We start from the raw sequence: 57,178 nt of genomic DNA, 5'->3' as shown, positions 1-57,178 counted from the left end.
GATGGGGTATTACGCTTGGAAAGGAGATTACGATCAATTAAGTTGAACAGTTTAAAGTTGAAATGTTGAAGAGTTGAAGCAGTTAGGCAAAACCGCGTAAAGTGCAGGGTTCTTTTCAACTCTTCAACCCTAAACGCTTCAACTTTTCAACCCTCCCGCCATTTCCCAACCCACAATGGCGCTTTTTCGGGTTTCGCCCCAATGATAACCGCCCAATTTTCCGGTTGACTGGATAACCCGATGACAAGGAATGAGAAATGCAACGGGGTTGCTTCCAATCGCGGTACCTACTGCGCGCTGTGCTTTGGGTTGTCCAATGCTGCTGGCGATGTGGCTGTAAGTGCTTACCGCACCAGCAGGAATGCGTAGCAGGGCTTCCCAAACTTTCAATTGAAAATTGGTGCCCTGAGCCAATACAGTTAGCCGCTGAAGTTGATTTCCTTGATGCGAAAAAAGCTGTTGGACAACAGGTTTGATCAGGTGCGTGAATCAGCTCAGCGAAATTCCATTTTTTGGAAAAAGCTTCGAATTCCAGGCGCTGCAGTTCTTCATCTACAAAACTGAGCCCACAAATACCTCGATCGCTCAGGGCAATGAAACAAAGTCCAAAGGGCGTATTGTGGTAGCCGTATTTGAGCTGCAAGCCTCGCCCAGCCTCCCGAAATGTTCCTGGCGTAACACCTTCGATATTGACAAACAGGTCGTAAACCCGCGATTGGGCAGACAAACCTGCTTCATCCGCCGCAGTCTGCAAATTGGGAACTTCACAAATTCGTTCCCGCAGGTAATCCAGGGTCAAAAACTGCATGAATTTTTTAGGGCTTACGCCTGCCCAATCGGTGAACAAACGCTGGAAATGCTCTGGCGAAAGGTGAACTTGCTGCGCTACTTCCGCCAAATCGGGTTGTTGCCGGAAATTGGCGCCGATGTATTCGATGGCCTCGGCCACCCGTTCGTAATTGATGTGCTGTTGGTTCATGCTCTTTTTTTATGCAAAAATCGGGAGGGATGGGTGATAGGGCAACCTGATTCTTGTGGAATTAGAGTTCCACTACCATCTGAATGTTGCTCCGCTCATAGGGTGAAGGATAGCCCTCGATTTGTTCAAAACCCAACTTGCGGTACAGGTTGATGGCAGGCGTCAAGATGGTATTGCTTTCCAAAAACACTTTTTTCGCGCCCAGCGCGTGTGCTTTTCCCAAAATTTCCTTTCCCAATAAGTAGCCGATGCTCTTGCCTTGTGCTTTGGGAGATACGGCCATTTTTCCCAATTGGTAATCAAAATCAGGAAGATGCGATTTGAGCAGGGCACATACGCCAACCGGCTCGTCCTGGTACAAGGCCACGATGATGCAGCCTCCTTCGTCCAGGATGTGTCCTTCAGGATCATCCAGTGCCAGATAATCGGACTCTTCCATCTTGAAGTATTTGGAAATCCATTCCACGTTTAGATCTCTAAAGCACTGCTGGTATTGGGGTTCGTAATCGACGATTTGAATTTGATTTTCTGCTTGAATTTCACTTTGCGCCTCTTCGCTTTGCATGGGCATGAATTTGGTTTGCGAACAAAAATAGTTTTCTTTTTAATGTTTTGGGGTTTACCCACCAAAAAATCGATTCCAGTCATCTACCAAAGCACAACCATTTATCAACAAGTTTGCCATGAAGAGAATCATCTATGGCCTCAGTAGCATTGTGCTAATGCTGCTTTTGGCCACGTCTTGCCAATCGATATTCGACGATGAAACGAGCATAACGCCTCAGGAAATAGAGGAAATAGAAGAAGTTGACCACTCTGCTTTCATTTGTTTCTTCCATCCTGAATCAATGCCTTCCTTTCCCGGAGGTCACATTGAAATGCTTCGCTTCATTGCTGGAAATTTTGAATGGCCTCAATCCCTTCAAAACGATTGTGTAGAAGGAACCATGGTCGTGCAATTTACCGTTGAGCTGGATGGCAGCCTTTCAGACCTAAAAATCGTGAAAAGTATTCATCACGGCTTAGATCCAGTTTGTCTAGATATTGTGAAAAAAATGCCAAAGTGGATTCCTGGCAGTTTAAGAGATGTACCCACCAGAACACAAATGAATTTGCCCATCAGAATCCACCTAGAGTAATTGGAGTATCACAAACCCACCAAGATCTCCACCAATTCCTGGGGCTTGCTGAAAAATGGCGAATGGCTGGTTTCCATTTGGTACACTTTCTCACAAGGCAATTCTGTGTACATTTTTTGCTGAATAAAAGGAGTAACTGCTTTATCCAGGGTGCATTCGATGTAAACCCGTGGAACGGAGCCAAAATTTTCATCACTCAATTGCAGCGGGGTTGTACCCGTTTCGATGGGTTCTGCGCTCAGCAATACATTGGCCAATTGCACAATGTTTTCATCACAATCGGCGTACAAGCCTTCCCGGTAAATGGCAGGATCAAGGGTTGTAGCATTCACATCAGCATGAACCTGTACGTATGGTTTCAAAACACCTGCGGTATCTTGCATGGAGTATTCCCGCTGGGTTTTGCCATTGGGAATGAGGTAAGCAGCCAGATATACCAGCTTTTCAATTTTCTGAGGGCGGTATTCTGCGACCTGAGAAATGACAATGCCATTTTTGCTATGCCCAACTAGAATTACCTTTCCTTCCTGTGCATCTACGACCTTGCAAACCGCGTCTACACTGGTTTGGAGTCTCACTTCCTGGATGGGCGTTTTGTCTCTGCCCATACCTGGCAAATCAATGGCGATGGCCCGGTGTCCCAATTGTTCCAAAATAGGCACAACGCGGTGCCAGTTCCAGGAGCCGTGCCAGGACCCGTGGATGAAAATAAACGTTTTCATAGAAGTAGAATTAAATGTGAATTTGTACCACAAAGGTCATGGAAAGGACTTCCTTGAGCAACCCGAATCTTGTGGTTTATTGGGAATTCATCCACCTGAGGTAGTCTGTTAATTTTCCGCCTTCTAAACAAAGTCAGGGTAATTTTTCATAAAAACACCAACAAAGTCAAGGTATCAAGTCTGACGACCAGCTTTATTTGATGGTCATCTGAAAAGTTTTTTCAAAAAAATAGTCTAGGAATTTTTTCGTACGAAATATTTCCTAGATATTGCAGCATGGAAAAAAATCACCCTCAAGATAACAAACGGGCCGAACCGACCAAATCCGAACTGGAGATTCTCCAGGTGCTTTGGCAAGTGGGCCCATCTACTGTGCGCACCGTCAATGAAAAGCTCAATGAACAGCGGGAGGTCAACTACTCCTCTACCTTGAAGTTGATGCAAATCATGCTCGACAAGGGATTGCTGCACCGCGATGCCAACGACCGCAGTCATGTATACCGCCCGGCAGATCACCCCGAAAAAGTACAATCCCAGGTTGTGCGAGGTCTGCGCGACCTTGCCTTTGGAGGCTCTACCTCCAGTCTGGTTTTACGTGCTTTGGGCTCAGGCTCTGCGACACCTGAAGAATTGGAAGAAATCAAACGACTGATCGAAGAAATGCAGAAAAAACCGTAGAGACGCGCTATACACTTACGCGATGCATCGCATCTCTACCGGCACAAATCTCCAAATTTTATCCTATGCTGGCCTTTTCCCTTTTTAATCGCCAACTCGAGTACGCCTTGGGTTGGATGGTGTTACATTCCCTTTGGCAAGGGATGGCAATTGCCTTGTTGACGGGTGTGTTGCTGATCGCCTTGCGCCACCGCAGTGCTCAATTGCGCTACATCGTGGCCAATTTTGGACTGTTTGCGGTGATGATCACAGCAGGTTTTACTTTTTATCGATACTATGTCACTGCGCCAATTGAGGATCGGTTGGCATTGCAAATTGAAAACTTGGTTGCTCCTCAGCTCAATACCGCTTTGCTGGATAAATTGGTACAGCTTGAAACAGTCCAGCCCCAACTGTCTGAAGATGAATTATCAGCCCTGGAAGACCTGGCACTCGTTGTACCAGAATCTGATTTGGTAGCGCTTGATCACGGTTTGAACTGGCCCGACGTCCAGGGCTATTTTGATCAGCACCTGCCATTGATCGTTGGTTTTTGGCTCCTAGGTGTAGCTATTTTCCTATTGCGCTTGCTCAGCAGCGTCAGTTATGTGTACTACCTCAAAGGGCGCATGAATTTTCCAGCCGACGAATACTGGCTGGATTTATTAGATGATTTGACCATCAAAACTGGACTCGATAAAGCCATAACCTTGGTGGAATCGGCGCTAGTGCGCACGCCACAAGTGGTGGGCTACCTCAAGCCCATGATTCTGTTTCCGCTAGGGATGATCAACCGCTTGCCTGCGGCAGAAGTAGAGGCGATTTTGGCGCATGAGCTGGCACATATTCTTCGCCACGATCATTTGCTCAATGTATTACAGGGCTTTGTCGAAACCCTGTTTTACTACCACCCTGGCGTGTGGTGGATCTCGGCACAAGTGCGCACCGAACGGGAAAGTGCGGCTGACGAATTGGCCATACAGCTCACCGGAGATTCCCTGACTTATGCAAAAGCTCTGGTCACGGTACAAGAGATGGGATTTATGCCCATGTCTCCTGCCCTGGCTTTTGCCGGCCAACAAAAAAGTCAATTTATGCTGCGCTTGCAGCGCATTTTACACATTAAATCACCAACGACAAACACAATGGAAAAAATGCTCACCGTAGTCCTGGTAGCGGGTACACTTAGTGGCCTGGCCTGGATCAAAAATTTTGCAAACAATACGTACCATCAGGTAGAAACCGAACTGGTGGAATCAAAACCGATGGAAACCGAACTGGTGGAAACCACGGAAGCCCGTTTATCGCCAAAAAGTATTGAAAAGCAGGAAAGCAGCCATTTTGATATTGACAGCGATGCGCCGATGAGTACCAGCGGATTTTGGAATGCTGAAATCAAAGGCGAAAGGGTTTACCTCAATCTGCAATCCAAAACGGAGCATTCCAACTGGAATACTTCCCGGTATTTTGACAAAAAAGAATTCTCTAGTTTGCCAACCACTGAATCGACTTTCAATTTGAAGCGCGACGCTGGTACGCTGAATTTCAAAGGGAAATTTGATGGAAACGAGGGCTATGGCAAGTTTGATTTTGTGCAAAATGCCGAATTCAAGAAATACCTCGATCAACAAAGTATTACGGGAGTTGACGAGGAGGAAATGTTGCACCTGTTTATGGCGGATGTCAACAAAGATTACATTGCCTACCTCCAACAGCATGGCTACAAAACCCTCACTGGCAACAATCTGGTAGAAATGGGCATTCATGGTCTTGACAAAGAAACCTTGCAAGGTTACTTTGCTGCCTTCCAAAAGGGCGGCTACGGACAAGTGCCCATTCGCAAATTGATTGAATTGAAAATCCACGGCGCAGGGCCGTCTTTCATGCAATCCTTGACCAGTCTGGGTTACGAAAAAGTATCCCTGGAAGATGTGCTAACCGCAAAAATCCACGGCGTTTCTGCCGATTATGTGCGCGGTTTGCAAAGTGCAGGTTACCCGAATCTACCTTTAGACCAAGTAGTAAATTTTAAGATTCATGGGGTGAGTGCTGATTATGCCCGGCGGATGAATCAAGCCAATGGCGGTAAAAATCTTTCTGCTGATGAATTGGTGAATTCTAAAATCCATGGACTTGATCCGGAGCGGATCAACAAAATCAGAAGCACAGCTGGTAGTCAAATGAGCATGGACGACATGCGCAGTTACAGCATCCACGGCATAGACGATGTTTACATTCAGTCCCTCAAAGATGCAGGTTTTGCCAGTCTGAAACCGCAAGAAATCATTCAGGCGCGCATCCACGGGCTGGACGGTGTGTACATGAAGTCGCTCAAAGAGGCAGGTCTTAGCAACTTATCTTTGGATCAAGCCATTCAGGCGCGCATCCATGGCCTGAACGGTGGGTACATGAAATCGCTGAAAGAGGCAGGTTTCAGTAGCTTGTCTTTGGATCAAGCCATTCAGGCGCGAATTCATGGATTGGAAGCGGCTCAAATAAAAGCCTACCATAATTTGGGTTTCAAAACCATTGACCTTGATGAGGCAGTTTCACTGAAGATTCACGGCGTAAGTCCGGAATACATTCAGCGCATGCGCGAAAAGGGCTTCAAAGATCTGAATCTGGACGATTACGTGAAAATGAAAATCCACGGCATTGCCGATGGAAGAAACGAGAAATAGTTGAAAAGTTGAAGAGGGCACTATGCTAAGTTCAGCACAGTGCCCTCTTCAACTTTTCAACTATTAACTTTTCAACTCCTAATTGGGATTTACCAGGTTGTCGATGAACAAGTCCTTCACGATGCCGCGCAAAGACCAGCCTTCTACGCTGATTGGTGAGTTGACCAACACCACCAATTCCATTCCGTTGGGCATGAAGTAGATCACGCTCTGCTCCGTTCTGCCACCGCTGGTCCAGCGGCCATTCTTGTTGTAAATGTTACCGGCAGGGGTTGGGATCGCTTGATCGATACCCAGGTTTCCATCCAATACTTGTTGAGCACGACCTGCAGGAATAATGGTATTTCTGCGTCGAACGTGATCCATCACTTTCAGCAAGTCATCTACAGAAAGCCTCCAGGCAGCACCTCCGGCCATACTTGCCAAGTCGCCAGAATCCCATCCCGCTTGATTCAGGTTCGGAAATTTGTACGCTAGGGCATTTTTGAAAGCAGGCAGCGCTTCAAAGCTGGCATTGGCCACACCGGCAGGGTTGAAGATATTGGTTTGGCAGTACTGCTTGTAAGCATTGATGCCTACGATGTCCCAAACTTGATCGGTTATGGGGCCAACGTTGAAGTTTTGGGGGATGTTGCCGTTGATAACGGCCAATAACAGGCGACAAAGACCAAAGTTCAGGTTTTCGTAAGCATAGCTGCCGTTGGTAAGTGCACCAATGGCCACCACCTGCTTCATAAAGGTGTAGTTGGAGCTAGAAGTACCCGTTTTGAAGCCAGAAGTATGCGTAAGCAATTGACGGAAGCTAACCTGATCAACTTTGGGGCCTTTAGCCCAGTGTGCTGGCAGGTAGTTGATGATTTTGGCATCCAGCGAGATGCCTTTAGAATCCAGCAATTTGACCATCGCTACTGCAGTGATGAATTTGCTTACACTGGCTACATGCATGCGGGTATCGAGTTTCCAGCCCTGGCCGCCATCGGTAGGGGTTTTCGAAAAGTTCCAGATCAAGGTGTACAATGGAGCACCATTTTGACGCAATTGCATGGCGTATCCAGTCACCTGGTCTTTAATTTTTGCATGAAATTCTTGTCCAAAAGCATTGACATTCAGTTTTGGTAATGCATTGAACTTGATTTGGGGACGGAAAATAAAAGGCATGGAGCGCTCTTGTTCGTTTCCATCAGAAAGGCTGCCGCGTAGCTGAACGGGGTCGATCACGTGCGCATTTACTTGTTGAGTAGTTAAGCCTCCTGGCAAATTTTGAGCTTGCGCCTGGAAGGCACTCAGCAGAATAACAACTGACAAAAAGAATTTTCCGGTTTGAAAAAAAGTGGACTGTTTCATGGTGCAAATAGAATTCAGGTGTGTTGAATAAATTTTGATTACACCTGAATGTGTGTGATGTTTTCCAAAACGTTCCAGGTTTGTGGAAAAAACTTACAATTGGGTATATCGGTGGCTTTTACAATTGTATCATTTAGCCGAAATATTGGGTTAATATGTGGTAGTACAATTTTAATAAGCCCTCTTATACTGAAAGGGGATTGGGAGCTCTACACCCAACTCTTTGGCAGCAAGTGTAGCAAAATAAGGATTACGCAAATATTCCCTTGCAATCACGATCAAGTCTGCCTGCTTATTGGCAATTGCTGAAAATAAATTCACCTTTTCCATGTCATTGTTTTTGGGTTTGATTCCATTTAATAAAACCCCTTGTATTCGTAATAAGGAATATGCAGTTGCCAATAACTATAGCGTAGCTATGCAGTAAAGCAATACCTAGTGCTATCCAGGCTATATTGGCAATCATAAATGATACAAACCCCCATTTTACTTTATTCCCCAACAACAACATAGCAATTACACTCATTATCATTGCCAGCCAGTCGAGGCCGTAGTACTTGAATAGTTCTGTCATTTTTGAAAGTATTATTAAGTGCTTAATGATTTTAGTATTTCTTCTCGCTCTGCCCTTTATATGGTATGGTTTTTTGTTAGTAATTAAGATTTTAGAAGGAAGGGAGTTCATCTGCTCCCTTACCTATGGTCAAAGTCTAAGCAATTTCGTCTGCTAATGGAAAATCAATTTCAAAACCAGTAAGGTTGTGGATGTAGTTGCTGATGATTTTATCGCCAATAATAATTACGGCATCAATCAAATTGGCTTCAGTGTACCCGGCTGCAAAAAATGCTTCTTTTGCATCAATGCTTGCATGACCCCTGGTTTCAGTAACTGACGCTGTAAATTTTGCCAATGCGTCTAATTTGCTGTCGAATGATGCTGAGCCCTGGCGAAGCTCAATTATTTGTTCGTCTGTGAAACCATTCATTTTACCCAATACAGTGTGGGCACTCTGGCAATAGCGGCAGCCATTGATTTGACTGACTACCAGGTTAATTACTTCTCTTTCTTTTGCTTTTAAACTGCTCTTGCGGTTTTGCAGGGCAAGGTAGTCGCCCAATGCTGTTTCGCTTTTGGCGAAATAGGCATACAGGTTTGGAACAAAACCTAGACCTTTTTTGAGGTTATCAAAAATGCCTTGATTGGTTTCGCTTACTTCTGCTCTGATTGGAACTGTAAAAGTTCTGTTTGACGTTGTGGTCATTTTGCTTTGTATTTTTTGTTGTTCAGCGTGTCGTTATTGACAATACAAAGATGGCCTCAACAGGAGGCCTTTTACAACCAACTAGATTAGGAAATATGGAGAAACTACATGAAGAAGTAAAGTGAAACTAGATTAACTTTTTTTGGAAACCCTTATGTTTCGGAGCTTTGAGAGGTATTGGGTGGTCATGCCCAGGAAGGAAGCAATGACATATTGAGGAAAACGATTGGCGATTTGTGGGTAATTGTCTTCAAATTCATGAAAGCGTTCTTCGGCAGTTTTGGTAAGATTGCTGATGATTCTTCTCTGCATACCGGCAAATGAACGCTCTGCGGTAATTCTGAAAAATGTTTCATACTTATGATTCATGCTTTTGAGCTTTTGCTCACTGGCAAAATCAAGTTGCAATATCACGCTGTCTTCCAAAGCCATCACGAACATTGTAGCAGGTTGCTGAAAAATGTAACTGTTGTAATCAGAAATCCACCAGTCTTCGATGGCCAGTTGAATAATATGTTCCTGCCCCGCATCTGCCACTACATAACCCATAAAAGCACCTTGCAATACATAGTTGCGGTGTTTGGCTACAAAATCCGGCTGAATAATGAACTGGCGTTTTTTTACTTTGGTGAGTTTAAAACAGGAAATAAACTCCTGTGCCTCTTCTTCTGAAAGGGAGACTTTTTTTTGTATGTGGTCAATCAGGTTTTTATGTGCTGTCATGTTTCAAATTACAATATCTTGAACTTGGCTTTTACAATTTCAGGGGTACTTTCTTCCCCGTTTTGACAGCCAAAAAGATCGCATCAATAATCTTTAGGTCTTTTAATCCTTCTTCCCCATCAACGGGTACGATGGGGGTGTTGCCTTCCAAAATGATGCCCGCCATTTCATCCATTTGCACGGTCTGGTGCGTAACATGCGGATGGTTCAATTCGCCTTTGTTGGTGCGCCCTTTGATGGGGCCATAGCCAGTGGAGGGCAACAACTCTGCAAAGCCTTTTTCGGCATTCAAGAAAAAGCGGTCAAGGTTGTTCATCGTGTAGGTTGACAAGCAGGAAGCCACTGCCCCTCCGGGGAAACCCAACTGAAACTGGATGGTTTCGTCAATGCCTTCTTTAAATTTTTCGGGGTTGGTCTTGATTTCCTGTGCAGTCACCCAGATTGGCTCCTCTCCTACCATATACCGAGCACCATTGATGGCATAAATGCCGATGTCCATCATTGCACCGCCGCCTGACAGTTTTTTGTTTAGCCGCCATTGGGAGGGATTTCCGATGGTAAAGCCGCATAGGCCCTGGAAAAATAAAACTTTACCCAGCTCCCCTTCCTTTCTCATTCTGATGATTTCCAGGGTCTTGGGTTCAAAATGCATCCGGTAGCCGACCAGCAGTTTTACATTGCTTTTTTTGCAGGCATCGATCATGGCCTGTCCGTCTTTGGCATTGATCGACATGGGTTTTTCGCAGATCACATGCTTGCCCGCATTGGCCACCCGGATTACCTGCTCTTTGTGCAGGGCATTGGGAGTGATGATGTACACCGCATCAATGTCGGGGTTGTTCTTGATCGCATCGAAAGTTTCGTAGTTGTAGCAATTTTTTTCCGGGATATTGTATTTACTCTGCCATTCTTTAAGTTTAGACGGGGTACCGCTGATAGCCGCCACTAATTTGGCTTTTTTGCAGGATTGCATGGCCTCGGCAACCCGGTTTCCATAACTGCCCAGTCCCATAATGGCTACCCGCAAAACGGGGCCTTCATAAGGTTGGCTATAGGTTTCAGGGTTACCTGCCAAAACATAGTCTGGCAATTGAAGGGCAATGGCGGTTGCCGTAATTTTCTGTAAAAATTTGCGACGTGAGTTCATAATAAGAGTTGTGTTTAATCCGCTTATGGATAAAATTAGGTCAAAAAATCGAAAAGTTCGCGCTCAAATTCAAATGTACCATACTGGGCAATGTTTAAACCCTAAGCGAGCCACGGAATCCCCTGCCGGCATAGTAAGATTCTGCGCCATTGTGGTACACAAAAACAGTGTCATAGCGGCGATCACAAAAGAGGGCGCCGCCGAGTTTTCTGATCTCAGCAGGGGTTTTTACCCAGCTTGAGGTTTTTAAATCGAACTTTATCAATTGTTGTAGTGCCCTATATTTTTCTTCCGTAAAAAGTTCAATACCCATGGCAGCAGCCATATTCATAGCGCTGTTGGCTGGTTTGTTTTCTTTCCTTGACTCCAGTGCTGTATGGTCAAAACAAAGACTTCTGCGGCCAACAGGACTTTCCGCCGAACAATCGCAAAAAATGTATTCGTCCGTATTTGGATCAAGGTCAATTACGTCTGGTTCACCGCCGGTTCTTTCCATTTCATGGAGCGACCACAGTTTTTCGGCATTTGCTTCCAGCCTGGCTTGGACTTTGGCCCATTCAAGGCCTTCATGGCGACTTTTGTTTTTCTCAAACCGGGCTTTTAAGGTGCTGAGTAGTTCTTCCTGTTGTTCTGAGGACAACTCCTTTTGATTTTCCATTGCCATCCTAGTTGATTTTGATTTGCATAAAATTCTTTATTTCTGTGGCCAAACGTTATCGTCAGAATTGGCATCCGGGAAACGGCCATGAGGATCAAACGTGATTTTTTTGATCTTGCGTTTTCCAAAATTCATTTCGGCATCAAAAGTGCGTTTGCCGTCAAACCAAACGGATACGGGCCAGGTAACTTCGGCAGTAGTTGCATCAATCATTTTGGCGTTGGGCAATGTTTTGATGACCGGGCCTGCTGCTTCAAACTCCACCTTCAACACCACCGGCGACGGCATCTGCCCTGCTTGCTGAATCGTTACGGTTGTTTTGCCACTTGTGGTTTTTACGTCCTGGATCGATCCATCAACAGACTCCGTGGTCCACAACCAGTAGTACCAGAACCATTCCAGATCCTGTCCCAGTTCATTGTTCATAAAGAAAATATAATCCCAAGGTGAAGGGTGCTTGTAAGCCCAGGCTGCGGTATATTTTTTCATGGCATTGATAACAGCCTGATCGCCTACAATGCCGCCCAGCATGGAGAGCATCAAGGGCGCTTTTTGGTAGGTTTGAAACCTATAGCCACTGCCCGCATCATTGGCACTCCACATCATCGGGGCTTCGTTTTCGTCGCCACTCATCCAGCCATAGTATTGGCCCAAGCCATCCAGATTGTACGGCTTGCCCCCAGAATCTGCATCCGAGAGAATATTCATATACTGATTGAACCCTTCATCCATCCAGCCGTACCGCGTTTCATTGGTGCCCAGCATCATCGGCCACCACTGGTGGGCAGTTTCATGGTCAGCAGCATCCTGGTTCGAGTTAATGACCATGGGGTATTCCATGCCCTCGCTTGGCCCATCCTGCAAGGTCAATTGAGGGAATGGATAAGGCGCCCAAAGTGCCGAATAAAACTCGAGTGCATGACGGGAAATCTTACCAGCATGTTCAAATAATTCGGCCCTTTCGGGCAGGTAAACCATGTGAATCGGGACGGCGCCTTTGCCGGGAATGGTTGCGCGGGTGGCTTTCCAGACGAAGTTTTCGGCGCTTGCCCAGACAAAATCATTTACCCTGTCGGCAACAAAATGCCAAGTGAGTTTGTCGCCTGGCGCAGTGGATTTTCCTGGGCCTTTTTCAGTCGCCCCCACAATGGTTACCTCATCATCGGAGTTGAGTACCGTGGAGAGTCGCTGTCTTGCTGTTTCCGTCAACACCTCGTTGGGGTTTTGCAGCAAGCCTGTACCACTGACAATCCAGCCGCCTGGTACGGTGATGCGCACGTCAAATTTGCCGAAGTTGTTGTAGAACTCTGAAGGTCCCAGATAAGGGCTGGTCTCCCAGCCGAGCAGGTCATCGTATTTGGCCAGGCGAGGGTACCATTGGGTGGGTTGAAACAATTTATTGTCAAATCGTTGGGTCATGCGGTGGCCTAGCCCATTGGGGCCACCGGGCAGTTTGGTGTGCCATTCTATTTCCAGTTCAACCGTTGTTCCAGCTTTAACCGGTTCGGCAAGATTGATGAATGCTACCGTCTGGGTAAGTCCGGAGATGGTTACTTTTGATGCGGTATTGTCATTATTGCCACGCCTCGGAGCTTCGGCAGCGCTTAGGGCAGCTTCCTGGCCAGCAACCTTCAGGCTGGTCAAAACCATCCCATCAGTGGTTTCTGCTGGCACGGAAGCACCCCGCTGGGCTAGTGGGCGAAAGATGTTGTGGTCAAGGCGCAATACGATCGTTCCCAGATTGCCCTTGCTGTTGTTGTGCATGCTGATCTTTTCCGATCCGGTAATGGTTTGAGTGGCCGTATCGAGGCTGGCATTAATGGTATAGTCGGCTTCCAATTGCCAGTAATTGGGGCCTGGCTTACCTGAAAAGTCGCGCGTACCCGCCTTGAATGCATTGCGGATGGTGTTGGTCATCGGTACATCGAGCCGGATGGAGCGGCTGGACGTTTCAAGGGCTTTGCGGAGGGGGAGATTGCTTGGTTGGGCGGATGCAGCCGTGATGGTGACCAGGAGGATAAACAGGGTGATGCGCAGGATCATGGTTAATGAGCTGTTAGGTATTTTGGTGGATATAGATCGCTAATTTAACCACAATTGTTGGTTTTGGCAACCTTTAGGTTTTCCAAATGTTGAATAGGCCAGTTTCTCAACCGGCCTATTCAACATTTAGTTGTACATGGTGCATTTTTTCTTGTTGTACAAAACTATCATTTCGAATATCTGTCTTGCAGCTCCCAGTTTCTTCAAGTTATTGGAATACGATGAATTTTTCTCTGTCTGTTAATGAAAAGTCGCAGTGTTTGGGTGCAGAGGTGTAGGTATTTCCACAAACGGGACAAACGAAATATTTGGCTGGCAAACTGTTCAACATATTACTATTGATGTCACCCAAAGCTTGTTCAAAAAAGAATTTATGCTTGAGCTCTGTTTTCCTGGCATAATTAAGACTTAATAAAGCAATTTGGTTGTCAGCTGCTTCGGCAGTTTTTAAAAAATCAGGGTACATTTTTTTAGCTTCGTAGGCTTCGCCATTTATATCTTCACTCAAGTTCTCTTTGGTCGTTTTTACTTTGTATTCAGGCGTGATGATTGGAACGGTTGCTCCAGCGTCTTCAATTACAGCTTTGTGATTTATGGAGTGAATGTTTTCGGCTGCTGAAACTGCGTTGTACAATAAAGCAACGTTGTGATATCCCTCTTCTTCGGCTTTCTTTGAAAACGCTGCATACTTTGCGGTTGCAGTTCTCTCTCCTTTGTATGCCGATTGCATATTTTCAATTGTTTTGGTTCCTGCGTCCAGATGCTGTTTGGTGGTTATTTTCGCCTCTGGCTTTTTACTGTCGCAGGAGGTCACCACCAAGCAACTCATCAATGCAAGGAACAAACTATAGCCTGGGAATAACTTTTTCATTTGAATGGATTTTAAGATTAGACACTTCACAAAGTTAGGCCCAATGTTATCCTCAGTTGTTGTACAATTATTTTTAAAAATTGCAAGATTCCCACTCTTCGGCTGATTATTTGAATAAGATTTATTGGTTTTCATTAGGTAACCCAACACTCAACAATTCTTTGTTGTCCTTTATAAATTGCTCAAAAGTGATTGGTTGCCTGCCGGTTATGATTTGCACCCAATTACTTATTGCTGGTTTGGCTTGAAATCGGGGAAAGTAATGAAGCATAATCATGACAAGTATCAGCATGGTGGGGGTTTTCTCCCTTCTTTTTGTCAGGAAGAAATTGATCAAGTTTGACGATTTAAACTGGATTCTTCTTCCCAATTGGGTACTTAAAAGCCCTGCCATTTCTGAAAAAGTTAAGCGTTCGGTGCAAGTTAGTTCATAAGCCTGGTTGATGTGTTGAACAATGTTTGTCAGAATGATTGCAGCAACCGAACCAATGTCCCGCACGTCAATGAGGGTAAATTTTGCATTGCCGGCAGGCAGATAAATAAGGTTTTTATTCACCAGATCCTTGCGCAAGGTTGTGGTGAAATTTTGCATAAAATAAGCAGGCCGTAAGAAAGTGTAAGGAATTTCACTGTCAACAATTAGCTTTTCAATTTTGTGGTGTGGGATTATTTTGCTTTTCTCTACGCCCTGAACGGATAAAAAAACAATGTGCTTTACCCCAACGTCTTGACAAGTTTCAATGATTGGCTTAAAATATTTTTCTACATCCGAAATCTGTGGTGGCCTTAATAAAAAAAGGATGTCACAGGCTTGCAGGGCGGGTTGGTATGATTTAACGTCGGTAAAGTCAAATTGTGAAAATTTGATGTTGTAGCGGCCTAATTTAATCTTGTCCTCAATGATATTCCTGACCCCCGCAAAAAGATCAAGATCATGCGTTATTTGGCTCAAAGCATGGATTACTGCTGTTCCAATATTTCCTGTTGCTCCTGTGATTAATACTTTTGTCATATGGAAGTGGATTTTTTTAAGTTAATGGTTTAAGGTAAAAAGTGTTCTGTGGCCGCAATCCTTGTCGTTTGAATTTGGAAGTACAGGCTTCTTGTCCCGCAAGTTTACCATTTTAGTCAACCTTATTAGGTACTCAGAAATAAGCCCAAGAGCAAACGCATTAAAATTTCTTAAAAACTTTACTTTTGAAGGATTTGCCCCGCGAGGGGCTTGATATGGGTAGAACGATTTTTACCCGGTCATTCAAAAGCCCACAAAATGAGCCTCGACTTTGAACCAGCAGTACGTTGCTGTGGATGACTTGCGCCAGCGAGGGTTCAAATAAGTATACCTTTCCAGCAAAGAACGAAAAAAAAACACCACTTATGGAAGATAACCTGACCCTACTCCAACGCATTTATGACCCTCAAACCTTTCGGCAACAAGGCCATGCGTTGATCGATCAATTGGCCACTTACTTTGAGTCGGCTCAAAGCCCAGCAGCCTCGCAGGTTTTTCCAGCCCAGGAGCCCCTCAGCAGTTATGCTTTTTGGCAAGCGGAATTCGATGCGCCACTGCGGAATGATCCCGCTGCATTTTTTGACGACGTCATCCAGCAATCGGTAAAGCCGCATTACCCCAGTTATATGGGACACCAGGTAGCGGTTACTGCACCAGCTGCTGCTTTGGCGGGCTTACTGAGCAGTGTACTCAACCAGGGCATGGCCTTGTATGAAATGGGGATGGTATCGGTTCCGCTGGAGCGGCTGGTCATCGAATTGTTGGCCAAACGCATTGGCTATAGCGCCAACAGTGGCGGAATCCTGACCTCCGGCGGCACCTTGGCCAATCTGACCGCCCTGCTGGCCGCCCGCGCCCTGAAAGCCCCTGCGGCGGTATGGACAGAAGGCAACCAGGAACGCCTGGCCATTATGGTCAGCGAGGAGGCACATTATTGTGTAGACCGGGCTGCCCGAATCATGGGCTTGGGCAACGCGGGCATCATCAAACTGCCTACCGATGAACGGTTTAAAATGCGTACCGATTTGTTGGAACCGTACCTAGACGCAGCCAAAGCGCAGGGCTTACACGTAATAGCGGTGATTGGCAGTTGCTGCTCCACGTCTACGGGTTCGCACGACAACCTGGAGGCAATTGCCGATTTTGCGGAGCGCCACAACATCTGGTTTCATGCCGATGGAGCACATGGTGGGGCGGCTGTTTTTTCGCAGCAATACCGCCACTTGCTCCAGGGCATTGAGCGCGCCGATTCGGTGGTCATGGATTTTCATAAAATGCTGATGATTCCGGCATTGGCTACCGGGCTGGTCTTTAAGCGGAACGAAGACAGTTTCCGTACCTTTCAACAACGGGCTGAATACCTCTGGAACAATACCGAAGCCGATTGGTACAACCTGGGCAAGCGAACTTTTGAATGCACCAAATACATGATGTCGCTCAAAATTGCTACGGTTTTGCGGCTTTACGGTGAAGCCGCGTTTGCAGCAGCGGTGGATCAGACTTATGATTTGGGGCAAAAGTTTGCAAAAATTCTCGCAAAAAGACCAAATTTTGAGCTTGCCATGGAACCGGAGTGCAACATTGTGTGTTTTAGAGTCATAAAACCTGGCGTCTCAGACCTCAATGCCTTCAACCTGGAACTCAGACAGCGCGTACTGGAAAAAGGCAATTTTTACCTTGTTCAAACAACCTTGCGCGGCGTGGTTTACCTCCGCGTCTCCTTGATGAATCCCCTGACCACTGAAAAAGAACTGGAAATGTTACTGGATGAGCTGGAAAGCTTTTCTATCCAAAGAGTTTTTGCATAATTTGGAGCCTCCTTTCGTGCGTTTGTGAACGCCGAAGGAGGTTTTTTTTATACAAGATCAGCAATGGATTCAACAAGCAGTTTTCAGTTTACCTCTTACATGGAGGAATCCACCAATCGTTTATGGGGGCAGCATTTTATTGTACCTGCGCCCATCGTAACCGCGATTAGTGAGCTAGGTGAAGACAAAAGAGTGGTGTGCAACATCAATGGCCAGGTGGAATACCAATGTGCGCTGATTTCCAAAGGAGAAGGCGTGTACATCATCCTCGTCAACAAGGCGCGCATGAAGCAACTGAAACTGAAAATCGGCGATCAGGTGCAAATATCCGTACACAAAGATGCGAGTGAATACGGCCTCCCTGTACCCGAAGAATTTGTGGCAGTAATGGAACAAGATCCCGATGCCAAGGCCTATTGGGAGCAACTTACCCCCGGAAAGCAGCGTACCTTGCTGTACATCATTGCCCAACCCAAAAGCTCAGAATTGAAAATTATTCGGGCACTGGCCATCGCCGGGCATTTAAAAGCCAACGCTGGCAAAATCAATTTTCGAGGTTTGAATGACGATTTAAAGGCTTAGACCTGCTCTTAATCCCCTGAATAAAACCCAACCACGACTTGATTGCCTTTTTGCCCGAATTCCAGCCATTCGGTGGGGGAATCCTCGTCCAGGATTCTGACAACTTGTTTTTTGGCATCCCATTCTGCTTTCATTTTTTTGGCATTGCTGAAATAAAACGAGCGCAAGCTGACCAGTGCCTGTTGCAGCGATAGCGTAGTGGCAGGTACGCGCAAAAACTGCGTAACACCGCCATTGTAAAGGATGTACTCAAACTCTCCGCCGTCGGCATAAGCTTGTTTGTATCCTTCCACGATTCCTTTTGCTTCGTTGGGGGCAGAAATTTCCCGCTCGCCTTTGAATTTGGAAAGCGTTTGATAAAACCATTCGGGATCGGCCATGTCTTCTTCACTTTCTTCCGCCAAAATGGGAAAATGGGTCAAATAGCCATCAAAAACATAGGCTTCCTGCTTTTCTTCATTGCGTACTTTGACCCAATGGCCTTTTAGCTCAAAATCGCCAATTTTCTCGGCCACATATTCGTGTTCGGGCAAAGGCATGGCTACAATGGTCAAAATGGCGCCATATGGAGCAATTCCAATTTTTTCCGCTTTCGAATCGGGTGTTTTCCGCAAAGAAAGTCCTTCCAGGGCATGTACAAATACTTCCTGGTTCAATTTGTAGAAGGTGGTATTGGGTTTGGGTGCTGGATTGATGCGCACTTCCTGCGTATTGGATTTTTCTCGGCAAGAAAACGCCAGCACAATCAGTAGTAGAAGAATGGAGACCTTTTTCATAATCAATCACATTGAAAGTTTAGGCTAAAGATAAACTACTTGCCCTACAAATCTGGCGGATTGATTCTTGAAAATCAAGATTTAGGCTGGATTAATCCGGATTCCCCTAACAAAACAAGGTGTCACTTCAAGGGCTTGAAGCGACACCTTATTACCATATTAACACCTAAAACGGCCGGTTGAAAATAATTTGCAAATCCCCTCGGTTTCCTGTACCTTTGCCCGTCACATTTTTCAGCATCTTTTCATCCGGAAATGAGAAACGCTACTGAATTGAAACCAGGCGAAGTTCGCCTGGGTGTTGTCCAATGGCTGGTAAGGAATTTTGAGTCAGTGGAAATTTTCCTTGACAAAATAGAGCACCAGGTCCAGTCATTCGCTAATTATGGTGTAGATTTCGTGCTCTATCCGGAGTACTTTTCCATGCCGTTGTTGAGCCTTTTTCCTGCTACTAAGGAGCGGGATAGGCTTGTTGCCATGACCTCCATCACGAATTATCTGATGGAAGAAATCTCCAGAATGGCGCATCTTCATCAAGTCAATGTCATTACTGGAAGCATCCCCGAGCTTTCTCCAGCAGGAGAATTGCGCAATGCGACCTTTTTGTGCAAACGCGATGGAAGTGTTGAAAAATACCTGAAGACTCACCTTACCCCCTACGAGAAACACAGCTGGCACATGGTGCCTGGAAATAAGTTAGGAGTATTTGATACCGATTGTGGACGCATCGGGATTCAAACCTGCTACGATGTAGAGTTTCCCGAATTGGGCCGCTTGTATGCCGATGCGGGGGTGCAGATTTTGTTTGTCCCTTTTTCGACTGATTCACAAGAGGGCTTTTTCCGGGTAAGGCATTGTGCGCAGGCTCGTGCCATTGAAAATGAGTGTTACGTTGCCATTTCTGGCTGTGTGGGCTATTTACCCGAAATCAGTGCCATCGAATTTCAATACGGCGAATCGGCCATTTTCACCCCATCAGATTATGCGTTTCCGCAAGGAGCCATCAAATCTCAATTGCCCGCCAATGTCGAATCCATCATTGTATCGGATGTAGATCTGGAGCTTTTGCACAACCTGCACCACCGGGGCAGTGTGCGCAATTTGCAAGACCGCCGCCATGATTTGTACCAGGTTAAGGCCAACGACAAGCTAAAAATGCCCCTAAATCTGGATCTCGAAAAAACCCTCAACAATCAATAAACTCCCTTGCTCTCTACTGCCGTGTACAATATGGATACGAATATCTCAATCATTACTTATTCAGGCGCACAACTCGAGCCTTATCTGGATGATGTTGCCCGTTTGCGGATCGAAGTGTTTCGGGCTTTTCCCTATCTGTATGAAGGAAGCATGGAGCATGAGCAAGAATACCTAAAGACTTACCTCAGCTCACCTTTCGCAGCAATTGTCATTGCTCAGGATGGAGATAAGGTGGTGGGTGCGTCTACCTGTATTCCGCTGGTGCAAGAACCGGACAACGTCAAAAAGCCTTTTTTGGAAAAAGGGTACAACCTGAACGAGATTTATTACTACGGCGAATCGGTATTGTTGCCGGATTACCGCCAAAAAGGCATTGGCGTTGCTTTTTTTGAACAGCGCGAACGCAAAGCCCGCTCTCTTTCAGGATTCAAATGGGCCAGTTTTTGCGGGGTAGAACGCCCGGCGGATCACCCTCTCAAACCCACAGACTATGTACCTTTGAATCATTTTTGGAGACGACGCGGTTTTCAGCAAACGGAGATGGTTTGCTACATGTCCTGGAAAGACATCAACGAGGCGGCTGAAAGCCCCAAACCCTTGCGCTTCTGGATGAAAGAACTCATTTAAAATGAATTGTTTATGCGTATAGTTACTTCTACCTTATTCTTGTTGCTGCTTTTGGGAACTTCCTGTAGTACTGGCTCAGCCATACCTCAAATGGAAAATTTTGCAACTGCACTCAAAAAAGTGGGCAATACAACCACCTACCAAATGCTGATTGCCACTGCCGGCGGAATGCCTCAATTGGTGGGACTCAAACAGAAGAGTACCTTGATTGTCCCAACTGATGATGCTTACAATAAATTGGGTGGGGTATTCTTGATGGATCTGATGGATCCAAATCATACTTCAGCACAAATGACCATGTTAAAAAAGCATGTCATAAAGGAGGCATTGAGCTCCAAAAAGCTGGCTGGCATGGGTACGGTCACTACGTTGGAAGGCAACTCTATTCCGGTGAAATTGGAATCAAACGTACTTTATTTTGGAGATGCGCAGGTCATTTCGAGCTGGCAAACCCCAGAAGGAATGGTTTATATCGTAAACAAGGTTTTATAGTATTGAGTTGCACACAAGTTTTGCTTTTAGGGCAAGATTGTGTGCAACTCAATACTTTTATACCGCAAAGCTCTCTCCACAACCACAAGTACGCGCGGCATTGGGGTTGTTGAAAAAGAAGCCTTTGCCTTCCAAACCACCCGAAAACTCAAGGGTGGAGTTGAACAAGTACAAGAAACTTTTCAGGTCTGTCACCACTTTGACGCCATTGTCTTCAAAGACCTGGTCATTGGGTTTTGATTCGTTATCAAAATCCATGTTGTAACTCAGTCCTGAACACCCGCCACTGGTAACAGATACCCGCACAAAAAAGTCATCCTTCAACTGGCCTTGTGAGCGAATTTCGGTGATTCTTTCCTTTGCACTTTCAGCTACAAACAGCATAGTATTGTAATTTCAGGTAAAACAATTAGTGCGCTTTTTCAGCAATCGCTACTTCAATGCCATTTTTTTGCTGGTAATCAGCAATGGCACCGCGGATCGCATCTTCAGCCAACACCGAACAGTGAATTTTCACTGGTGGGAGCGCCAATTCTTCTACAATGGTCATATTGTCGATGGTTAGCGCCTGATCGATGGTTTTTCCCTTTAGCCACTCGGTAGCCAAAGAAGAAGAAGCAATCGCCGAGCCACAGCCAAAAGTTTTGAATTTGGCATCCAGGATAGTGCTGGTAGCAGGGTCAACTTCAATTTGCAGGCGCATTACATCACCACATTCAGGTGCACCTACCAGGCCAGTACCTACGGTATTTTTGCTTTTGTCCAAAGTACCTACGTTGCGTGGGTTTTGGAAATGTTCGAGGACTTTATCGGAATAAGCCATGACTTTAGATTTTTCAAGTTAGCCCAGGAATAAATTCATGGGTGAAAATTTAAATTAGTGTTCAGACCATTGTACGGTGGTCAAATCCACTCCTTCTTTGTACATTTCCCAGATCGGGCTCAGTTCACGCATGTGATTTACACCTGCACTAACTTTTTCGATCACGTAATCGATGTCTTCTTCCGTGGTAAAGCGACCCAAGCTGAATCGCAGTGAAGAGTGTGCCAAATCATCTCCCAAGCCCAAGGCAACCAGTACATAAGAAGGCTCCAATGAAGCAGATGTACAGGCTGAACCAGAAGAAAGCGCAATGTTTTGGTTGAAGGTCATCATTAGTCCTTCGCCTTCCACGTGTTTGAAAGAGATATTGGTTACGTGCGGCATGCGGTGTTCGCGGCTGCCGTTTACATATACTTCTTCCAGGTTTGCTTTGAATGCAGCTTCCAAGCGGTCGCGCATTTTGCTCAGGCGTTCAGCGTCCTGGTGCATTTCTGCTTTGTCGATTTCAGCAGCTTTGCCAAAGCCAACAATGCCAGGTACATTCAGTGTGCCAGAACGCATGCCGCGTTCGTGGCCGCCACCATCCATTTGGGCGGTAACTTTTACCCGAGGATTCTTACGGCTTACGTACAATGCACCAACCCCTTTAGGGCCATACATTTTATGTGAGGTGAAGGCCATCAGGTGAACCCCCATTTCTTTAGGATTTACCGGGATTTTACCTACCGCTTGTACTGCATCGCTAAAGAAAAGTATCCCTTTGCTTGCACAAAGTTCGCCAATTTCTTTCATAGGCTGGATGACGCCAGTTTCGTTGTTGGCCCACATTACAGAAACCAGAATCGTAGTTGGCTTGATGGCAGCTTCCAATTCAGCCAGATCGATCAAACCTTCGTTATTTACTTCCAGATAGGTAACTTCGGCACCTTCTTTCTCCAATTTCTTGCAAGTATCCAACACCGCTTTGTGCTCGGTTTTTACCGTAATGATGTGGTTGCCCTTGCCAGCATACATTTCAAATACTCCTTTGATGGCCAGGTTATCTGACTCAGTGGCACCTGAAGTGAAGATGATTTCCTTCGGGTCAACATTGATTAAGGCGGCAATTTGCTCCCGAGCGTAATCTACTGCTTCTTCTGCTTCCCAACCAAAAGGGTGGTTTCTGCTGGCAGCGTTGCCAGGCATTTGATAAAAATACGGCAACATCGCCTCAACTACCCGCGGATCGGTCGGAGTGGTAGCGTTATTGTCCACGTACACGCGGCGTGTATCCTTGGTCATGGTTTAAATTTATTTAGATTGAATCTAATCTTAGTGAAATCGTCACAAAGATAACGAATGCCAGGAAAAAAAGTTCTGGGTGGTCTATAAATTTTTCAAAGGTAGAAGTTTGTTTTGCTTTACATAGATCGCTCACCATTTGCCTTTCAATAATTTTACTGCCCTGTGCTAATTTCTGAGCCAAAATGATAAAATTGCGTATCTTTTTCGCTTAAAGACACGCTAACCATGTCATCAAAAACATCTCGTCGTAAATTTTTACAACTGTCTTCCATCGCTGCTGGCGCGGGTATGGTATTGCCCGCCACTGAATTGGTTGGAGCTCCAACTCTACGCAAAGGCCCGCTGACGGATAAAGTTCGCCTGGGTTTCATCGGTACAGGCATGCGAGGCCGCAGTCACGTTGATTTGGCCTTGCGCCGAACGGATTGTGAGGTCGTCGCTATCTGTGATATTGATCCCAAGGCACTCGCCGAAACCCAAAAAATGATCAGCGGGGCTGGAAAAAAAGCAGCATCTGCTTACGGAGAAAAAGGAGAGTACGATTTTCGCCGCATGCTCGACAAAGAAAAGCTGGACGCGGTAATCATCGCCACGCCATGGGAATGGCACACAGAGCAAGCCATTGCTTGTATGAAACGTGGCATTTACACAGGCAGTGAAGTATGCGGTGGATTTTCACTAGATGAATGCTGGGAACTGGTCAACACCCATGAAGAAACCGGAGCACATTTGTTTTTCCTCGAAAACGTATGCTACCGCCGCGACGTCATGGCGGTGATGAACATGGTGCGCCAGAATATGTTTGGTGAAATCCTGCACCTGGAAGGCGGATATCAACACGATTTGCGAGAGGTAAAATTCAACGATGGCGTAAATCCTTATGGCGGCGGGGTAGAATTTGGCGACAAAGGCTTCAGCGAAGCCAAATGGCGCACCAATCACTCCCTGCACCGCAATGGCGACCTCTACCCTACTCATGGTGTAGGGCCAGTGGCCATGATGGTAGACATCAACCGGGGCAATCGTTTTGTGCACATTACTTCTACCTCTTCCAAGCCTCGGGCGTTAGCGGAATTCGTTTCTAACCATCCCAAAGGCGGCCCCAATCACCCCAATGCTAAATTGGAATGGAAATTAGGCGATGTGGTGACAAGCGTCATCAAATGCAACAACGGCGAAACCATAATTTTGAGTCACGATACCAATTCACCACGCCCTTATTCCCTGGGTTTTCGGGTTCAAGGCACCAAGGGTTTGTGGATGGACGTCAATAAATCGTTGTACATCGAGGGTACCAGTCCCAAAGCCCACAGCTGGGAAGTGGCAGAGGAATACCTTAAGAAATACGATCACCCCCTCTGGAAACGCTATGAAAATGACGCCCAGGGTGCAGGACATGGCGGAATGGACTTCTTCGTGCTCAACTCCTTCATCGAATGCGTAAAGCGCAATGCACCTGCCCAGATCGATGTGTATGATGCCGCAAGTTGGTTGGCCATCACCCCGCTTTCTGAGGCGAGTATTGCTACGGGTAGTTCTCCGCAATCCTTCCCAGATTTCACCAGAGGAAGATGGATGAAGAAGAAGAATGACTTCGCAACCGGAGAATACTGATTGGAGTTATGAATTATGAGTTATGAGTTATGACAATCTTGCACAATAAGCACAAGTTGTGTGCCACTCATAACTCATAATTCATACCTCATAACTTAAAAAAAAAACTATGTTGACACTTGATTTTCCGGAAACCAGTTATGAGGAATGGATCCAACAACTGGAAAAAGATCTAAAGGGCAAGCCCTGGTCGGATTTGCAATGGCAATTGGGTGAAGGCATCCTTGTTGATCCGTTTTATCATTCCGATAATTTTTCGCCCCAGCGGCCTCCCCTGGTGGATCAGCGCAATACAAACACCTGGGAAATCGGCGAATACATTGATGGAAGTGCCCCTGACTTGGCCAATCGGGCTATTTTGGATGCGCTGGAGGGTGGCGCTGAAGCAATTGAGATCCATCTTACACAGCCACTGGATTCAAAAGGTTTGACCATCCTGCTTCAAAGAGTACAATTGGAATTCATTTCTATTCATTTTGTAGAAGCTTATGCTCAAAAACAGCCCTTGGAGGTATTGCAATTATTGAAGCATTTCGTTTTGGAACAAGGGTTTGATCCAGCCAAAATCAGCGGATCCGTTGCTTTGGATTCAGCGCAGCACGAGTCTTCAGCGACGCTCATTCGATGGGTAAATCAGGAACTCCCTGGGTATAAAGTTTGCTGCATTAATGGCAGAGGCTTTCACCAAGGACAATCAAATACAGCTTCAGAACTGGCCGCAATCATTCAGACTGGAGTAAATCTCCTGGATCAGTTGCAAGAACATGGAGCAAAATTGGACGAGATTGCTGACCAATTTCAATTTTCGGTAGCCATTGGCACCAGCTATTTTGTGGAAATTGCCAAATTGCGCGCCTTGCGCATTTTGTGGCGCAACGTACTCCAGGCCTACGAAATAGCAGACAAGGGGTTTGAAATTTCCGTACATTTTGCTCCCCTCACTGCGGATACCAATCCCAACACCAATTTGATCCGTGCTGCAACTCAAGCCATGTCTGCTGTAATTGGTGGCACAAATCGATTGTATGTACTACCCTCGGATGCGGCACAAAGCGAGCCCTCAACTCCATTCTCCAAGCGCATTGCCCGCAATGTGCAACACCTTTTGCGCCTGGAAAGCCACCTGGACAAGGTCATTGATCCCGCCGCTGGCAGTTATTACATCGAAAAATTAACCGAAGAATTGGCCCAAAAAGCCTGGACTATTTTCCAGGAATCTTTTTAGACCTGCTCTTGGACTTGTTTTTAAGCCAAACAACTAAAAAATACGTTTTGATTGTAGTTTGTATTTATCTTTGTTGAAAAAAAGATGAACCTCCGCCCAATTAGCATTGGAATACTGTTGCTGCTTTGCTCCGCTCAGGGCTTTGCCCAGGTCAAAAAAGGCTACAAACTTTTGGCCAAAAAGGCTTACCCTGCTGCTCAACTTGCTTTTCAAAAGCACCTCAACCACCCCGTGTATGCTTCTGCCGCCCAGGCAGGATTGGTGCAAATAGCTTTGGCAAAACAGGAAAATCGACTGGATAGCCTGTACAAAATAGCGGAGAAGTTGTACCGCGCCGCTGATCAATGGCAGGCACTCAGCTGGAAAGCACGTAAAAAAGTATTCAAAAAAACCAGAGTGGATACCGCAACCTTTCGGAGTTTGCGCATCACGGTTGAACGCTTGGCCTTGACCTATTTTCATGACAGCAGTGGCATTTTGACGTTTGAAAAGCACTTGAGTCATTTTCTAGATACGCCCTCGGTGGCTATTTTTCAAGACCGCGAGCAATTGCGCGAAAAGATGGTGCGCTGGCACCTGAAATCGGTTCGCAAAGCCAGCTACGCCATTTTGGATGCGCTGTACAACCGCAATCAGGATTTACTGAAACAACGAGGTTCGCGCTATCCGAGTTATGTTTATTCCTTTATTCTCGATGCCTTTCTGAAGGAGTTCACCTACCGCAACCTGACCACGTTTGTCAAAGAACAGCCCGGACATTGGTTTTCAGAAGCATGCTGGTCAAACGAAGCCGTAGACATTTTGCGCCAAGACAGTGTGCAACTTGCACTGAACTTTTTGCGGCAACGCCCTTTCTTCATCCTCGACGATTGGATCGACTTGCACATCAACCGCCTGACCGGCGATGGACTATTGATCGACAGCATCGACTACTCCCCCACTGAATGGGCACAATTGGAAGAACTCCGCTTGGGTTGGAGCCTGATGAAACAGTTGCGCAGCGGCAAACGCCAAGCGAGCTACGACCAGGATTTGCTGCGGTACCTAGAAATTACGGCACCATCCAAACGAGGGTACGACCTATTTCGGATGGCCTTGGCCTCATACCAACGCAGAGCAGTCTGGGAAAAAGTCATTCAACTGCTCCTAGTCGCCAAACGCCTTTACCCGGATGTATTGCCACCAGATTGTGATAAGCAATATCCTTTTTATACTTCAAAAGAAGAATGGTTCAAGATTGCTCTGGAAATCATGCAACGTCCTGCCGATGGAATCATCACTGCGCCTTTGGGCGGATGGAGCAATTTAGGAAAGGAGGAACTGGCTCCGGTATACGCACCGGATGGACAAGCCTTGTACCTGGCTTTAAACAATGGCGCAACCGGACTTGATGTGTATGTTGCCTACTATGACTCGAAAACAGAAACCTGGCTTTCCCCCCAAAGAGTAGAAGCACTGAGCAGCGAGCTGGATGATGTTCCTGGCAGCATAACCAGTGATGGGCGGGAGATGCTGCTGGCTCAGGGTGGCAAACTCATGATGAGTACTTTTGGTGCCTCAGACTGGCAAAAACCTTTTGGGTTGCCGCTCACGGTCAATCAGTTTCCTTGGGTGGGTCGGGCTACACTATCGCCAGATGGCCATTGCCTGGTTTTTGAAGGCTCTGGCAACAAAAAGCAAGCACACGAGTTAGAGCCGCCATTTATCCATTTGTACCGCATGATCAAAGGAGAAAGTCGTTTTGGGTGGGGAAATCCAGAATTTATGGGATCTTTTGTGGTAGAAGGTGGCGAAGAACGGGCTCCTTGCTTTGGGCCAGACGGTAATCTGTATTTCATTGCTGATCGCTTGCCCAGTCTGGGTCGCGGTGACTTGTTTGTAAGCCATCGCATCAATGAGGATTGGAAAGAATGGTCTACTCCTGAAAACCTGGGGAAGGAAATCAATACCCTAGGCGATGAAAAGCACTGGCTGAGTATAGCACCAGACAATGCCAGAGTGGTTTTTTCTACTGATGAATTGTCAAAAAACGACGAAAATCACTTGTATGCCACTGCTTTGCCCAGCATTGCCAAGACCGAAAAGCGCAAAATTCTGACGCTGGCGGTTGGGTCACTTGGCCAAAATTTGAGTCCATTTCAGCGTCGAGAGCTGATTTTACAAGTAAATGATGCGACTAGCAATCAACTTTTGATGGAGGTAAAACCCCAAGGAGAAAAGCGATTCATTGTCTCGCTGCCAGCAGGTGTCAAAAAAATCCGCTATCTGGTGGTGGAGTCACTCAAAAATCCAGTACCCATCACTAAAGCTGGTGAATACATTTTGAATTTAGAAAATGTGCAAGAATTGCCTGAGTTGCCGTCAAATTGATTAGTTGCATTGATCGCACTGCCCCCTCATGACCAGATGGGTTTCCGAAACCGAAAACCCAGGCGGAGGTGCTACAACTGGTGCGGCAATAGCCTCTACGCAAATGGTTTTTCCGCAGGTGTCACAATGAAAATGCGCATGGTGATCGTGGTGTACGCCCTGGCCGCAATCGTGTTGGCATAGGGCATATTTTTGCTTGTCGGTACCGTCCATCGCTTTGTGGATCAAGCCTTGTTCTTCAAAGGTACGCAGGGTACGGTACAAAGTGATGCGGTCTACCTTGCCCAAATGTTGCTCCAGATCGTTTTGAGATAAGGCTTCAGAACGAGTCAAGAATAAGTCCAGCACCTTCTTACGCATGTCGGTCAGGCGAAGTTGATGCGATTTTAACAGGTGTTGAGCGTTTACCGTCACAATTGGTGCTTTTGTACAGCGTGCAAAGGTACAATTAATTATACGCTGTCAGGATCAATTCCCAGGCTGCGTAATTTTTCGGCTAGTTTTTGGGCTTTCAGTTTGGCTTCTTTTTCTGCTTTCTTTGCGTCTTTTAAGCTATTTTCAACCAAACGACGCTGATCATTTAACTCCTGATAAGACAAAAATGGTGTTCCATCCGCTTGATATATCTTGAATTCCTGGTCAATCCAGGACATTTTCAAGCCCAGTATATCGCTGTTCCACTCAGTAAAGCCCTGAACAATTGTATCAATCCAATAATCTTCTACACTTGGGCGGGAATAAGCTTCAAGAGTATGCTTATGTGGATCGTATACATAATATTCCAGCACACCATATTCCTCATAAAAATCATACTTTTTAATCATCTCTCCCAAGCGGTTGCCGGGAGAAAGTATTTCAAAAACCACTTGAGTCGCAATTCCATCTTCCAGGAATTGCTTGTAAGAACCGCGATATCCTTTGGACCGTCCGATTGCCACCATCACATCGGGTGCTTGCCTGATTTTATTATCGCCTTCAACCGGATACCACAGCAAATCCCCTGCCACAAATACATCAGGGCGATCTTCAAATGCAAGCTCCAAACCCTGTTTAATCAGGGTAATCCATTCAAACTGTAGGGTATTTTCAGACATAGGTTTACCATCATCATCTGGGTAAAAATCATCGATTTCTCGATGCGTATCGTCAACTACCTGCTGTTTAGCGAGTATGGGCTGCATAATTACAAGTTTTGTGTCAAAAATACAAACAAAAACACAAAAAAATAAATTCTAAAATAAAACTACAGATAAAGATCCGAAAAGTCAACTCAAAAAATAAACGAGCTAAATGAAACATTGTTGCATAAAATGATTTAGCTTTGCTAAAGGCTTTGAATCAAAATATGAAAAGAGTAATTTTTTTGTTATTGGGGATTTTTATTTTAAATCATGCTTGGCCAACAATAGCACAAGCTCAGCAATGCAATTTGAGCTTGAAAGGCCAGGTGTTGAATGCAGATACGGGATTGCCCATGGCTTATGCCGGGATTGTGATCAAAGAAACCCAACAAGGTGTAGAAAGCGACGAGCATGGCCATTATCAACTGATCAACCTTTGTCCAGGAGAATACACGTTGGTATGCAGTCACATCGGTTGTGATCACGCAGAGCAAAAACTGAGATTGCGCAGCAGTAGCGTACTGGACATCTCTTTGAAAGAAAATGCCGTCACCCTGCAAAATGTAGTGGTCACCGGAACCGTAGGCAAAAAAGCAGGTACTCAAACTACTTCTGAACTCTCCGGTACAGCACTGGATGCTGGCAAAGGGCTCGGCTTGGGCGAGAGCCTCAAGCGCCTCAGTGGAGTCAGCAGCCTCAATACAGGTGCAACCATCAGCAAACCCATTATCCAAGGCATGCACAGCAATCGCATTCTGATTTTCAACAACGGCGTTCGGCTGGAAGGCCAGCAATGGGGCAGCGAACATGCCCCGGAAGTAGATCCCTTCAACTCGGAGCGCATCACTGTGGTCAAAGGGGCAGGCAGTGTGCGGTATGGTTCAGACGCACTGGGCGGAATCATCCTAATGGAACCCAAACCCATGCGCCATAACCCTGGCATCGGAGGGGAGTTGCATTTGCAATCTTTTACCAACGGTCGCAGCGGCATTGCCTCGGGCATGTTGGAGGGGAAATTGGCCAAATTGCCCTTGAGTGGCCGCATTCAGGGCACCTTGAAGCGTGCCGGAAATTTGCAAACGCCCAATTACTACCTGAATAACACGGGTGCTGCTGAATCCAACTTCTCCTGGAGCGCCAAATACCAACCTGAACAGTGGGTACTTGAAACCTTTTACTCTCATTTCTATACCCAATTGGGCATTTTAAGCGATTCGCATATTGGCAACCTTACCGATTTGAACAACGCCATCGAACGAGGAAGGCCTCTACAAGATGGCAGTTTTAGTTACGATTTGGGGCGTCCCTTGCAAAGGATTCTGCACGAAACCTTTCGGGTCAAAATCGCCCATTCTATTTCGGAAAAAGATAAGTTGACGTTTCAGGCCAGCCGCCAGTTCAATCGCCGGCAAGAGTACGATGCACACCGCCGTTACAACGTTTTGCCCAAAAATCTCGACGAACCCAATATCGCATTTGAAATCACCACCTGGGCCGCCGAGCTCAATTGGGATCACCGCCTGGGCCGCAATTGGCAAGGGGCGATGGGCACAACTGCCCAGAAACAAATCAATACAGTGGATCGGGGTGCCTTAATTCCGGGTTTTGACAACTTTGATGCAGGCATGTATTGGACAGAGCGCCATTTTAAAGTAGGCAATCCCTGGGAATTTGAATTTGGGGCGCGTTACGATATTCGGCATTTGCACATCGGAGAACAAGGCACTACGGTCATCGACCAAAATCGAAATTTCAACAACTGGTCGGCTTCGCTGGGACTGCTTTATGCCTTCAACGATGTTCTGAAGCTGCGTTTCAATTCGGGATCAGCCTGGCGCTCACCTTTGGTCAATGAGTTGTTTAGCAGCGGGGTACACCATGGCTCGGCCAGTTACGAGCAAGGCAATCCTGACTTACAACCCGAACGTGGATTCAACAACAGTCTGACTCTGGAAGGGGTTCACACCCAGAAATGGAGTTTTGCATTGACAGCATACCTTAACTTGGTCAACAACTACATTTATTTGCAACCCCGCGCAGCACCAGAATTGACCATTCGGGGCGCATTTCCCGCCTTTGATTACCAACAGGCGGATGCCCGGATCATGGGGCTGGACTGGACTGCGGATTATGTGCTTTATAAAAATTTGCACCTGGAGTCAAAAATCTCGCTCATCAATGGCTGGAACCGGGAATTACACGATTTCTTGATATACATGCCTCCTTTTCGCTTTGATCAGGGGCTAAAATTGAATTTCAACGGGCAAAAACATCCCGATCATCCATCTTTTGTGCGAGTTGGCGTTTTGGCGGTAATGCGGCAGCAACAAGCTCCAGCAACGGATTATGCCACTCCCCCACCAGGTTATGTGCGGGTAGATGCCGAGTTTTTTCACACGTTTGAATGGGGAAAGCAGCATTTGGAATTGGGTATTTCGGTTTTCAACCTGCTAAATACATCGTACCGCGAATACCTCAACCGATTCCGATATTTCACTGCTGAACCCGGGCGTAACCTGGGCTTTCGATTGAAAGTGCCTTTTAATTTTTCTAGAAAATAAAATCAAAAACTATGAAACGGATTTCATTCAAGTGGTCAACTTTGGCCATTCTAGGGCTTGCTTTATTTGGTTGCGAAAAAGACAACAACGGTGGGCCTGACAACGAGCAGGAGTTGATTACCACTGTTGCCCTCAAATTCGTCGGTGGTGGTCAAACGTTAACTTTTACTGCTGAAGACAAAGATGGCGATGGTGGTCAAGCCCCCATCATTCAGCCCATTGCCCTGAAAGCCAATACCGATTATGCGCTTACCGTAACTTTTTTGGATGCGTCCAAGGCACCTTCACTCGACCTTACCGTAGAAGTCAAAAAGGAAAGCAATGATCATTTGGTGTGTTTTGTTGCCACAGGAGCGATGGTTTCTCCCCAACCACAAGACAAAGATGCAGCAGGCAATACCCTCGGGCTAGAAAGCACCCTGAAAACTGGCGCAGTTGGATCGGGAACACTTAGGATTACCCTCAAGCATATGCCCACCAAGTCTAGCCCAAGTGCCTGCGGTACCGGGGAGACAGATGCAGAAGCAACTTTTAATGTCACCGTGCAATAAAGGAACATACCATCGCTGAGATCAACCTGCATTCTCATTTCTCCGTCACACCTGCTCGGGGTTCTAAACTATTCCTTGTTGTTTTGTTATATTTGTAGCAATTTCAATAAATACTATGATGGAGACGATCCTCGATCACAACCGCACTGTTTCTTCGGCCCTTTTTGAAGCGGCCAAAAAATTGTTTCCTGGTGGCGTCAACTCGCCGGTACGGGCATTCAAGTCAGTCTTAGGGCCTCCCATTTTCATCAAGAAGGGAGATGGCAGCCACATTTGGGACGAAGACGAGAACGAATACATCGATTTTTGCTGTTCTTGGGGACCGCTGATTTTGGGGCACAACAATGCCCAAATCCGGGAAAGCATTTATGCGGCGGTGGCAGAAGGCACCTCCTTCGGGGCACCAACCAGATTGGAGATAGAACTGGGTCAATTGATTGTAGACAATCATCGATACATCGAAAAGCTGCGCTTTGTAAGTTCTGGTACGGAGGCGGTCATGTCGGCGTTGCGTTTGGCCCGGGGAGTAACGGGCAAAAGCAAGGTCATCAAGTTTGAAGGCTGCTATCATGGCCACGTCGATTCGCTATTGGTCAAGGCGGGTTCAGGATTGGTTACTTTTGGTGAGAGTACTTCGGCAGGTATCCCGGAAGCATTTGCCAAAGAAACCATTGTGCTGCCGCTCAACGACCGAGAAAAACTGGAAGAAACCTTGGCGCAAGAAGGGCACAACATTGCCTGTATCATTGTCGAGCCTATCCCGGCCAATAATGGCTTGTTGTTGCAAGATCGTTCGTTTCTAGAGTGCCTGCGCTTAAAAGCATACAAACACAATGTGTTGCTTATTTTTGATGAGGTGATCTCCGGATTTCGGGTTGGATTTGAAGGTGCGGCAGGACTATACGGTATTAAGCCAGATATTCTTACCTTCGGCAAGATCATTGGTGGCGGGATGCCTGTTGGGGCTTACGGTGCCAGTGCGGAGTTGATGGGACATATTGCTCCAGATGGGCCAGTTTATCAAGCTGGTACGCTTTCTGGCAATCCGGTAGCGATGTCAGCAGGATATGCTGCGTTGAAACAATTGCTAGAGCCGGGATTTTATGAAACGCTCAATGCCAAAACCGCAGCATTTGTAAAAGGCTTACAAGACTATGCCGATTCAAAGGGATATGCCGTGCGTTTTCCAAGTGTGGGTTCTATTTTTTGGATTGCTTTTGCCAGTGAGCGCATCATTTCTGCGGAGCAGATCGATCCCTCCAGCATGAGCCATTTCAAAATTTTGCACTACGAATTACTCAAAAAAGGAATTTACCTTGGGCCTTCGGGCTACGAAGTTGGTTTTGTATCTTCAGCGCATACAGATGGAGATTTGGAAAAAGCTACTGAAGCCTTTAAGGCTGCTTTGGATGTGGTTTTTTCACATTGAAACTAAGAGCATGCCTGAATCAATGAAGTCACTGTAAATCATTTTCACATGGAAAAGCAAAACATTCGCTTGCGCTTTCTGTCCTACATGGTAATTGCCTACATGATTATGGCATTTGCATGGTGGTCTGTATTGTTGTTCACCAAAAATCGGGATGCTTTTACTGCCAAAAGTGAATTGCTGGAAAATGGAATGATCAAAAAAAAATTGGTCAAAACCCATGCGGAATTTCTGGCAACGCCCCAATACCAAAGCCTATCCACCCGCTATAACAGACAAGAATGGATGATTGTGGGCGAAGCTATTGTTTTTGTGATCAGTTTGGGCTTTGGGGTATACCTGATCAACCGGGGTTACAACAAGGAAATGGTGGCTTCCCAGCAAAGTCGGAATTTTTTACTCTCCATTACCCACGAACTCAAATCTCCAATCGCTTCGATTCGCCTGATTATCGAAACACTTTTGCGCCGCGAATTGCCAAAGGAAAAAACAAGCCAACTCCAAAATAATGCCCTGAAGGAAACCGAGCGCCTAAATACATTGGTGAACAATTTGCTTTTTTCAGCAAAATTGGAATCCAAATACCAGGCAAACAAAGAGCCTCTCGACTTACATGTGCTTTTGGAAGAAATCATCAACAAGCTAAAGGACAAATATCCCGAAGCTGAATTCACCTACCAACAAGAGGCAAAGATGCCCTTTTTCTTTGGTGACAAGATGGGACTGATTTCAGTTGCACTCAATTTGCTTGAAAATGCGGTAAAATATTCTGGCCCTGGTGGAAAAGCAATCATCAATACCTACCTTGGATTTGAAACGCCACAACAAATTAAATTAGAGATCAAGGATCAAGGAGTGGGGGTGCCGGAGAAAGAGAAGAAAAATATCTTCCAAAAATTCTACCGCGTTGGCAATGAGGATACCCGTACGGCAAAAGGTACAGGCTTGGGCTTGTACATTGTCGATCAGATTGTAAAGGCACATGCTGGATACATCAATGTACATGACAATTCCCCCAAAGGTACGGTATTTGAAGTACTTTTGCCTTTAAGTCAAAATTGAAGGTAAAAAAAATAAATATATTAGCTATAATTTTTGTAGTCTTGGTGTCCATTTCAATGCATTCAAAATTGATACAGCATGATGCGTATTTTGCTTGTTGAAGACGAAGAGAACATCCGCGATGTAGTCAAACTCAACCTGGAACTGGAAAACTTCGAGGTGGTGGCTACCAGTAATGGCAAAGATGCAATCCGCTATTTTCATGAACAACATTTTGATTTGATCATCCTTGATGTAATGTTGCCGGAAATTGATGGATTCCAGATTTGCGAGCAGATTCGTCTGACTGACATGGAAGTACCTGTCATTTTTCTCACCGCCAAAGAGGCAGTTGGAGATCGCATTTCAGGGCTAAAAAAAGGTGCTGATGATTACCTTACCAAGCCATTTGTGCTGGAAGAGCTTTTGCTGCGGATCAACAACCTCATCAAACGCACCAGCAAATCTCCGGAAAATACGCCCGAAATTTTTGACTTCGGCCCTAACCGCATCAACTTTATCACTTTTGAAGCAGACGGCATTTTGGGCAAATTTGTGTTGACCAAAAAAGAGGCCATGCTGCTTAAATTGTTGATCGACCGTCGCAATGAAGTGGTTTCAAGGCAGCAAATACTTCAATCGGTTTGGGGATATGATGTATACCCCAGTACCCGCACCATTGATAATTTTATCTTAAAATTCCGGCGCAACTTTGAGGGGGACTCCAAAAATCCTCGCCATTTTCATTCCATCCGCGGTGTTGGGTACAAGTTTGCAACTTAATCCCCTTCTTTATTTGGTTTTCATAGGTAGAGTTTATAATTTGTTCTGCCAAACAGGAATGCTACAATTACTGCGACAAATGGCGACAAATTTTGACAATTATTTCAAATCTGCCTTCACTGTAGACAACGTTATTTTTGGCTTCGATGAAGGAGATTTGAAGGTGTTACTGATCAAACGTGGAGAAGAACCACACTTTGGAGAATGGGCTTTGCCTGGATATTTTGTAAAGACCGATGAAGACCTCGATTCTGCTGCTCAAAGGGTTTTATCTGAATTGACTGGTCTGAGCAAAGTGTATTTGGAGCAGGTTCATACATTTGGTTCGGTTAATCGACATGCTTTTGGTCGGGTCATCACCATTTCCTACTTTTCGCTGATCAAAATTGCCAATTACACCATTCAACCCTCTTCCATAGCCCTGCAAACCCAATGGCACACCGTTAGCGATTTGCAACTCCATGCATTTGACCACGACACCATCTTGACAGCTTGTTTGCAACGATTAAAATGGCTGGTCAAAACACGACCGGTTGGATTTGAGCTTTTGCCGCCAAAATTTACACTCACCGAATTACAGCATTTGTATGAGGCCATCCTCCGTTGCCCGCTGGATAAACGCAACTTCCGCAAAAAAATCCTGAGCATGAATTTATTGGTAGATTGTGGTGAAACCCAGGAAGGAGTGGCACATCGCCCTGCAAAATTGTACAAATTCGACCGCAAGCGCTACAACAGATTGGTGGAACAAGGATTCAATTTTGAACTCAAAGAAACACCCATCAAAAAAAAAGTTCAGGAGGCCAGCCTATAGAGCAGGTCTAAAATTCTTTGCCTAGGGTATTGCGCAGGTGAATCAAAATGGATTTTCCGTACCGATCCCGGTAGGACTTGAGCACGTTTTCCAAATCTTTATCGTTGGCTTGAAAACGCCGCAGAATTGGACGGATTGGACGATCCGTCACCACTTTTTGCAATTCAATTGATTCATTGTCCAGAATGTTGAAATAACCATAATAGCCTTTAGAGAGTCCGGCATCCTGGCTGATTTTGTTCAAATCTACTAAAAATTGCTCGACAATTGGGGACGCGGTCAGCTCATAGTCAATGTATCCCCAGATGGTGTTGTCGGGTATTCTGTACAAGATGTTTTGGTTAATCTTAAATCCAATTGGAGCAGGCATGTAAAAGTAATAGCTGCCGTTATTGACAACCAAACGTCCAGTACTCGGCACAATTTGACCCAATTTTATGGTGAGGTTATACGTTCCATTGGTAAGGATGCCAAGATCAAGATTTGATTTTGCCGGACCAAAACCACGTTCACAAGTAATGGGAATGAGGGGTTTGCCCAAATTGATTTCGAAGTTGCTGCCAAAACGGTTTACTGCGTTTTCGATGTTGTAGTTGAGGCAATCTTCACTTTTGATGGTACTCGCCCGAATCTGAAAAGTTCGCACACTATTGTCAAGTGATTCCCAAAGATCGAGTTCGTATTCCTTGGCAACCGTAGTATCCAGGATTGGTGCTTCTGTTTTATCCGTTTGACACGCATGCCAAAGCAACACTACACTTAAAAGTGAAAGGTATCTTAGTATGATGCAAAATCGGGAAGTTAATTTTTCTGCGTTACTTAATAATCGAGCGAACATAAAAATAGATTTTGGGTTATCAGCGACCAATGTTTTGAGAACGGATGCCGGGATCGAATAGCTGCCTACTGACAAAGATACGTTACTCTTTGCGTTTACCCTAAAACACATTCGTTTTTTTTAAATGCATTCACTTTAACCCTGCGAGGCTGCCCATTGCCGTCATTTTTCCTACTTTTTCTTTCATACTAATTATTCCAGTATTTAAGGTTTTAATTTTCTGTTGTAAATTGCGTCATAAATTTATGACAAAGAACACATGGAAAAAGGAAAACGCATGGAATCAATTATGGCTGCATGCCTTTTCCTGAAGAAGTTTAAACCAAAAACCTGTTTTATGCACACCAAAAATTTCAGTGCCCTGTTCCCAGCACTATTATGCGTTTTTTTATGTCACGGTCAAAATGCTGCACCCACTGTTTCGATAACTGCACCGGTAAAGGGGGCAATTTTTCAGCAAGGGCAATCCATTACCCTCACTGCTACGGCCAATGATACCGATGGTAGTATCGACAAAGTAGAATTCTTTGAAAATGGGGTAAAGGTGGGAGAAGTTACCGATGCTCCTTTTGCTTATGAATTGGGATTTACCCCCCCTGGCACTTATGATTACACGGCTAAGGCATACGATAACAAAGGCAGTACTGCGGTTTCAGCGGCAGTAAAGGTTATTGTAAATGCGCCGCCTTTTGCTTTCTTGACTTCTCCAGCCAACAACAGTATCTTGCAAAGCAATGGCAATCTCATCTTATTGGCTAGAGTGGGTGATACAGATGATGCCGTTAGTAAAGTGGTGTTTTTGCAGAATGGAGAAAAGATTGGCGAAGACAGCTCGGCTCCTTATTCTTTATCGGTGAGCAATCTTCAACCCGGGCCCTACTTCTTTGCAGTACAAGCCTTTGATACCAGAGGAGGCTCAAGCGTATCTATACCCGTTGCAGTATTGGTCAACGCAGTTCCAATACTGTCCATCTCCGGGCCTGCCAATGGAAGTACTTTCCCAATTAATGCAACGCTCAACTTCACCGTGAATGCAACCGATCCAGATGGTACGGTGAAAAAAGTAGATTTTTACATCAACAACGCCAAAGTAGGCACAGATAGCATTGCGCCCTATGAGTACGTATACACCAGTAGTTTTTTTGGGAATTATTCCTTTATTGCGCGTGCTACCGACGACCTTGGGGGGATCGCAACCTCTTCTACTTTGAATTTTGTGGTCAATGCTGCTCCGTTTGTGTTCTTTTCCAGCCCTACCTCTGGGGCAAAGTTTACTCCCGGCAATGTACTCACTTTGCAAGCCAATGCAAGTGATGTAGATGGCAACATTAGCAAAGTCGAATTCTGGCAAAACGGAGTAAAACTTGGTGAAGACCTAACTTCGCCTTATACGTTTATAATCAATAGCCTTAATTCAGGTGGTTACATTTACGCAGCTAAGGCATTTGATAATTTTGGTGCATCAAGTACCTCTCAACCCGTAGCTGTAATTGTCAATGCCCCTCCAACTTTATCGTTTACCAGTCCATCCAAAGATACCACGGTTAAACAGACTACCCCCCTGAACATAAAATTGAATGCCGCAGATCCTGATGGGGAAATCATCAATATCGCTTTGTACGTGGATGATGTAAAAGTGGGAGAAGGTGTACAAACACCCTTTGGGCTCACCTTAAATAATTTAGCACTGGGTGTTCACAAGCTCAAGGCAATTGCCATTGATGACATTGGAGATACAAAGGAGACCAAAATAATTACGATAACCGTAACCAAAACGACTTCTTTGCGCGAGATCCATTTCCAGGAAATTCAACTTTTCCCCAATCCGGTTCGGGAGAGGCTTTATTTGCAGGGATTACAAGAATCCAACCGCATTCGCATATACGATTCGGTTGGAAGAATGGTGCTTGAAACGTACACCCGCTCCGAGGTTTCGGTTGAAGGCTTAGCAGTAGGAAGATATTGGATCGTTACCCAGGACGGGCATCGAGCGTCTTTTGTAAAACAATAAAAATCAACTACAAATAAAAATAAGAAACCTCCTGAAGACAATCGTCTCCAGGAGGCTTTTTCGTTGTAAGAACAGCGTTCGGACTCACGAAACGACTACTGTGGAATAATTCCTCCACAGCCATTGTTCCAGTTTTTCCCATCCTTTTTACCGCCAGTGATCTTTTTCATGTCTTCCTTCTTGACGGTTTTCAAGTCTTTTTTCAGGTCGTCCAGGTTCTTTTTTTCATCTTTTGGCTTTCCCATATGAGTGCGTTTTATGGGATAAAAAATTGCTTAAATCGGTTCCTATTGCGAAAGTTAAGAACACTACCCCAAAGTACCAAGTAATGAACGTCAAAATGTCTCAAAGTTGTACACAACAGCAAGACAAAACCATGTATGCAAGTTACTAACCCTGCCGAATTTAAGATTTACGGAGATCATGAAGTCACATCGATGGAAAAAATTCCATTCTGGGGCTTCATTGCACCGGGCCCTCCTGTAGTTTACGCAATTGCTCCATAAACGCAGGTCGACGGCGGCGTGAGACTTCGATTTTTATGTTGTCATCCATAATTACGAATCCTCCTTCTCCTTTCACAAACTTGCGCATGTAATTCAAATTAATCACATGTCGCTTGTGAACCCTGTAGAAATTGAAGGGAGCCAGCAAATCTTCGTAAGATTTGATTGTGCGGGAAGCGGTTATTCGTTCTCCGCCATTGAGGTAGATGTGGGTATAATTGTCTTCAGCCTCGAAGCGTACAATGTCTTTAATATTGACAAAGTAGATGCCATCGACGGCAGAAATGCTCATTTTTGAAAAAGCATTGGGGTTGTTGTAGTAAGCGCTAAAAATTTCTAGACGCTTATCCATCTGGTTTTTACTCCGGATGCGAATCCTGCTTACTGCTTCTTTAAGCGCGTCAGGATCAATCGGCTTCAAGATATAACCAATTGAGCTATATTCGCAAGCTTTTATGGCATATTCTTCGTAAGCTGTTACAAAGATAATCTCAAAATCTAAATTTTCCAACTGACTAAGCATTTGAAAAATTAATCCGTCGGGTAAACTGATGTCCAAAAATGCAACATCAGGCTCGATGCTCTCATCGGAAAGCAATGCAAGTGCTTCAGAATTGGTACCTGCTTCTCCAATTATTTCAACCTGCTCGCAATGTTGTTTAAGCAAGTTTTTGAGATTATTCCTTCCTTTAATCTCGTCTTCTACAATTATTGCCTTGATCACGTTTGTCGCTTTTAATAGAGGTAAATTTCCTGAATGAACAAATGAAATCCAACCGGATAAAGGTAAAGATATGCAAAACACAAAAAAATTTACATATATTAAAAATATAAATTTCTTTGCTTTATGCGTTGCGAACCCTAAAAGTAGCAAATAATCTTCGAATGCTGTATTTACCACTCCCATTTACGAGCACAGATAGCAATCCTCCAACGATGGCAATGTTTTTCATAAAATGGATGGACTCCATTCTGCGCATATCTGGAGGGTCGTTCCAAAAGGAATGTACAATGAACGTGACCGGAATCCAGTAGGCCAGCAGTAAAAAGGCACCCAGGCTGGATCGGTATCCAATTAGCACCAAAATGCTTCCCAGCACCAAAGCGACCACTGCACCATAAAACAGCAAGTCTTGACGCCACAGCAAGCCATATTCTGTCATGGTTTCCTTCGTAGCCTTTGCATAAGCAATGGAATCGTAGGCCTCGTAGAAAAAAATTAGCGAAATACACATTCGACCAATAAGGTCCGTGATGGCTTTCATGTCTACAATTTGGTAAGTAATTTGGTGATGCAAGATACTACCCTTATTGGGTTATGGCATCAATCTACAGGAAAATATTTAATCGCAAGGATCTTCAAAAAAATAACCGTTTTCCTTTCGAATTAAGGGGCGATAAAAAAATAAATGATCATTTTGCCACATTACTAAGATAGTTTTTGATGGCTTTGGCAACATTTTGTCCATCCATTGCTGCCGAAATAATTCCTCCTGCATACCCTGCTCCCTCCCCGCTGGGGAAAAGTCCTTCCATGCCATCATGCATATAAGTTTGGGCATTGCGCGGAATCCGCACGGGTGCACTGGTGCGGCTTTCGGTACCAACGACGTTGGCTTCTTCCGTATAATAGCCCTTCATCTTTCGGCCAAAATCAACCACTCCTTTTTTCAAGCGATCGTAAATCGAAGCAGGCAACAACTCTTGCAATGGCGCTGAAATCAATCCGGGGATGTAAGAGGTTCCTGGCAAACTAGCCGAAAGTTTGCCTTTCACAAAATCGGTCAAACGCTGTGCAGGTGCTTTTTGTGTCCCATCTCCGAATTTGAACATGGCTTGTTCCACTGCGCGCTGAAACTCCAGTCCGGCAAATACGCCATGTGCTTGAAAAGGCAGCAGGTCTTCCAGTTCAACAGCTACCACGGTTCCAGAATTGGCATAAGGGGAATCCCGCTTCGACATGGACATGCCGTTGACTACAATTTCTCCAGGAGCAGTTGCCGCTGGGACGACCAAGCCTCCAGGGCACATGCAAAAGGAAAATACCCCTCTACCTGCTACCTGCGTCACCAGTTTGTAACTGGCCGCAGGAAGGTGTTCGCCTCGATCCGGCAAATGGTATTGAATGCGGTCAATCAAGCCTTGGGAATGCTCAATGCGCACTCCCAGCGCAAAAGGCTTGGCTTCAATCGCAATATTGTGTCGATGCAAGAGGTAATAGATGTCACGCGCCGAATGCCCCGTGGCCAGCACCACTGCTTCGCCTCGGTGCTCAATGGCTTCATTGACCACCACCCCAATCATGCGTTGATTCTGCACGATGAAATCGGTGACATAGCTTTCAAAATGCACTTCACCTCCGTAGTATTCAATCGTAGCCCGAATATTGGAAACGATGTTGGGAAGCTTGTTTGATCCAATGTGTGGATGGGCATCAATCAGGATTTCGGAAGATGCGCCGTGTTCCACCAACAACTGCATGGCTTTGTCAATGGTGCCGCGTTTGTGGGAACGGGTATACAGTTTGCCATCAGAGTAGGTTCCAGCCCCCCCTTCGCCAAAACAATAATTGGAATGGGGATCTACCAGCCCAAATTGTTGAATGGCGCGTAAATCACGCCTTCTGGCTCGCACATCCTTGCCACGGTCCAACACTATGGGTTTGATCCCTTGTTCAATCAATTCCAATGCAGCAAAATACCCTGCGGGTCCTGCTCCAACAATAACTACTACTGGCCGATCGGCCACCGACTTGAATTGGGGCAGAATAGCCGGTTCGGCCTGGTAGGATTCTCCAGTATACACTGCAACTTTTAACAAATAAAGAGGCTGGCTACTACGAGCATCCACGGAACGGCGCAGCACGCGCAATTCTTGAATTTGGTCTTCCCGCAACTGCAATTTCCCGGCAACCTTACTGCGAATTATTGCTTCATCTTTCGCTTCTGCCGGTAGTAGTTTTATATCGATTTCGTGCAACATGACTTTAATTCTCTTGATCTTCCCGTCGGGGCGACCCTTGCGGTCGCCCGGGACACCCGCGAGGAGTGTCCCTACGGATGTTTTTTTCGTTTCCATTCCCCTTTTTGCCCCTGTTCAAAATCATCTGGAATGAAAATATTGACGCTGACCTCTTCTGGAATTTCTCCGCTGGTCAGTGTATTTAGGATACCTCGGTTGCGCAAATCAAATTTAAGGTGCATTCGATCCATCGATTTGACGGGATCTAAGCGGTAGCGGCCTTTTTCGATTAAGCCCTTGAGTATACTATCGGTGCTGTGGTCTTTATGGTTGATGGTGATTTCCAACATAATTGAATTGCTTGGCCAGCTCTGTATCTTTAAAGAGTCATAAAATTCGCAAGTAATGACCTGAATCGAATCCGACAACTCAATCACCTCATGAATGGTACGTTTAATCTGAGCATTGACTAAAAGTGGTAATGCAAAAAGTAAACAGGCTAACAAAGACTTCTTCAACATGTTGTAAGTTTTATAAAATGGCTGCACGGATTTTCACCAACTTTTCCAACATTGGTTCCAGGCGTTCCAAGGGCAACATATTTGCTGCATCGGATTTGGCCTCCATGGGTCGAGGATGCGTTTCGATAAACAAGCCATCAACGCCAACCGCAATAGCCGCTTTAGCTACCGTTTCGATGAGTGCAGGCCTGCCGCCCGTAACGCCGCTGGCTTGGTTGGGTTGTTGTAGTGAGTGAGTACAATCCAAAACGACGGGTACTCCGAAAGATTGCATCACTGGAAGCCCCCGATAGTCAATCACCAAATCCTGATACCCAAAAGTAACCCCACGCTCGGTCAGGATGATTTTGTCATTACCTGATTGTTGGATTTTATCCACGGCATACTTCATGGCTTCAGGGCTCATGAACTGGCCTTTCTTTACATTCACTACTTTTCCGGTGTCTGCAGCAGCAACTAAAAGACTGGTTTGTCGGCACAAAAAAGCAGGAATTTGGAGCACATCTACGTATTTTGCAGCGTGTGCGGCTTCCTCGTCGGTATGAATGTCGGTGGTAACTGGAATGTCGTAGTGTTGGCTTATTTTCAGAAGTATCTCCAATGCTTGTTCGTCGCCAATTCCCGTAAAAGAATCGAGGCGCGAACGATTGGCTTTGCGGTATGATCCCTTAAAGATATAAGGAATTTCGAATTGCGTGCAGATGCGGTGCACCTTTTCTGCGATTTCAAAAGCGACTTCTTCACCTTCAATAGCGCAAGGGCCTGCAATCAGGAAGAAATTACCGCTTTGCAAATGCTTAAGTTTGGGTATTTTGTCCAGCATAATTGATTTGTGGTCTAAGAAATCACAAATTTACGTTTTAAATTAATCCCTTTGTTGAATTGCGGTGTTAAACGAATGTTTATCAATTGAATCAAAATGCGATTTACCATTTTTATCCTGGTTTTACTGGCCATTGATTTTTATAGCTTTCAAGCGATCCGGTTATTGGCTCAAGATTGGTCGCCCTTGACCAAAAACATCATCTATGGCCTATTCTGGTCGCTGACAGCCTTTACGCTGTTTTACCTTTTGGCACATTCCTGGGGTTGGGCCGATGGCTGGAGCAAAAACATGGAGACCTATTCCCGAACCTTTGTTTTCATCATTTATATTTCCAAGTTTTTGATCGTTCCCCTTTTGCTCATCGATGACCTGCGTCGTTTGTTCACTTTTGCAGTGCAGAAATACAATGGGGAAACCAATTTCGACATCGGTCGTTCCAAGTTTTTGAGTAAAATGGGACTTGTCCTGGGAGCGATTCCGTTTTTCACCCTGACCTATGGCATTGTTCGTAATCCCTACCGCTATCGGGTATTTCAACAGTCAATCGGGATCAAGGGGCTTTCGCCCAAATTGGTGGGGCTAAAAATTGTGCAAATTTCGGATATTCACTCAGGCAGCTTTACCTTCAAAGAACCGGTAAAAAATGCGATCGAGATGATCAATGCCCAAAAGGCTGATCTGGTTTTTTTTACGGGTGATCTGGTCAATGACCATGCCGAGGAGATGACTGACTTTATGGATGTTTTTGACAAAATCGAAGCCAAATACGGGGTTTATTCGGTATTGGGCAACCACGATTACGGCGATTACCACCACTGGGACAGCGACGAGGCCAAAGAGGCCAACCTGGACAAATTAAAAGGCATACACAAGAAATTGGGTTGGAATTTGCTGCTAAATGAACACCGGATTCTCGAAATCAACGATGAAAAAATAGCAGTCATTGGCGTTGAAAACTATTCGGCCTTGCCTCAATTTCCTAAAAAAGGCCGCCTGGCCGATGCCCATCAAGGATCGGATGGCGTCAATGTAAAATTGCTGCTTTCGCATGATCCTTCGCACTGGGATTTTCAAATTGTTCCAGAATTCAAAGACATTAATGTTACTTTTTCTGGCCACACCCATGGTTTTCAATTTGGTATAGAAATTCCAGGTTGGATCAAATGGAGTCCGGCTCAATTCATGTACAAACAATGGGCAGGGCTTTACCAGCAAGGAGAGCAGTTTTTATACGTGAACCGAGGTTTGGGATTCCTGGGCTATCCTGGCAGAGTGGGCATCTTACCCGAAGTCACGGTGATTGAATTGCAATCTGCTTAAGCAGTGGGGCAAAAATAAGTGTTCCATTTTCTTGGAGCCAAAGGATTAGATAAGAAACTTGAAATGCACCGTTTACTCATCTAATCCTTTGGCAAAATGAAACACTAATTTTTTTATTGCCCCGAATAATTATCCACCATTGTAATTTTGAATTAGGCGACGCAACTAACCTTGAAAGCCTTATATTTGGGCGTTCTGGAAAAACGCAGGCTTGTCGCTACAAGTCTGGCATCCAAAATCATTCACAAACCTTGGAGAGCATGATCTGGTTTTTCGTATTGAGTTACGTACTGTTGAGCGTTAGTTTGTACTTCATTTTCCAAAAATGCGGCGAAGCGGGATGGAAAGGATTGGTACCCGTTTACAATTTCCTGGTATGGGCCAAACTGGTTGGTCGCAAACCCATTCACGCCTTTTTTCTTTTGATTCCACTGGTCAATATCTTCATCTATGCGGGTTTGGCGGTTGACCTGGCGCGTTCATTTGGCAAATTGAAGTTTTACCACAGTGCCTTGGCTGTGTTGTTTGCCCCCTTTTACTTCTTGTATTTGGGCACCAACAAGCAGGACAAATACGAAGGGCCAATTCTTCCCAAGGAAAGGTCGTACCGCCAAAAGTTGCATGAATCCCGCACCAACGAGCGACAGCATAAAAAATTAATCGCTGAAAATCCTTACCAAAAATCAGGCATTCGCGAATGGGCCGAGGCCATTATTTTTGCCGTTTTTGCGGCAGCGTTCATCCGCATGTTTTTGATTGAAGCGTATGTAATTCCTACTTCTTCAATGGAGGGTTCGATGATGGTGGGCGACTTTTTGTTTGTGAGCAAGCCCAGCTACGGCTTACGGATGCCCCAAACCGTGGCGATGATTCCATTGCTGCACAACCGTATTCCAGTCATCAACAAGGAATCATACCTGGAAAATCCCAAGCTTCCTTACAATCGCCTCAAAGCTTTGGAAAACATTGACCACAATGATCCGGTGGTTTTCAATTACCCTGAAGGAGATAGTGTCTATATTTTCCCGAAAAGAACCTGGAGTATTTATGATTCCCGCAGAGGCAGCATACCCCCACCATTCAGTACCATGATCATGACGGGGCAATCCTCTTTGATTTCGCGTCCGATGGACAAAATGGACCATTACATCAAGCGTTGCATTGGTTTGGCTGGTGATTCACTCCAAATTCGCAACCGCCAGGTGTACATCAATGGCAAACCTGCACCCAATCCGCAATTCTTGCAATACATGTACCAGGTATACAATCCTTCTGGTGCAGGAATCAACAGTCAGCAATTCAGTGATTGGGGCATTTCGGAAGAAGACCAATTGCAAGGTGTTGGCGGAGGAAGCGCAAGTATGATGCTGATCCTGAACAATGACCAAAAAGCCAAACTCAAAACGATGGACAAAAACATCGTGGTAGAGCACATCGATATGAGCCGCACTCAAAGCCGTCTTTTCCCTTACGATACTGCTCATTTTAAGGGCTGGGATTTGGACAATTATGGCCCAATCTACATTCCCAAAAAAGGAGCAACTATTGCACTCAATCCTGAAAGCATTGCCGTGTACCGCCGGGTAATCGGCAAATATGAAGGCAATAAATTCGAGGAGAGGAATGGCAAATTTTACGTCAATGGCAAGGAAGCCACCAAATACACCTTCAAGCAGAACTACTACTGGATGATGGGCGACAACCGCCACAACTCCGAAGATTCTCGCTATTGGGGCTTTGTACCCGAAGATCACGTAGTGGGCAAACCGCTCTTGATCTGGTTCTCCCTTAAAGAAGGCAGCTTATCTAAAGGCATCAACTGGCGACGGATTTTTATGCCGGCAGGAAATAAATAAACTGATTTTTTTTAAAAAAAACGGCTGTCATTGTAAAGTGACAGCCGTTTTTTTATTTGAAGAAATTGAGGCGGTGGTTTATTTTGTCACTTGTAGCACCAACTGAGGACTCAGCATATACGGCGGCAAATACGCCGGAATATTGCTAAAAGGCAGCACTTCCGGTTTCAATTTAATCCCGATAACCTTTTCCATAAACTGTCTGCGTGCTTGAATTCTTTGCCACATTTCTGGAAATTGCTGTTCGATTTCAGCCCTTAGAGCCTCGTCCGCCAGGGCAATTCCATCTTCAATATTGCTGGTGTGGTACGCTGTTCCAGTACCCGGGATCACATCTACTTGCATGGCCATCCCCGATTTGAATTTCAATTCCGATCCTTTGAATACGGGGGAATGCACCCATTCATCGAGGTGGATAAAATGTCCAGGATTGAGTTTTACCCCAAAGAAAGGATCGCCAATTTCGCCATGAATGATGTCGTACAATTCTCCCGCAGCCACGCCAATGCCAATGCGTTCGTACCATTTGACGATGGCGCGAAAGTAAGGAATGGCCAGTTTCTGTAGGTAATCCTGAACATCAGCAGGCAACTCCGTTTCGTCACGCACCAGCCACCCCGCCCGGGCATTCAAGGCGCCCCATAGGCACATGCACATGGTGAAAGGCTCCCCAACTTTAAGAGTGTTCATGGATGGACTGGGTAGGCCATACGCTGCACGTGGCCCATTGGTCAGCATGGTATGCGCTCCCAGCGGAAACCCGTTGAGTTGCATCAAAGTAGCAGCTTCCAGTTCGGTCATGCCAGGTTGCATGTTGAACAGCACATTTTTCAAACCCGTTGAAGTGTAGCAGGCTGCAAATTCAAACATCGCCAATTGCCCTGCCTCGTTGAGTATGCGCAGTCCATCATCAGGATTCATAAACAGCGCGTTGGCATTGCGAACCTGGCGGTAGTTGCCACTGATTTTGCGCAGCGCATCGATGAGGTAAGAAGGAGTCTCAAATTGATACTCTGGTTCGGAAAACTCGGATGGAATAAAATACTTCCAACCTGCTACGCCAATATTGCTTGCTGCGGTAATTCCTGCGGCCTGAAAAGCATCATGCAAGGAAACGCCCGACAAGCGGTCTTGCCCCATTAGACTCAGGGATTGAAACAAAATCCGTTGCACCGGCAGGGGGGCCAATTCGGCGTAGCCCCAGCCTTCGTTGCCCAGCAAAAGATGTGGAATCCCAGTCTTACCTACAATAAGCAGACTTTCTTCAAAACGCGGATCATAGCCACAGAGGTAAGTTGTGTTGGCATTGTGCTCACGGTCACCGTATACGACGACGACATCCAAGCCTTCGGCTTGCATCTTTTGTCGCAATTTTTCGATGCGTCGTTCGTAGATGTTTTGACTCAGAATGGGTTCGGCAGTAGGCATGCCGAAATTGGGCAATTCAACAGTGGATAGCTGGATGTTCATTGGCAGTTGGTTGAACTGCCAAAATAATAGATAAGGTGGGATTTATTAAAATTTTATGCGAAATTATAGAATGGGCAGAGACACGATGCATTCGCGTCTCTGCCCAGATGTATCGCGTCTCTACATTTTAATCAGGGTTGCAGACCCGTATCCATTTTGCGTACGCAAACGCAAAAAATAGGTTCCATTGGACAAATCGGCTACATTCAATACTTGTCTGTTTAGGCCAGTGGCCGTGGCCTGATTGCTTGCCAGACTGCGTACCCAGCGTCCTTGCTCATCAAAAACGTCCAACCAGATCGATTCCGCTTCGGGCAAGGTAAAAGAAATTTGTGCTTCCTCCCGAACCGGGTTGGGAGCAACTGTTAAGGCCAATTTTTTCAGTAATACATTCTTGCTATCCGTTATTTCATCGGGAGCGAGTACCAATTTTTCATCTCCAGCTTGATAGGTCGTGAAGGTAAAGTACACCAGCATCATTTCATCAGTGGTAGCCTCCCCTACCCTCACTTCTTTGGGGGGCGTATTGGGGTTTTCGAAGTTGTTCTCGGTGTTGTCGTACATGGCCTCACCATACAATACAGTACCGTTGGGAACCACCATAGCCTTGTTGAACAGGTAAAACCCCTGCCAATGAAAATCCCAATCATTGATTCGGATTACTTTGATGGTATCTTTTTTGGGGGTAACTCCCCAAACTTTGATGGACTGACCCAACAAGTGCATGTGGGGTGCTACTGCAATAACCGTTACCTGGGCGGGTATTCTGAACTGAGCATTGATTTTCTTGATCTGGTTGGCCGGAATTACCAATGGGCCGTTTGTCAGTGAAGTTGAATGGTTTAGGATGGGCAATGTCAGCAATCGCCGCATGGGGCCGTCTTCCAATTTAGCAATAAAACGCGTCTTGTCTTTTTGTCCGCTTGAATTTGGCGCGTAGTGAACCTGGAGAATGACAATGGCGTTTTTGTTCAGCAATTGCCCCATTCCTTTGGGATAAAAAGTGGGTAGACTTCCCGGTACCCAAGTACCAATTTGCACAGCCGTATTAGAACCCACGCCTCCAAACCCGGAATAACCAGGCCCAGGATCACGAGCGTCCAAAGTGAGCGACGTTTTAGCCGTATCTGCATAAACCAGCACGTGGTGGACAATGCTGGCGTTGCCAGGTACGCATTCAAATGCCGTAATAAATTTGTCGATATTGACCCCGCTGGCCAAGGGAAAACAGCGGTAAACATCTTTATCACTTGAGACAGTATATTCTGGAATTTGTAAGCTCAATTGCGGAGTAACAATGGCTGCTGCATTGCTGTATACGGGTGGAGTTGGCGCATCTTTGGGATTCCCGTAAGAGGCGGCTCCACCGACCCACTCTTCGATCAGGTGGATTTCATCGGCGCTCATGCGGCGCTCGTAAGCAAAATGACTGTAGGCCGGATCGGGTGGCCAGGGGGGCATCGTGCCTTTTTTGATCGAACTCAGAATGGAGTAGCGGTTGAAATAAGCATCATCGTACGAAAGCAAAGGAAATGGAGCCAGTCCGCCCTGGTTGTGGCAGGAGGTGCAATGCTTGAAAAGAATGGGGGCAATGTCTTTGGCCCAAACTGGGCTGTGCGCTTCAACGAAGCCCATCAATCCAAAGCACAGCAATATCAAAACGGGTAATTTATTTTTCATGATCTTGATTTAGGATATAGACGTCCCCAAATTACAAAGGTTTAAATACTAAATCAACGGTTTGGGTCAAAAGGATCTAAAACACGAAGCAGGCAATCCAGCCCCATTGAACAAATTCGGAGTAGCAGTGTCAAAATCATTCGGGCAAAGTGGCCAGGTTTAAACACCCTTATTGAGATTGAAAGTGAGCACTTCATCCAAAGTACAGAGCAATACTCGGTAGAGTTTCGCTATTATTTGGGCAGCAAAGTGCAAAGCGCAGCCCAGTGCAATGAACAAGTGAAACAGCATTTGGCTATTAAAAATCAGAGCCATTGGACGATGGATGTTACCTTTGGGGAAGATCAGAGCCGAAAGAGAAAAAATAATGCTCCTCAGAATTTCGGGCTCATCCGCCGAATGGCGCTCAACCTACTCAAAACAAATGGTGACAAAACTAAAGTCAGCATCAATCGTAGAATGAACCGAGGTGCATTGTCGGACAAGTATAGGGAAAATACCCTCCGATTTTAATGCGTTTGCCCTGGGTCTTATCTTTGAAGGGATTGAGGATCAAGTCTAATTAATTTTCATTTCGAATAACTCAACGCTGGGCTTTGTTCGGTCTATCGCAATAAGCCGGCTTCGATTGCTTCTTTTTTCCCCCATGACATTAAATTGAAGATTGGTCTTGGATTCCAGCACAATATAGCCACTGCCATTTAAGACATAGAGTTGTATAAAAATCCCTTTTAGAAATGGCACTTTTAATTGAGGATGAAGTTTTAAAAAGCTAGAAGATGTTGTTTCAATGTTCAGCTCAGTGTTCAATGTTTTATCTTTGTAGTAAAGGGTTATTGAATCTTGATCAGATTTCAAATCATAGGCCAGCACTTCTTTAAATTGATCTGGCTTGATAATGGGGTACTCCAGGTATTTTTTTTTCCATTTACTGTAGATGAAGTGTTGATTTTTCCCAATAAAATACCAAGATGTTGAAGCGTCTAGCCACTTGGATAAATCAATTCTAATGGAATCACCTCGAATGTAAACGTAATGGGTATCAACCTTGGAACCGTATTCAATCCAGTAGGTTAGTTTGCCTTCAAATGATTGGCCAGACAGCATGGAAATGTTCAGTGAAAAGCCAAAAACAAGCAGAAAGAATTTCATAGTTGATAAATTTTATTAATTACCAGATCATTATAGCTACGCATTAGCGATTCACAAAATTTGGCGAAGTGCAAATGTAATTGCTCCTGAATTATGGCATTTGGCAAATTGCTGATTGATATGCAGCTTCATTCGTTGCTGTTTCTACACTCGTTCCAGGAGTATGAATGGAATCATTGTAGGCGATAATATCCCGCAACTGACAAGTCGTAAATGGAAAATTAAAAGATTTAGCCTGAAAAGTGGGTTATAAATCAACGGTTTGGGTCAAAAGGATAGAAAACACGAAGCAGGCAATCCAGCCCCATTGAACAAATTAGGAGTGGCGGTATTGCTCCAGGCAAAACGCAGCGACGCCGGTTTTTTAACTTTTTCAGCTTGCACTTCTATGGTGTTATCTGGGTTGATTTTGGCTTCAGCAGGATAAAAAACACCGTCCTCGCCCGCAATTTCAAAATGAGTGAGTTTTGACCCCTTGAAATTCAAGCCATTGGCGTTGTCAAAAAATACCGTGATGTGATTGCCTTCAACCCGACTCTCCTTGTACAAAGGCCCAGAAACCTGGTCCTGATTCATTTTATAGTGCTGATTCAGAGCCAGGTCGGCCAGGCGCAAGCCCACATCCAACTTGTTGCGGGGATGAATGTCGCTGGTATCCCCTATGTCACTGGTCACCACCATCCCGGTTTGTGGCACATCCAGCGTGCGGCGTTGGGCATCGCGCAATTCTGCTCCTTCCATGGGCTTGCCATACCGGTATGGGGCGATTTGGCAGTAATAAAAAGGAAAATCATTGCCCCATTTTTTGCGCCAGCTACTGATCAAGGCAGTCATGGTTGCTTTGTAGGCATAAGCAGTACCTACATTGGATTCTCCCTGGTACCATAAAGCTCCCGCAATTTTGAATTGGGTGAGTGGCTCGATCATGGCATTGTAAATGCGGGCAATCTCAACGGGTCCCCAGGGAACAGGGGTCAATTTTTGGGCCGCTTCGGTAATCAGCCCATTGCCTTCAAATGCCTCTGCGGGCATCCAGGATTCAGCCGGAGTACCACCCCAACTGGAATTGATCACCCCAATGGGAACATTCAAACTCGATTGAATTTTGCGGGCAAAGAAATAGCCGATCGCGCTGAAGTTCTGCATGCTGCTCGGCGTACATTCCACCCACTTTCCGGCCAGGTCAATTTGGGGGCTCAAAGCGGTGCGGTGTTCAACCGAAAAGAAGCGGATATTGGGAAAATTGGCTTGCTTGATCTCCTCATCTTTGTTGGTGATGGGGCTATTGGCCGACCATTCCATATTGGATTGACCTGAACAGATCCAGACTTCACCTACCAAGACGTTCTTGAGTACAACTTCATTGTAGCCCTTGATGCTGATGGAGTAAGGGGTCATACTGCCTATTGGCGTTTTGATCAACAATGACCAAGTACCCTGATTGGTAGCTTTAACCTTTTGCACGGTATTCCAGCCCGTCGTAATGGTGATTTCTTCGCCGGGTTTTGCCCAGCCCCAAAAACTCAGCTCCGAGTTTTGTTGCAAAACCATATTGTCAGACAACACTGCGGGCAGGGATACATTTGCTTTGACGGTTTGAATCAGACCTAAAGTGCAAAAGAAAAAAAAGCCTTTGATTAATTGCTGAAACATGTGCGATCGATGTTTTTTGTTTGATGCGCTAAAGATGAAAAATTTGTTGGAGTTCAGCAACTTGGAAGGCGTTTTTCCGCAAGGTTTTCCGTTGTGGGCTCTTGGTATTGAGGTGAATAAAATAGATTTTCGCTTTTTATCTACTTTGCAAAATCAGTTTCACCGGATCCAACAATCCCGAAGGCGCCAACTCCCAATTCGCCGCATCAAAAGGCTTGTATCGAATATCCACAATGTTGATGTCGTAGAATTTTTTCCAGGGCACACCTTGCCGATCTAAATACCGCACCCGGTTGGCCGAAAGGTTGGTCACTTCGATGCTCAGTTCATTTTCCTTTTGCAGGATGCCTTTGGGCACATCCAGCACAAAAGGCAAGCACCATACCGCACCCAAATCCTGGCCATTCAACCTTACCTTTGCCATTTCGCGCAAATCACCGAGGTCGATCCGTGCGATTTGTCCCACCTGTGCATCTGGCAAAGGAAATTGTACCGTATAACGCGCAGTACCGCTGAAAAAGCGGGCGGTCGTATCGGGAGCCAAAGTCCAGGATTCCAACACCTGACTGCGGTAGGCTTGGGGTAAAAATGGTTTTCCGCTTAAAAACTCAATTTGCCAGGGGCCTTGAAGTTCAATCGGGTATGCAGCAACAAATGGTTTCGCCCATTCATTCAAGGCTTCTGCGTTGTCCAATGCTTCAATAAAAATGCTTTCTCCCGGCGCCAATTGCAGATTCATTTCAACCAATTGTGGCTCCAAAACTTTGAAGCTTTGCATGCCTTCCCGATCGTGCAGTGGGTCATAAAACTTCAGCGTTTTGGGATTGACCGCCAGCGTAATATTGCCTTGTTTAAACCGACCGGATAAGTTGCTGATGAAATACAGGATGCCTTTGGTCGTTTTTTTGCGGATAAAATGCAAACCTTTCTCTGCCAGAATTTCTCGCCTGACCCCACTTTTTAAAAGTGTTGATTGCCAATCGCGGGGCATGGTGGGTTGAAAATTGGCCAATAATGCCTGAAATTTCTTTTGCCGCTCGGCAAAACCTTGCCAACCATTCACTGATCGAGGAAGTTTGGTATCGAAGGTAAGCGCAGCCCCCTCCTGCTTCAAGCGCAGCAATGCTTCCAGAGTGGCCAATGGCAGGTATTCACATACTGGGATAACCAGCGACTTGTACCGCGCACCGCCGCTGCTCACGATGGTGCCATTTTCTACCCGCAAGCCCTGAATCTGACGATCGGAGATGAAATCAAAAGCGTAGCCTTGGGCAGTCAACAATGCAGCCATCTTTCCAAATGGCGTTTCTTTGACCTCGTGTACCATCGAATGCACTTCCATCGGATGGGTTTTGCCTTTGCGGCCTGCCGTATGCCAAACGTCATAAATCGGGAAATACAGCAACACATCATTGTCGGGTTTGGCGGCTTGCAAGCGTTTTTGGCAGCGCTCGATGTAGGCATTCAAGTAAGGCAAAAAAGACCAGAAGTGGCTTTGTTGGTTGAAATTGGTGGAGGCATAAAACAACCAACCCGGAAATTCCGCGCCCGGAGGGGAATACGGTACGCCATGGTAAAAAATATGGTTTACTCCCGAAACCAGACATTCATCCACAATGGGTTTGACTTGTGCCAAAGAGACTTTGAAGTGGTTGCCCAGCCAGGTAGCCGTTTCACAAGATACCAGTTTACGTCCCGCTACATGTGCCGCTGAAGACGCCCATTTGACCACAAATGCATCGGGCTGCCCAAAACGCTTCACTTCATAGTCTGGATCAACCCGGTACCCCGGGATGCCGTAGGGTTTGCTTCCAAAGAATTCGGTTTCCGGCGCATCTGTTGCCGCATACAGGTCGAGCAAATTGGCGGGGGCGCCATGGGCTTCATCCCGCAAGATTTTGCCGTATTGGTGAGTGAAATTGGCCAAGGGTTTGGTGAAATCTTCCAAGAGAACATCTGAAAGCGTTTCGTGGTAATCCGCCCAAACCCGTTTTTCCAAGTCGGTAATGGCCGTATCCCGTGCCAGCACATCAAGGTGCGTAGCCAAATCGTAGCCCCGCAATTGTTGAAAACGGGGGAAGAAAGTACCCGTCCAGTTGGCACCATATACTTCGTAGGAATCGTTGTAAAAAGCCCGCACGCCGTAGTTTTTTTTGGTAAAAACACTGGCAAAGGTTTGCAAATAGGTTTTTACTGCACCCGCATTGAAATGATCCAGCACCCAGCCTTCAGCACCCGGCGCAGCGCGTTTTACTTTTTGTCCGGTCGGCATTTGGTACAGTGCATAGAGCTTGCTGTCTTGTGCGTGTTGCCAGGAGATTCCTTTGCTCAGATCGAGTTTTTGGAGAAAACCTTGACTGGAAAATGCCGAAACCGCCATCAATTGAGCCCCTTTCCATTTTTCGGGAACAGCAGGCAATGCGGTAATTTTCTCAGCTCCTTTGACCTCAATGCTTTGAATCTGAAAAGCCTGTGCGGCATCCGTCGCTTTAACTTGCGAGCCGCCATAAGGCCAGCCTGTACCCAGGGTCATGTCTATTCCCAAACCAAGTTTCTTGGCCTCAATGCAGGTATAATCCAGCATTTCGAGCCATTGAGGACTCAGATAAGTCACAAAATTGGCCTCCTCGCCTTTCACCCCGTAGATTGGAATGATGTGCATCCCCCCGAAGCCCGCGGCAGAAAAGTCTTCAAGGTTTTTGCGAATGTCGGCTTTGTTGACGGCGCTGCCCATCCACCACCAGTATGCCCAGGGCTTGGCTGTGTTGGGTTGTCCCAAAAGAAAAAAAGGAATAAGCATCAACAGAAAAAGCTGGATGCAGCGCATTTTCCTCAAATGCCCGCGAAAGGTTGGTGTTTTGAACATGCGGTGTAGGTGTTTTCATTTACAGTTTGTTCCACAAAGAGCCTTAGTATGACGCAAAAAATTACTTCCCGATTTTTAAAAAGGCTTTTGAATAGGAAGCTCACTTGAAATGAACCGTTCGACTTCCTATTCAAAACCCAAAATCGGGAAGTTAATTTTTCTGCGTTATTTAGGAAGAAGCTTGTAATTTAAGCAGGTCTTTAAGCACTCTTGTTGCTTCGTTTTGTGAGGCTTTAATATCAGAAATTTCTTTCAGTACACTATCAAAACGATCATTGGTATGTTGTGCCAACCCTTTGAGGTATTCCGCGGCAAAAAGAGAATAAACCTCTTCTTGGTAATACGATTTTTCAGCTGGAAGGTAATCTTGGGGAAGTTTTTCTATGGCTACAACTTGAAACTTGTTGGGAATGAGTTCTGCATCTATATCCATTAAAAAACAATATGGTTTTCCTAAAACAAGAGCTCTAAGTGTGGAAGATTTATTAAAAAATGCATTCAATTCCTTAGTTGAGCAAGGCAAAATCATCCATCGGTTGCACACATTGTCCTGATCTACCCATTTGTAAATATAGTGATTCTCAGAATTTTCCTGGTCTACAAACAGACTTAACAAGGGCCCTTCATGTTCCAAAAGGTCACCTAATTTTTGAGGAACAAACCCCAGATTAGAGATTTCAACACCTTGAACCTGCTCCATTCCTACAGCTTTTTTATTACCTTGAATTTATCCCTGTAAGAAGCCGAAATTGATGAATGGTGCGAAAAATGACCCAATCGTTCAGATTCTCCATTTGTTCCATCTTCTTCATCAATAACTCCCTCAGCAATTTGAGTTCCTAAAGTTCTGGAAATTTTGCCTCCAATTATTCCTTGTAACTCATCATACCGCTGTAAGGCTCCATCTAAATTATCAAACAAAGATAAGGCCATTCCTTTACACTTGTCAATATCTTCGAAATTAAGAAATCGAGGTGGGTTTCGATGATATTGTGGTAGGAAATTTCTTTCATCTTCTATTTCTTCAAACACCCAACGGTATACTGGGTCAATTTTTTTGGTTAGGTAGTCAGTTGGTGGACAAGGAACCGTTAATTGTTTGTGTTCGTTTTGGTATTTGAATTGTAACTATTTAGCAGCCGCCTGCGGCGACTGCTAAAAATGAAAAAAGAAATTATC

The 57,178-nt window shown here is 45.5% G+C and carries 55 protein-coding genes (1 of these 55 cut by a window edge); 22 read left to right on the top strand and 33 right to left on the bottom strand.

Going from position 1 to position 57,178, the window contains the following annotated elements:
• Window positions 1-46: the 3' portion of a DUF6814 family protein gene (locus tag ABW391_RS01280; RefSeq protein ID WP_353479996.1), read on the top strand. The gene continues 188 nt to the left of window position 1, outside the view; only the last 46 of its 234 coding nucleotides appear in the window; its start codon lies off the left edge, out of view; the stop codon is at window positions 44-46.
• A gap of 69 nt (window positions 47-115) precedes the next feature.
• Here the strand turns inward: ABW391_RS01280 and ABW391_RS29570 are convergent, their stop codons facing one another.
• Both ABW391_RS29570 and ABW391_RS01265 read right to left on the bottom strand, forming a co-directional pair.
• Window positions 116-979 (bottom strand): helix-turn-helix domain-containing protein, encoded by an 864-nt coding sequence (locus ABW391_RS29570; RefSeq protein ID WP_502916308.1) that lies wholly within the window; start codon window positions 977-979, stop codon window positions 116-118.
• Between the two features lie 61 nt (window positions 980-1,040).
• The gene (locus tag ABW391_RS01265) at window positions 1,041-1,544 is read right to left on the bottom strand and encodes a GNAT family N-acetyltransferase (protein WP_353479995.1); all 504 of its coding nucleotides are present in this window, start codon (window positions 1,542-1,544) and stop codon (window positions 1,041-1,043) included.
• A 118-nt stretch (window positions 1,545-1,662) separates the two neighbouring features.
• Between ABW391_RS01265 and ABW391_RS01260 the strand changes: the two genes are divergently transcribed.
• Window positions 1,663-2,118, top strand: coding sequence for an energy transducer TonB (locus ABW391_RS01260; RefSeq protein ID WP_353479994.1), 456 nt, complete (start codon window positions 1,663-1,665; stop codon window positions 2,116-2,118).
• Between the two features lie 8 nt (window positions 2,119-2,126).
• On the opposite strand, the gene ABW391_RS01255 is transcribed toward ABW391_RS01260, so the two are convergent.
• Window positions 2,127-2,840: an alpha/beta fold hydrolase gene (locus ABW391_RS01255; protein WP_353479993.1), complete on the bottom strand. Its 714-nt coding sequence runs from the start codon at window positions 2,838-2,840 to the stop codon at window positions 2,127-2,129.
• Between the two features lie 276 nt (window positions 2,841-3,116).
• On the opposite strand from ABW391_RS01255, the gene ABW391_RS01250 reads away from it, so the two are divergent.
• Together ABW391_RS01250 and ABW391_RS01245 are read left to right on the top strand one after the other, a co-directional pair.
• On the top strand, window positions 3,117-3,518 hold the full coding sequence (locus ABW391_RS01250; protein WP_353479992.1) for a BlaI/MecI/CopY family transcriptional regulator: 402 nt from the start codon (window positions 3,117-3,119) through the stop codon (window positions 3,516-3,518).
• Window positions 3,519-3,583: 65 nt separating this feature from the next.
• A complete protein-coding gene (locus ABW391_RS01245; RefSeq protein WP_353479991.1) occupies window positions 3,584-6,178 on the top strand; it encodes a M56 family metallopeptidase in 2,595 nt (864 codons plus the stop codon).
• A gap of 78 nt (window positions 6,179-6,256) precedes the next feature.
• Here ABW391_RS01245 and ABW391_RS01240 read toward each other — a convergent pair whose 3' ends face one another.
• From ABW391_RS01240 to ABW391_RS01195, 10 genes are all read right to left on the bottom strand, one after another.
• Window positions 6,257-7,522, bottom strand: a complete 1,266-nt coding sequence (locus ABW391_RS01240; RefSeq protein WP_353479990.1) for a serine hydrolase domain-containing protein — start codon at window positions 7,520-7,522, stop codon at window positions 6,257-6,259.
• Window positions 7,523-7,693: 171 nt separating this feature from the next.
• A complete protein-coding gene (locus tag ABW391_RS01235; RefSeq protein WP_502916307.1) occupies window positions 7,694-7,852 on the bottom strand; it encodes a hypothetical protein in 159 nt (52 codons plus the stop codon).
• Between the two features lies 1 nt (window position 7,853).
• Window positions 7,854-8,096, bottom strand: a complete 243-nt coding sequence (locus ABW391_RS01230) for a PnuC protein (RefSeq protein ID WP_353479989.1) — start codon at window positions 8,094-8,096, stop codon at window positions 7,854-7,856.
• Between the two features lie 136 nt (window positions 8,097-8,232).
• Window positions 8,233-8,784: a carboxymuconolactone decarboxylase family protein gene (locus ABW391_RS01225; RefSeq protein ID WP_353479988.1), complete on the bottom strand. Its 552-nt coding sequence runs from the start codon at window positions 8,782-8,784 to the stop codon at window positions 8,233-8,235.
• Between the two features lie 132 nt (window positions 8,785-8,916).
• On the bottom strand, window positions 8,917-9,507 hold the full coding sequence (locus ABW391_RS01220; RefSeq protein ID WP_353479987.1) for a Crp/Fnr family transcriptional regulator: 591 nt from the start codon (window positions 9,505-9,507) through the stop codon (window positions 8,917-8,919).
• Between the two features lie 31 nt (window positions 9,508-9,538).
• Window positions 9,539-10,654: a Gfo/Idh/MocA family protein gene (locus tag ABW391_RS01215; RefSeq protein ID WP_353479986.1), complete on the bottom strand. Its 1,116-nt coding sequence runs from the start codon at window positions 10,652-10,654 to the stop codon at window positions 9,539-9,541.
• A 94-nt stretch (window positions 10,655-10,748) separates the two neighbouring features.
• On the bottom strand, window positions 10,749-11,312 hold the full coding sequence (locus tag ABW391_RS01210) for a DUF4256 domain-containing protein (protein WP_353479985.1): 564 nt from the start codon (window positions 11,310-11,312) through the stop codon (window positions 10,749-10,751).
• A 36-nt stretch (window positions 11,313-11,348) separates the two neighbouring features.
• Window positions 11,349-13,355, bottom strand: a complete 2,007-nt coding sequence (locus ABW391_RS01205; RefSeq protein ID WP_353479984.1) for a M1 family metallopeptidase — start codon at window positions 13,353-13,355, stop codon at window positions 11,349-11,351.
• Window positions 13,356-13,563: 208 nt separating this feature from the next.
• Complete coding sequence (locus tag ABW391_RS01200; RefSeq protein ID WP_353479983.1) at window positions 13,564-14,226, bottom strand: rubrerythrin family protein; 663 nt, start codon at window positions 14,224-14,226, stop codon at window positions 13,564-13,566.
• A 121-nt stretch (window positions 14,227-14,347) separates the two neighbouring features.
• Window positions 14,348-15,238, bottom strand: coding sequence for an NmrA family NAD(P)-binding protein (locus tag ABW391_RS01195; RefSeq protein ID WP_353479982.1), 891 nt, complete (start codon window positions 15,236-15,238; stop codon window positions 14,348-14,350).
• 365 nt (window positions 15,239-15,603) lie between these two features.
• Between ABW391_RS01195 and ABW391_RS01190 the strand changes: the two genes are divergently transcribed.
• Both ABW391_RS01190 and ABW391_RS01185 read left to right on the top strand, forming a co-directional pair.
• The gene (locus ABW391_RS01190; RefSeq protein WP_353479981.1) at window positions 15,604-17,046 is read left to right on the top strand and encodes a pyridoxal phosphate-dependent decarboxylase family protein; all 1,443 of its coding nucleotides are present in this window, start codon (window positions 15,604-15,606) and stop codon (window positions 17,044-17,046) included.
• A gap of 63 nt (window positions 17,047-17,109) precedes the next feature.
• Window positions 17,110-17,628, top strand: coding sequence for a YdeI/OmpD-associated family protein (locus tag ABW391_RS01185; RefSeq protein WP_353479980.1), 519 nt, complete (start codon window positions 17,110-17,112; stop codon window positions 17,626-17,628).
• An 8-nt stretch (window positions 17,629-17,636) separates the two neighbouring features.
• On the opposite strand, the gene ABW391_RS01180 is transcribed toward ABW391_RS01185, so the two are convergent.
• Window positions 17,637-18,404, bottom strand: coding sequence for an SH3 domain-containing protein (locus tag ABW391_RS01180; protein WP_353479979.1), 768 nt, complete (start codon window positions 18,402-18,404; stop codon window positions 17,637-17,639).
• A gap of 255 nt (window positions 18,405-18,659) precedes the next feature.
• On the opposite strand from ABW391_RS01180, the gene ABW391_RS01175 reads away from it, so the two are divergent.
• Genes ABW391_RS01175 through ABW391_RS01165 form a run of 3 tightly spaced genes read left to right on the top strand, consistent with a single transcriptional unit; the run spans window position 18,660 to window position 20,723 of the window.
• Complete coding sequence (locus ABW391_RS01175) at window positions 18,660-19,604, top strand: carbon-nitrogen hydrolase family protein (protein ID WP_353479978.1); 945 nt, start codon at window positions 18,660-18,662, stop codon at window positions 19,602-19,604.
• 30 nt (window positions 19,605-19,634) lie between these two features.
• Window positions 19,635-20,231 carry a GNAT family N-acetyltransferase gene (locus ABW391_RS01170; protein ID WP_353479977.1) on the top strand — a complete coding sequence of 199 codons (597 nt, stop codon included), beginning with the start codon at window positions 19,635-19,637 and terminating at the stop codon, window positions 20,229-20,231.
• A 12-nt stretch (window positions 20,232-20,243) separates the two neighbouring features.
• The gene (locus ABW391_RS01165; protein ID WP_353479976.1) at window positions 20,244-20,723 is read left to right on the top strand and encodes a fasciclin domain-containing protein; all 480 of its coding nucleotides are present in this window, start codon (window positions 20,244-20,246) and stop codon (window positions 20,721-20,723) included.
• Window positions 20,724-20,780: 57 nt separating this feature from the next.
• On the opposite strand, the gene ABW391_RS01160 is transcribed toward ABW391_RS01165, so the two are convergent.
• Genes ABW391_RS01160 through ABW391_RS01150 form a run of 3 tightly spaced genes read right to left on the bottom strand, consistent with a single transcriptional unit; the run spans window position 20,781 to window position 22,827 of the window.
• Window positions 20,781-21,107, bottom strand: a complete 327-nt coding sequence (locus ABW391_RS01160; protein WP_353479975.1) for a HesB/IscA family protein — start codon at window positions 21,105-21,107, stop codon at window positions 20,781-20,783.
• Between the two features lie 25 nt (window positions 21,108-21,132).
• On the bottom strand, window positions 21,133-21,546 hold the full coding sequence (gene iscU, locus ABW391_RS01155) for a Fe-S cluster assembly scaffold IscU (protein ID WP_353479974.1): 414 nt from the start codon (window positions 21,544-21,546) through the stop codon (window positions 21,133-21,135).
• A 54-nt stretch (window positions 21,547-21,600) separates the two neighbouring features.
• The gene (locus tag ABW391_RS01150) at window positions 21,601-22,827 is read right to left on the bottom strand and encodes an IscS subfamily cysteine desulfurase (RefSeq protein ID WP_353479973.1); all 1,227 of its coding nucleotides are present in this window, start codon (window positions 22,825-22,827) and stop codon (window positions 21,601-21,603) included.
• Between the two features lie 228 nt (window positions 22,828-23,055).
• On the opposite strand from ABW391_RS01150, the gene ABW391_RS01145 reads away from it, so the two are divergent.
• From ABW391_RS01145 to ABW391_RS01135, 3 genes are all read left to right on the top strand, one after another.
• Window positions 23,056-24,444, top strand: coding sequence for a Gfo/Idh/MocA family protein (locus ABW391_RS01145; RefSeq protein WP_353479972.1), 1,389 nt, complete (start codon window positions 23,056-23,058; stop codon window positions 24,442-24,444).
• A gap of 109 nt (window positions 24,445-24,553) precedes the next feature.
• Window positions 24,554-25,669, top strand: a complete 1,116-nt coding sequence (locus ABW391_RS01140; protein ID WP_353479971.1) for a methylmalonyl-CoA mutase family protein — start codon at window positions 24,554-24,556, stop codon at window positions 25,667-25,669.
• An 84-nt stretch (window positions 25,670-25,753) separates the two neighbouring features.
• Complete coding sequence (locus ABW391_RS01135; protein WP_353479970.1) at window positions 25,754-28,039, top strand: hypothetical protein; 2,286 nt, start codon at window positions 25,754-25,756, stop codon at window positions 28,037-28,039.
• On the opposite strand, the gene ABW391_RS01130 is transcribed toward ABW391_RS01135, so the two are convergent.
• Together ABW391_RS01130 and ABW391_RS01125 are read right to left on the bottom strand one after the other, a co-directional pair.
• Entirely contained in the window at window positions 28,040-28,453 is a 414-nt protein-coding gene (locus tag ABW391_RS01130) for a Fur family transcriptional regulator (protein WP_353479969.1), read from the bottom strand. It abuts the gene before it with no gap.
• A 38-nt stretch (window positions 28,454-28,491) separates the two neighbouring features.
• Window positions 28,492-29,220: a Uma2 family endonuclease gene (locus ABW391_RS01125; protein ID WP_353479968.1), complete on the bottom strand. Its 729-nt coding sequence runs from the start codon at window positions 29,218-29,220 to the stop codon at window positions 28,492-28,494.
• 164 nt (window positions 29,221-29,384) lie between these two features.
• Here ABW391_RS01125 and ABW391_RS01120 point away from each other — a divergent pair, with 164 nt between their 5' ends.
• The 6 genes from ABW391_RS01120 (at window position 29,385) to ABW391_RS01095 (ending at window position 36,339) form a co-directional block, all read left to right on the top strand.
• Window positions 29,385-31,721 carry a TonB-dependent receptor gene (locus tag ABW391_RS01120; RefSeq protein WP_353479967.1) on the top strand — a complete coding sequence of 779 codons (2,337 nt, stop codon included), beginning with the start codon at window positions 29,385-29,387 and terminating at the stop codon, window positions 31,719-31,721.
• Between the two features lie 11 nt (window positions 31,722-31,732).
• Window positions 31,733-32,272 carry a hypothetical protein gene (locus ABW391_RS01115; RefSeq protein ID WP_353479966.1) on the top strand — a complete coding sequence of 180 codons (540 nt, stop codon included), beginning with the start codon at window positions 31,733-31,735 and terminating at the stop codon, window positions 32,270-32,272.
• Window positions 32,273-32,390: 118 nt separating this feature from the next.
• Window positions 32,391-33,701, top strand: a complete 1,311-nt coding sequence (hemL, locus tag ABW391_RS01110; protein WP_353480065.1) for a glutamate-1-semialdehyde 2,1-aminomutase — start codon at window positions 32,391-32,393, stop codon at window positions 33,699-33,701.
• Between the two features lie 48 nt (window positions 33,702-33,749).
• Complete coding sequence (locus ABW391_RS01105; protein WP_353479965.1) at window positions 33,750-34,763, top strand: sensor histidine kinase; 1,014 nt, start codon at window positions 33,750-33,752, stop codon at window positions 34,761-34,763.
• Window positions 34,764-34,841: 78 nt separating this feature from the next.
• Window positions 34,842-35,525, top strand: a complete 684-nt coding sequence (locus ABW391_RS01100) for a response regulator transcription factor (RefSeq protein ID WP_353479964.1) — start codon at window positions 34,842-34,844, stop codon at window positions 35,523-35,525.
• Window positions 35,526-35,604: 79 nt separating this feature from the next.
• Window positions 35,605-36,339: an NUDIX hydrolase gene (locus ABW391_RS01095; protein WP_353479963.1), complete on the top strand. Its 735-nt coding sequence runs from the start codon at window positions 35,605-35,607 to the stop codon at window positions 36,337-36,339.
• Between the two features lie 7 nt (window positions 36,340-36,346).
• Here ABW391_RS01095 and ABW391_RS01090 read toward each other — a convergent pair whose 3' ends face one another.
• Entirely contained in the window at window positions 36,347-37,177 is an 831-nt protein-coding gene (locus tag ABW391_RS01090; RefSeq protein WP_353479962.1) for a hypothetical protein, read from the bottom strand.
• Window positions 37,178-37,514: 337 nt separating this feature from the next.
• Here ABW391_RS01090 and ABW391_RS01085 point away from each other — a divergent pair, with 337 nt between their 5' ends.
• The gene (locus tag ABW391_RS01085; RefSeq protein WP_353479961.1) at window positions 37,515-39,188 is read left to right on the top strand and encodes an Ig-like domain-containing protein; all 1,674 of its coding nucleotides are present in this window, start codon (window positions 37,515-37,517) and stop codon (window positions 39,186-39,188) included.
• A 95-nt stretch (window positions 39,189-39,283) separates the two neighbouring features.
• Here ABW391_RS01085 and ABW391_RS01080 read toward each other — a convergent pair whose 3' ends face one another.
• The 6 genes from ABW391_RS01080 to kdsA all read right to left on the bottom strand — a co-directional run bounded on the left by ABW391_RS01080 (window position 39,284) and on the right by kdsA (window position 43,999).
• Window positions 39,284-39,433, bottom strand: a complete 150-nt coding sequence (locus ABW391_RS01080) for a hypothetical protein (RefSeq protein WP_013766911.1) — start codon at window positions 39,431-39,433, stop codon at window positions 39,284-39,286.
• Between the two features lie 217 nt (window positions 39,434-39,650).
• Entirely contained in the window at window positions 39,651-40,418 is a 768-nt protein-coding gene (locus tag ABW391_RS01075) for a LytR/AlgR family response regulator transcription factor (RefSeq protein ID WP_353479960.1), read from the bottom strand.
• A gap of 121 nt (window positions 40,419-40,539) precedes the next feature.
• Complete coding sequence (locus tag ABW391_RS01070) at window positions 40,540-40,959, bottom strand: DoxX family protein (RefSeq protein ID WP_353479959.1); 420 nt, start codon at window positions 40,957-40,959, stop codon at window positions 40,540-40,542.
• A 148-nt stretch (window positions 40,960-41,107) separates the two neighbouring features.
• On the bottom strand, window positions 41,108-42,676 hold the full coding sequence (locus ABW391_RS01065; protein ID WP_502916309.1) for an NAD(P)/FAD-dependent oxidoreductase: 1,569 nt from the start codon (window positions 42,674-42,676) through the stop codon (window positions 41,108-41,110).
• A gap of 71 nt (window positions 42,677-42,747) precedes the next feature.
• Window positions 42,748-43,176: a hypothetical protein gene (locus ABW391_RS01060; RefSeq protein WP_353479957.1), complete on the bottom strand. Its 429-nt coding sequence runs from the start codon at window positions 43,174-43,176 to the stop codon at window positions 42,748-42,750.
• 10 nt (window positions 43,177-43,186) lie between these two features.
• Entirely contained in the window at window positions 43,187-43,999 is an 813-nt protein-coding gene (kdsA, locus tag ABW391_RS01055; protein WP_353479956.1) for a 3-deoxy-8-phosphooctulonate synthase, read from the bottom strand.
• Window positions 44,000-44,095: 96 nt separating this feature from the next.
• Between kdsA and ABW391_RS01050 the strand changes: the two genes are divergently transcribed.
• The gene (locus ABW391_RS01050; protein ID WP_353479955.1) at window positions 44,096-45,322 is read left to right on the top strand and encodes a metallophosphoesterase; all 1,227 of its coding nucleotides are present in this window, start codon (window positions 44,096-44,098) and stop codon (window positions 45,320-45,322) included.
• Between the two features lie 260 nt (window positions 45,323-45,582).
• Window positions 45,583-47,178 carry a signal peptidase I gene (lepB, locus tag ABW391_RS01045; RefSeq protein WP_353479954.1) on the top strand — a complete coding sequence of 532 codons (1,596 nt, stop codon included), beginning with the start codon at window positions 45,583-45,585 and terminating at the stop codon, window positions 47,176-47,178.
• A gap of 78 nt (window positions 47,179-47,256) precedes the next feature.
• Here lepB and ABW391_RS01040 read toward each other — a convergent pair whose 3' ends face one another.
• Together ABW391_RS01040 and ABW391_RS01035 are read right to left on the bottom strand one after the other, a co-directional pair.
• The gene (locus ABW391_RS01040) at window positions 47,257-48,648 is read right to left on the bottom strand and encodes an aminopeptidase P family N-terminal domain-containing protein (protein ID WP_353479953.1); all 1,392 of its coding nucleotides are present in this window, start codon (window positions 48,646-48,648) and stop codon (window positions 47,257-47,259) included.
• A 120-nt stretch (window positions 48,649-48,768) separates the two neighbouring features.
• Window positions 48,769-50,328 (bottom strand): T9SS type A sorting domain-containing protein, encoded by a 1,560-nt coding sequence (locus tag ABW391_RS01035; protein WP_353479952.1) that lies wholly within the window; start codon window positions 50,326-50,328, stop codon window positions 48,769-48,771.
• Window positions 50,329-50,373: 45 nt separating this feature from the next.
• On the opposite strand from ABW391_RS01035, the gene ABW391_RS01030 reads away from it, so the two are divergent.
• Entirely contained in the window at window positions 50,374-50,841 is a 468-nt protein-coding gene (locus ABW391_RS01030; protein ID WP_353480064.1) for an ISAs1 family transposase, read from the top strand.
• 45 nt (window positions 50,842-50,886) lie between these two features.
• Here ABW391_RS01030 and ABW391_RS01025 read toward each other — a convergent pair whose 3' ends face one another.
• The 5 genes from ABW391_RS01025 to ABW391_RS01005 all read right to left on the bottom strand — a co-directional run bounded on the left by ABW391_RS01025 (window position 50,887) and on the right by ABW391_RS01005 (window position 56,932).
• Complete coding sequence (locus tag ABW391_RS01025) at window positions 50,887-51,480, bottom strand: hypothetical protein (RefSeq protein ID WP_353479951.1); 594 nt, start codon at window positions 51,478-51,480, stop codon at window positions 50,887-50,889.
• A 267-nt stretch (window positions 51,481-51,747) separates the two neighbouring features.
• Window positions 51,748-53,133 (bottom strand): sialate O-acetylesterase, encoded by a 1,386-nt coding sequence (locus ABW391_RS01020; RefSeq protein WP_353479950.1) that lies wholly within the window; start codon window positions 53,131-53,133, stop codon window positions 51,748-51,750.
• A gap of 136 nt (window positions 53,134-53,269) precedes the next feature.
• The gene (locus tag ABW391_RS01015) at window positions 53,270-55,999 is read right to left on the bottom strand and encodes a glycosyl hydrolase (RefSeq protein ID WP_353479949.1); all 2,730 of its coding nucleotides are present in this window, start codon (window positions 55,997-55,999) and stop codon (window positions 53,270-53,272) included.
• Window positions 56,000-56,168: 169 nt separating this feature from the next.
• The gene (locus ABW391_RS01010; RefSeq protein ID WP_353479948.1) at window positions 56,169-56,699 is read right to left on the bottom strand and encodes a hypothetical protein; all 531 of its coding nucleotides are present in this window, start codon (window positions 56,697-56,699) and stop codon (window positions 56,169-56,171) included.
• 2 nt (window positions 56,700-56,701) lie between these two features.
• Entirely contained in the window at window positions 56,702-56,932 is a 231-nt protein-coding gene (locus ABW391_RS01005) for a hypothetical protein (protein ID WP_353479947.1), read from the bottom strand.
• Between the last annotated feature and the right edge of the window lie 246 nt (window positions 56,933-57,178).

This window comes from Haliscomenobacter sp. (assembly GCF_040403615.1).
Classification (GTDB): domain Bacteria; phylum Bacteroidota; class Bacteroidia; order Chitinophagales; family Saprospiraceae; genus Haliscomenobacter.
The sequence above is the reverse complement of the archived record's forward strand: the minus strand, read 5'-3'. Positions and strand labels throughout refer to the sequence as shown.

Excerpts from the sequence above, each read along its gene's own strand:
- ABW391_RS01095 (WP_353479963.1), top strand. The coding sequence starts at position 35,605 with ATGGCGACAAATTTTGACAATTATTTCAAATCTGCCTTCACTGTAGAC.
- ABW391_RS01230 (WP_353479989.1), bottom strand. The coding sequence starts at position 8,096 with ATGACAGAACTATTCAAGTACTACGGCCTCGACTGGCTGGCAATGATA.
- lepB (WP_353479954.1), top strand. The coding sequence starts at position 45,583 with ATGATCTGGTTTTTCGTATTGAGTTACGTACTGTTGAGCGTTAGTTTG.
- ABW391_RS01245 (WP_353479991.1), top strand. The coding sequence starts at position 3,584 with ATGCTGGCCTTTTCCCTTTTTAATCGCCAACTCGAGTACGCCTTGGGT.
- hemL (WP_353480065.1), top strand. The coding sequence starts at position 32,391 with ATGGAGACGATCCTCGATCACAACCGCACTGTTTCTTCGGCCCTTTTT.
- ABW391_RS01150 (WP_353479973.1), bottom strand. The coding sequence starts at position 22,827 with ATGACCAAGGATACACGCCGCGTGTACGTGGACAATAACGCTACCACT.
- ABW391_RS01020 (WP_353479950.1), bottom strand. The coding sequence starts at position 53,133 with ATGTTTCAGCAATTAATCAAAGGCTTTTTTTTCTTTTGCACTTTAGGT.
- kdsA (WP_353479956.1), bottom strand. The coding sequence starts at position 43,999 with ATGCTGGACAAAATACCCAAACTTAAGCATTTGCAAAGCGGTAATTTC.
- ABW391_RS01260 (WP_353479994.1), top strand. The coding sequence starts at position 1,663 with ATGAAGAGAATCATCTATGGCCTCAGTAGCATTGTGCTAATGCTGCTT.
- ABW391_RS01220 (WP_353479987.1), bottom strand. The coding sequence starts at position 9,507 with ATGACAGCACATAAAAACCTGATTGACCACATACAAAAAAAAGTCTCC.
- ABW391_RS01070 (WP_353479959.1), bottom strand. The coding sequence starts at position 40,959 with ATGAAAGCCATCACGGACCTTATTGGTCGAATGTGTATTTCGCTAATT.
- ABW391_RS01160 (WP_353479975.1), bottom strand. The coding sequence starts at position 21,107 with ATGCTGTTTGTAGCTGAAAGTGCAAAGGAAAGAATCACCGAAATTCGC.
- ABW391_RS01235 (WP_502916307.1), bottom strand. The coding sequence starts at position 7,852 with ATGGAAAAGGTGAATTTATTTTCAGCAATTGCCAATAAGCAGGCAGAC.
- ABW391_RS01035 (WP_353479952.1), bottom strand. The coding sequence starts at position 50,328 with ATGAAAAATAAATTACCCGTTTTGATATTGCTGTGCTTTGGATTGATG.
- ABW391_RS01145 (WP_353479972.1), top strand. The coding sequence starts at position 23,056 with ATGTCATCAAAAACATCTCGTCGTAAATTTTTACAACTGTCTTCCATC.
- ABW391_RS01140 (WP_353479971.1), top strand. The coding sequence starts at position 24,554 with ATGTTGACACTTGATTTTCCGGAAACCAGTTATGAGGAATGGATCCAA.
- ABW391_RS01015 (WP_353479949.1), bottom strand. The coding sequence starts at position 55,999 with ATGTTCAAAACACCAACCTTTCGCGGGCATTTGAGGAAAATGCGCTGC.
- ABW391_RS01060 (WP_353479957.1), bottom strand. The coding sequence starts at position 43,176 with ATGTTGAAGAAGTCTTTGTTAGCCTGTTTACTTTTTGCATTACCACTT.
- ABW391_RS01065 (WP_502916309.1), bottom strand. The coding sequence starts at position 42,676 with ATGTTGCACGAAATCGATATAAAACTACTACCGGCAGAAGCGAAAGAT.
- ABW391_RS01240 (WP_353479990.1), bottom strand. The coding sequence starts at position 7,522 with ATGAAACAGTCCACTTTTTTTCAAACCGGAAAATTCTTTTTGTCAGTT.
- ABW391_RS01090 (WP_353479962.1), bottom strand. The coding sequence starts at position 37,177 with ATGTTCGCTCGATTATTAAGTAACGCAGAAAAATTAACTTCCCGATTT.
- ABW391_RS01115 (WP_353479966.1), top strand. The coding sequence starts at position 31,733 with ATGAAACGGATTTCATTCAAGTGGTCAACTTTGGCCATTCTAGGGCTT.
- ABW391_RS01050 (WP_353479955.1), top strand. The coding sequence starts at position 44,096 with ATGCGATTTACCATTTTTATCCTGGTTTTACTGGCCATTGATTTTTAT.
- ABW391_RS01210 (WP_353479985.1), bottom strand. The coding sequence starts at position 11,312 with ATGGAAAATCAAAAGGAGTTGTCCTCAGAACAACAGGAAGAACTACTC.
- ABW391_RS01215 (WP_353479986.1), bottom strand. The coding sequence starts at position 10,654 with ATGAACTCACGTCGCAAATTTTTACAGAAAATTACGGCAACCGCCATT.
- iscU (WP_353479974.1), bottom strand. The coding sequence starts at position 21,546 with ATGGCTTATTCCGATAAAGTCCTCGAACATTTCCAAAACCCACGCAAC.
- ABW391_RS01010 (WP_353479948.1), bottom strand. The coding sequence starts at position 56,699 with ATGGAGCAGGTTCAAGGTGTTGAAATCTCTAATCTGGGGTTTGTTCCT.
- ABW391_RS01170 (WP_353479977.1), top strand. The coding sequence starts at position 19,635 with ATGGATACGAATATCTCAATCATTACTTATTCAGGCGCACAACTCGAG.
- ABW391_RS01120 (WP_353479967.1), top strand. The coding sequence starts at position 29,385 with ATGAAAAGAGTAATTTTTTTGTTATTGGGGATTTTTATTTTAAATCAT.
- ABW391_RS01250 (WP_353479992.1), top strand. The coding sequence starts at position 3,117 with ATGGAAAAAAATCACCCTCAAGATAACAAACGGGCCGAACCGACCAAA.
- ABW391_RS01135 (WP_353479970.1), top strand. The coding sequence starts at position 25,754 with ATGAACCTCCGCCCAATTAGCATTGGAATACTGTTGCTGCTTTGCTCC.
- ABW391_RS01180 (WP_353479979.1), bottom strand. The coding sequence starts at position 18,404 with ATGAAAAAGGTCTCCATTCTTCTACTACTGATTGTGCTGGCGTTTTCT.
- ABW391_RS01190 (WP_353479981.1), top strand. The coding sequence starts at position 15,604 with ATGGAAGATAACCTGACCCTACTCCAACGCATTTATGACCCTCAAACC.
- ABW391_RS01175 (WP_353479978.1), top strand. The coding sequence starts at position 18,660 with ATGAGAAACGCTACTGAATTGAAACCAGGCGAAGTTCGCCTGGGTGTT.
- ABW391_RS01185 (WP_353479980.1), top strand. The coding sequence starts at position 17,110 with ATGGATTCAACAAGCAGTTTTCAGTTTACCTCTTACATGGAGGAATCC.
- ABW391_RS01105 (WP_353479965.1), top strand. The coding sequence starts at position 33,750 with ATGGAAAAGCAAAACATTCGCTTGCGCTTTCTGTCCTACATGGTAATT.
- ABW391_RS01085 (WP_353479961.1), top strand. The coding sequence starts at position 37,515 with ATGCACACCAAAAATTTCAGTGCCCTGTTCCCAGCACTATTATGCGTT.
- ABW391_RS01025 (WP_353479951.1), bottom strand. The coding sequence starts at position 51,480 with ATGAAATTCTTTCTGCTTGTTTTTGGCTTTTCACTGAACATTTCCATG.
- ABW391_RS01200 (WP_353479983.1), bottom strand. The coding sequence starts at position 14,226 with ATGAAAAAGTTATTCCCAGGCTATAGTTTGTTCCTTGCATTGATGAGT.
- ABW391_RS01125 (WP_353479968.1), bottom strand. The coding sequence starts at position 29,220 with ATGCAGCCCATACTCGCTAAACAGCAGGTAGTTGACGATACGCATCGA.
- ABW391_RS01265 (WP_353479995.1), bottom strand. The coding sequence starts at position 1,544 with ATGCAAAGCGAAGAGGCGCAAAGTGAAATTCAAGCAGAAAATCAAATT.
- ABW391_RS01195 (WP_353479982.1), bottom strand. The coding sequence starts at position 15,238 with ATGACAAAAGTATTAATCACAGGAGCAACAGGAAATATTGGAACAGCA.
- ABW391_RS01165 (WP_353479976.1), top strand. The coding sequence starts at position 20,244 with ATGCGTATAGTTACTTCTACCTTATTCTTGTTGCTGCTTTTGGGAACT.
- ABW391_RS01080 (WP_013766911.1), bottom strand. The coding sequence starts at position 39,433 with ATGGGAAAGCCAAAAGATGAAAAAAAGAACCTGGACGACCTGAAAAAA.
- ABW391_RS01005 (WP_353479947.1), bottom strand. The coding sequence starts at position 56,932 with ATGGCCTTATCTTTGTTTGATAATTTAGATGGAGCCTTACAGCGGTAT.
- ABW391_RS01255 (WP_353479993.1), bottom strand. The coding sequence starts at position 2,840 with ATGAAAACGTTTATTTTCATCCACGGGTCCTGGCACGGCTCCTGGAAC.
- ABW391_RS29570 (WP_502916308.1), bottom strand. The coding sequence starts at position 979 with ATGAACCAACAGCACATCAATTACGAACGGGTGGCCGAGGCCATCGAA.
- ABW391_RS01225 (WP_353479988.1), bottom strand. The coding sequence starts at position 8,784 with ATGACCACAACGTCAAACAGAACTTTTACAGTTCCAATCAGAGCAGAA.
- ABW391_RS01040 (WP_353479953.1), bottom strand. The coding sequence starts at position 48,648 with ATGAACATCCAGCTATCCACTGTTGAATTGCCCAATTTCGGCATGCCT.
- ABW391_RS01100 (WP_353479964.1), top strand. The coding sequence starts at position 34,842 with ATGATGCGTATTTTGCTTGTTGAAGACGAAGAGAACATCCGCGATGTA.
- ABW391_RS01205 (WP_353479984.1), bottom strand. The coding sequence starts at position 13,355 with ATGATCCTGCGCATCACCCTGTTTATCCTCCTGGTCACCATCACGGCT.